Genomic DNA, 56,592 nt, shown 5'->3' on the forward strand with positions numbered 1-56,592 from the left:
TCCGCTGCGTCGGGCAAGCCAGTAGCAACACCTCTGGCCCACGAGAAATATTGATGCCGGGTATTCCTTTTCCCCTGGGCACGGTGTTAGTTAGTAGAACTACCGACCGACACCGGTCCCACAACTGAAAAAAGGAGTCACCATGCCCACCCCTCCCATGTCCAAGCGCCTCTGGGCCGAGTTCCTCGGCACCTTCTGGCTCGTCTTCGGCGGCTGCGGTTCCGCCGTGCTCGCCGCGAAGGTCCTCTCCGACGAGTCGGGCAGCACGATCAACATGGGCATCGGCTTCGTCGGTGTCGCACTCGCCTTCGGCCTGACCGTGGTGACCGCGGCCTACGCCGTCGGCCACATCTCCGGCGGCCACTTCAACCCGGCCGTCACCCTGGGCTGCGCGGTCGCCAAGCGCGTCGAGTGGTCCGCCGTGGTGCCGTACTGGGTCACGCAGGTCGTCGGCGCCACCGTCGCCGGCGGCGTCCTGTGGGTCATCGCCGACGGGAAGGACGGCTTCAGCGCCAGCGGTTCCGGGTTCGCGACGAACGGTTACGGCGAGTTCTCGCCGGACGGCTACTCGATGCTCGCGGTGCTGGTCACCGAGGTCGTGCTCACCGCCGTGTTCCTCTGGGTGATCCTCGGGGTGACCTCGAAGAAGGCCCCGGCCGGTTTCGCCCCGTTGGCGATCGGTCTCACGCTCACGCTGATCCACCTGATCTCGATCCCGGTGTCCAACACCTCGGTGAACCCGGCCCGTTCGTTGGGTGTGGCGTGGTTCGCCGGCGGCGATGCGCTCGGCCAGGTGTGGCTGTTCATCCTCGCACCGCTGGTGGGTGCGGCGATCGCGGGCGTGAGCTACGCCTTCCTCACCGGTGACGAGGACGACGAGCACGCCGAGGAGGAGGCCCGCGTCGGCGCGGGTGCCTGATCCGTTCCGGCGGTAGCAGTCACAGCAGCTACAGTCGCCGGCGGAGCCAGGCGGAGAACTGGTCGACGACGACCACCAGGACGAGCACCATGATGATGTAGGTGAACATCTCGTCGAACTGGAAGGTCTTGATCGACCGGTTGATCAGCAGCCCGATGCCGCCGGCGCCGACGAGTCCGAGCACCAGGGAGCTGCGCACGTTCACGTCGAAGCGGTAGAGCAGCAGGCCGGTGAGCTGGGGCAGGGACATCGGCAGGGTGGCGTGCGCGATCGGCTGCAGGCGGGACGCCCCGGCGGTGCGTAGCGCGGTCTGCGGCCCCTGGTCGGTCTCCTCGACGGCCTCGGCCCAGAGTTTCCCCATCACCCCGGTGTTGTGCAGGATCAGCGCCATCACGCCGGCGAAGGGCCCCAGGCCCACGGCGGTGACGAGGATCAGGGCGAAGACTATGTCCGGGACCGCGCGCAGGAAGGACAGGACGCTGCGGCACGCCTGGTAGACCGCCCGGTTGGACGTCACGGTGCGCGCGGCACCCATGGCGAGCACGAAGGCGAAGGGGATGGAGAAGGTCGTGCCGAGCAGGCCGATCCACAGGGTGGTGAGCAGGCCCTGCAGGCCGGGGAGCACCACGGGGTCCCAGGAGAGGTCCGGGGGCACGGCCTCGACGAAGAAGTCGACGATGTTCGACCAGCCGGCGACGAGCCGTTCGAGGTAGAACTCGGTGCTGTCCACCGCGATCCAGTGCACGGCGACGAGGGCGGCGAGCGCCGCGGCCCAGGTGAGCGTCCTGCGGCGGGTGTCGCGCGGCGGGACGGGGGACGGCGCGACGAGCGCGGGGGACGCGGGGGACGGGGAGGAGGGGGCGGACGGGGGCGGGGAGGTGACGGTCATGCGGGGGCCTCTGTCGTGTCGGTGGCGGCGGTGTCGGTGGTGTCGGTGGCGTAGAGCCGTGAGATGGTCGCCAGGTCGGTCTGCGCGGCGGGACGGTTGAAGGCGACGCGCCCCCGGCGCAGTCCGACGACGGTGTCGCAGTAGTCCAGGGCGAGTTCGGGCTGGTGGACCACGCACACGCAGGTGATGCCGGCGCTGCGGGCGATGTCGCGCAGCAGGGCCATGACCTGGTGGGCGGCGGTGGGGTCGAGGGCGGAGGTCGGTTCGTCGGCGAGGATCACCGTGGCGCGCTGGCACAGGGCGCGGGCGACGGCCACGCGTTGCTGCTGCCCGCCGGACAGCGAGCCGGCCCGGTCGTGGGCGCGGTCGGCCAGGCCCACGCGCCGCAGGCAGCCCATCGCCTCCTCGCGCAGGGCGGTGGGGAAGGTCAGGGTGCTCAGTCCGCGCCAGCGCGGGACGTGGGCCAGGCCGCCGGCGCAGACGTTGTCGAGCACGCTGCGCCGGGGCACGAGGTGGACCTTCTGGAAGATCATGGCCGTGCCCACGCCGGAAGGCACGGACACCTCGCCGCGGCCGTGGGTCTCCAGGCCGGCGATGATGCGCAGGGCGGTGGACTTGCCGCTGCCGTTGGCGCCGAGCAGGGCGACGGTCTCGCCGCGGTGGGCGTCCAGCGAGACGTCGTGCAGGACGTGGTTGTCGCCGAAGCTCTTGGAGATGTGGGTGACGCGCACGAGCCGGTCGGCGGCGACGTCGGGTGGGGTGCTGGTGTCGGTGGGGGTCATTCGACGTCCTCGGGGGTCATGCCGAGCTCGTCGGCGAGGTGGAAGAGGGAGCGGTAGTCGTCCTTGGCCACCGCGACGAGCGGGCCGGGCGGGTCGATGTCCAGGAATCCGGCGACGGCGGTGAGGGTCTCGGGGTCCAGGCTGGTCAGCGCCTCGCGCAGGTTCTCCTTGAGTTCCGGGTTGGCGTCGCCGGCGATGGTGATCGGGTCGTTGGGGATGGGGTCGGACGACCAGATCTGCCGGAAGTCGTCCGGGTCGAAGGTGCCCTCGGCGCTGGCGCTGCCGACGGTCTGGGAGTTGATCTGGGCGGCGTCGACCGCACCGTTCTTCAGCGCGAGCAGGGCCTCGGGGTGGCCGCCGGCGTAGTCCATGGTGAGGTCGTCCTCGGTGAGCCCGGCGTCGGAGACGGCCATGCGGGGCAGTGCGTCGCCGGAGGTGGAGCCCACGCCGCCGAGGGCGAGCTGGCGTCCGCGCAGGTCCTCGACGGTCTTCACGGGGGAGTCCTCGGCGACCCAGATGCCGGCGGTGTAGGTGGAGAGTTCGCCGCCGGCGTCGCCGAAGGAGACCACGGGTTCGGCGTCGGCGATGCGGTCGGCGAAGACGTAGCCCAGGGGGCCGAACTGGCCGAGGGTGAGCGAGCCGTTGCGCATGGCCAGCACCTCGGCGGAGTAGTCCTCGACGATCTGCACGTCGACCTCGCAGTCGAGCGTCTCGCCGAGGTCGTCGGCGATGACCTGGTAGGCGGGTTCGAGTTTGTCGGGCGCCTCGTAGGGTTCGATGCCGAAGGCGATCTTGCCGTTGGGGCAGGTGGGGTCGTCGGGTCCGTGCCCGCCGGGCGCGCAGGCGGTGGCCGCGGCGAGCAGGACGGCGCAGGACGCGGCGAGCGCCGCGCGGTGCGCGGTGGTGGGCATCAGGTGGCCCTTCACAGCGCCGCGGGGACGGGCGCGCCGCCGAGGATGCGCTCGGCGAGGCCGAAGGACAGGGTCATGCCGATGCCGGAGGTGACGACGGCGACGGTGGTGCGCTCGTCCGGGTGGTGCAGGACGAGGTTGGTGGTGGGGGAGTCGGCGTAGCGGCCCTGCCAGCGTTGGCGCACCACCGGCTCGTTGATGCCCAGGTAGGCGGTGGTGCGGTCGAGCAGGAGCTGGGACTGGGCGGCGTCGATGAAGGGTTCGGGGCTGTCGTCGTAGTCGTGGGAGTCGCCGACGAGGATGCCGCCGGGCACGGCGGTGGCCATGACGTTGGCGACGGCCTCGGTGAGGGCGGGCTCGCGGGCGGCGAGTTCGGCGCGCAGGGCGTCCACCCCGGGCATCGCGGCGATGCCGTCGTAGCGGGTCATGGAGGTGCCGGTGAGCATCGCCAGGTCGTCCGGCGTGCCTGCGGGCCGGTCGATGAGCGCCATGGTGAGCGTGCAGGTGCGGATCTGCCTGTCGGTGACGAGCTCGGGGAAGATGTCGTTGACGTCGTTGCCGGGGCAGACGACCACGCGGGGGGCGCGGAAGGTGCCGCGGCTGGTGTGGACCTCGCCGTCGGCGACGGTGTGCACGAAGGTGCGCCAGATGAAGCGGACGCCGCGTCCGGCGAGGTACTGGGCGAGGGCGGGGGCGGCCTCGCGCGGGTCGACGCGCATGTCGCGCGGCAGGTGCGCGCCGCCGAGGCAGGCCAGGTGCGGGTTGCCGAGGCGGGCACGGACCTCCTCACGGTCGATGAGCCGGACGTCCTGCGCGCCGCGGTGGGCGTGGAACTCCCTCAGGACCTGCATCTCCGCCCCGGTGACGGCGGGAAGGACGGTGCCGGGGCGGGTGGCGCGGAAGCCGGCGTCGGCGGCGGCCGCCGTCCAGCCGGCGGCGGAGGTGGCGGCGAGGTCCTGGAGGGTGTCGTCCTGCGCGGTGAAGCAGGCGTGGCCGAAGTTCTGGACGGAGGCGCCGACGGGTCGGTCGGAGCGGTCGATGACGTGGACGGTGAGGCCCTGGCGGTGGGCGCGCCAGGAGGTGGCGAGGCCGAGGATCCCGGAGCCCACGACGATGAGGTCGGCGGTGTAGGTCATGGTGCTCATTGTGGGGCGGGTCCGCCGACCTGTCCACACTTGTACGGACAAGTTCATGAACAGTTCACGTGTTCACGGCACGTTCAGCACATGTTGGCGTGCTGTTCCGCTGGCGGAGCAGACAAACACCAGGTGGATGCTGCTAGTATCCGTGGACATGAAACCCGACCCCGCGCCGAACCTGCACGTACAACTTCAGGACTACCTGCGCGAGATGATCACCTCCGGTGAACTCCGCCCCGGCGACGCGATCCCCAGCGAGGCCGAGCTGTGCCGCCGCTTCAACTCCTCGCGCAGCCCCGTGCGCCAGGCCGTCACCGCGCTGCGCACCGAGGGGCTGATCTCCGGCGGGCAGGGCCGACGCTCCATCGTGCAGTCCCCGGCCAGCTCGCAGAGCTTCACCACCCTGCTGTCCTTCACCGAGTGGTGCCGCTCCCTCGGCGCGGTCGCCGGGCAGCGCACCCTGGAACTGGCCCAACGTCCCGGCACCGACGAGGTCACGGAGGCCTTCGGCCTGGAGCCCGGCACACGCGTGGTGGAGGTCCTGCGCCTGCGCAGCATGGACGGCGAGCCGGCGATGCTGGAACGCGCGGTCTTCCCGCCGGACGTCGGACGCCACCTCTTCGACTTCGACACCGACGCCGGCTCCATCTACGAGCACCTCACCGACGCCGGCGTCGAGCTCTACCGCGCGGAGAACCGGATCGACGCCCTCGCCGCCCCGGACGTCGACGCCGCGCACCTCGGCGTGGCGTCCGGCGCCCCGCTGCTGCGGGTGCAGCGGCGCACCAGCGACCCGCGCGGACGCCTGCTCGAGATCGCCGACGACCGCTACCTCCCCGACCGCGCCGCGTTCACCGTGGTCAACACCCGTTCCGGCGCCGCCGGGCTCTCCCGACTCCCCACCCACGACAGGACCGCATCATGACCCTCATCGTCTGCGACATCGCCGGAACCACCGTCAACGAGGACGGCATCGTCTACCGTCAGCTGCGCGAGTGCGTGGAACGACGCGGCGTGTCCGTCACCGCCGCGCAGGTCAACGCCGTGAAGGGGACGGAGAAGCGCTCCGCGATCGCCACGCTGCTCGGCGGTGCGGGGGACGTGGCCGACGTGGACGACGCCGTGGTGGACGCCGTCTTCGCCGACTTCATGGAGGGGCTGCGCCGCGAGTACGCCGCGCACCCGCCGCGTCCGATTGATGGAGTGGAGGAGGCCCTGTCACGGCTGCGGGAGGACGGCGCGGGCATCGCGCTGACCACCGGTTTCCAGCGCCCCATCGCCGACATCGTGCTCTCCGCCTGCGGCTGGAGCGTCCGCGACCGCGCGCGGGACGCAGCGCAGGACGCCGGGGACGCCGGCGCGTCCGGCTTCGTGGTGGACGCCCTGGTCACCTCGGACACGGTCGCCGCGGGGCGTCCGGCACCGTACCTGATCCACCACGCCATGGAGATCACCGGCGTGACCTCGGTCGACGACGTGGTCTCCGTCGGCGACACCGTGGCTGACCTGCGCGCTGCGGCGAACGCGGGGGTGCGCGGCGTCGGCGTGCTGACCGGCTCGGTGGACCGGGCGGTGCTCGCCGCCGAACCCCACGCGCTGATCCTCGACAGTCTCGCCGACATCCCGGCGCTGCACGAGGTGCCCGCCGGTCACTGAGGGGTTTGAGGGGTGCAGGGGTGTGGGGTCAGAGGTCGGCGGCGTCGCCGAGGTAACCGACCAGCGGGCGCGGTTCGTCGATGACGGAGAAGTCCGTGGCGTCGCCGGTGATGATGCGTGACCTCTCGCCGCCGACCGCGGTCGGCACCGCGCCGGCCAGCGTCACGCGCCGGATCTTGCGGTGGTGGTCGCCGAAGTCCTTCACCCCGTAGTGCTGGGTGGCGTGGTTGTCCCAGAGCACCACGTCGCCGTCGTTCCAGTTCCAGCGGAAGGTGTTGTCCTCCTTGGTGATGCGGTCCTGGAAGGCGGAGAAGAGGTCCTGGAACTCGCGGGGCTTCAGCCCGGTGAAGCCCTTCACGAAGTGGCCCAGCAGCAGGGAAAGCTCGCCGGTCTCCGGGTGGACGTGGACGACCGGGTGCTCGGTCTCGAAGACGTTGCGGGTGAACTCGCGGCGGTGCTCGGAGTCGTCCTCGGACTGGTGGCCGGCGGCGTAGTCGTACTCGTTGGAGTGCGTGGCCCAGAGGTTGTCGGCGAGGATGCGCAGGGGTTCGGGCAGTGCCTTGTAGGCGGCGGTGGTGTTCGCCCAGATCGTCGCCCCGCCGTAGGGAGGCAGGTCGATGGCGCGCAGGATCGAGATCTTCGGGATGCGGTCGACGAAGGTCACGTCGGTGTGCCAGGAGTTCGCCGCGCCCTCGAGCGTGAGACGTTCCAGGCCGGTGGAGTGCACGGTGGGGTGCGCCTGGGTGGGCGTGCCGAGTCGTTGGGCGAAGGCGTACTGGGACTCGTCGGTGAGGTTCTGGTCCCGGAAGACCACGGCCTTGTGGGTGGCCAGGGCGGTGCGGATGAACTCGACCTCGTCGTCGGTGATGTCGCCGCCGAGCCGGATGCCGTCGACCCGGGCGCCGATGTTCTGGCCGAGGCGGGTAACGGACGGGACGGGTGCGGCGTCCCGGACGGCTTCTGCGTTCTCGGTGGGTGCGGTGAGCGTACTGGTCATGGTGGTTCCTTCTTTCCGTGGTGGACTCGAATAGACTGCTCTGTCTATTCCGGTACGCTACGGAAGCGCCACCACGCGCGGCCAGCCTTCGCCTCACCCTGAACGGAAGTGCCGGGGGCCGAAATCGAGCGTGGGATGTCTGAATCACCGTGTTCAGGCATCCCACGCTCGATCTTCGCCCCTCTCCCCGGACATGAGGGGTACCAAGTTGGACCTGGGAGCGTTGAGTCGGCGAACTCAACGCTCCCAGGTCCAACTTGGTACCCCCTGGCACCGCGTCCCCGCCTCGCCGCGGTGCGCGCAACGGCCTGCGCCCCGTCGACCGGCTGGGCGGCTCAGTCGAAGGCGTCGGCGGCGTCGCGCGCCAGCTCGGCGAGGACGGCGGGGCTGTACGGTGCGCGTTCGCCGGGCACGTAGCGCACCGAGTGCAGGTCACCGCTGTACCGGTGGGAGCCGTGCGCCTCGTAGAGTCCCCAGTGCACCGGCCCGCCACGGTTCACGCCCACGTCGATGCCGCTGAACGGTGCCATGCCCACGAACGCCCACAACCCCGCCAACGTGCCGGACGTGCCGGACGCGCTGCGCTCCGCCTCCAGCGTCCACGTCGTGCGGAAGTCGGGCAGCGCCGTCGAGCGCAGCAGGACGCTCCGGCGTCCCTCCCGCAGGACGCCGGCGGCGACCTCGTGCAGCCGCCCGTACTCGTTGACCGCCAGGCGCACCTCGCCGGACCCGCCGTCGACGTAGACCACGTACCCGCCGCCCTGGTCGCCGTGGGCGACCAGCACCCCGGCGTCCCCCGGCGTGTACGTCACGTCGATGACCACCTCGAAGGAGCGCAGCTGGGTCAGCGCCGAGGAGCGGTAGCGCTCGAGTTTCGGGGTGCCGGGCAGCAGCGTCACCGGGGCCGACAGGCGGGTCTCGGCGGGACGGCGCAGCGACGCACGCGGGTCGCTGTGGTCGTTGAGCGGGAAGACCGTGTTCTCCCACGCGGCCTTCTCCTAGCGTGCGGCGAGGTCGCGCAGCACGTCCGGGTGTCCGGCGGCCACGTCGTAGAGCTCGTTGGGGTCGGACGCCACGTCGTAGAGTTCCCATTCGCCGTCGTCGAAGGAGGTGCCGGGGCGGTGGTCGGCGACGATCTTCCAGCCGTCGGCGTAGTAGCCGCGGTTGCCGCCGAGTTCGGCGTACTGCTCCGGGTGGGTGGACGGGTGCGCGGCGTCGCGCAGCACCGGGGCGAAGCTCACGCCGTCCGGCGTCTTCGCCGGACGCCCGCCGCGGGTGCCCGGGTGGGCCACGCCGGCGAGGTCGAGGATGGTGGGGGTCAGGTCGGTGACGTACTGGTACTGGTCGCGCAGTGCGGCACCGTCGGAGCGTCCCAGGCCTCCCGGCCACGACACCAGCAGCGGCACCCGTACGCCGCCGGCGTAGGTCTGCCCCTTGTAGAACCGGAAGGGCGTGTTCGACGCGTGCCCCCAGCCCTCCGGGTAGTGCGCCATCGAGCGCGGCCCGCCGATGAAGGACGGGTCGACGTCCACGTCGCCGTCCCAGTCGGACGGCAGCCCGGCGACGTGGGCGAAGCGGCTGAAGTAGGAGCGTGTGCCCTCCGGCCCGCCCTCGGCGGTGCCGCCGTTGTCGGAGGTGAACACCACGATGGTGTTGTCGCGTTCGCCCAGCTCGTCGAGCAGGTCGAGGACGCGGCCGAGGCTCTGGTCCACCGAGTCGACCATCGCGGCGTAGACCTCCTGGTAGCGCGCGTAGATCGACCTGGTCTCCTCGTCGAGGGAGTCCCAGGCGGGGATCTCGCGGCCGAGCTTGCCCTCGCGTTCGGGCAGCGGCGTGCCGGCCGGGATCACGCCGAGCTCGACCTGCCGGGCGTGACGGTCCTGCCGGACGCGGTCCCAGCCCACGTCGTAGCGTCCGCGGTGGTTCCCGATGTCGGAGTCCTTCGCCCCCAGCGGGCCGTGCATGGCGGTGTGCGCGAAGTAGAGGAGGAAGGGTTTGTCCGCGTCCGAGGCGCGCAGCGCCTTGATCGAGCCCAACGCCTCCTCGGTGTAGTCGTCGGTGAGGTAGTAGCCGTCCGGGGTCTGCTCGTGCTGGACGACGGTGTTGTCGCGCACCAGCTGGTTGGGGTGGAAGAAGGAGTTCAGCGCCTCCATGGAGCCGTAGTAGTGGTCGAAGCCGCGCTGCACCGGCCAGGACGACTGGTCCGCCGCGGCGTTCAGCAGGGCGTCGCGGGTGAGGTGCCACTTGCCCACGCCGAGGGTGGCGTAGCCGGCGTCGCGCAGGATCTCCGGGAGCGTGGCCACGTCGTCGCCGAGTTCCAGGCGGACGCCGGGGAAGCCGGGGTCGGAGTTGGCGACGTGGGCGAAGCCCGCCCGGTGCGGGTTCAGCCCGGTCAGCACCGCCGCGCGCGCCGGGGAGCACACCGGGGTGGTGTGGTAGTTGGTAAGCACGCGTCCCTCGTCGGCGAGGCGGTCGAGGTTCGGGGTGGGGATCTCGGAGCCGAAGGGGCCGATGTCGGAGTAGCCCATGTCGTCGACGAGCACGACGACCACGTTCGGTGCCCCGGGTGCGGCGCGGTTCTCCGCAGGCCAGGACGGTTCGGAGTCGGACAGGGTGCGTCCCACGCGGCCGTCGAAGTGCTCGTAGCCGCGGGCGTTTGCTGGTGCTCCCATCACGCACCCACCGTCGCGGGCCGCACGCGGGCGTCGCCGATGGATGGCACGGCCGCCAGCAGCTCACGGGTGTAGTCGGCGTCCGGGTGGGCGAACACGGCGTCGGTGTCGCCGTACTCGACCAGCCGGCCGCGGCGCAGCACGGCGACGGTGTCGCTGACCTGTGAGACCACCGCCAGGTCGTGGCTGATGAACACCATGGCGAACCCGAGGCGACGCTGGGTCTCGCGCAGCAGCCCGATCACCTCCGCCTGCACGCTGACGTCCAGCGCACTGGTCGGTTCGTCGGCGATGACCAGCGTCGGGTCCAGCGCCAGGGCGCGGGCGATCGCCACGCGCTGACGTTGCCCGCCGGAGAGCTCGGCCGGGTGACGCTCGGCGGTCCCGGGCGGCAGGTGCACGGCGCGCAGCAGTTCCTCGACGCGGTCGCGCCGGGCGGCCCGCGTGCCGACCCGGTGGATGTCCAGTGGCTCGCGCACGCTCCACCCCACGCTGTGGCGCGGGTCCAGGGAGGACGCCGGGTCCTGCGGCACCACGGCGACGAGCGCGTCCGTGGTCACCGTGCCGCCGGTGGGCTGCTGGATCCCGGCGATCACACGGCCCAGGGTGGACTTGCCGGAACCGGACTCGCCGACCAGCCCGAGCGTGGCCCCGGGGGCCACGGACAGCGTCACCGCGTCGAGTGCGGGGGAGGACGCCCGGGGGTCGTAGACCACGGTGACGTCCTGCACCGCCGCCGCCGGCGGCACTGCGCCGGACGTACCGGACGCACCGGACGTGCCGGACGTGCCGGCGTCGGGGCGTCCTGCGGCGAAGCGGGGGACCGCGGCGATGAGCGCGCGGGTGTAGGGCTCGCGCGGGGCGTCGATGATGCGGCGGGTGGGGCCCTGTTCCACGACCTCGCCGTGGCGCAGCACCACCACCCGGTCGGCGTGCTCGGCGACCACGCCCATGTCGTGGGTGATCAGCAGGACGCTCAGCCCGCGGGTCTCGCGCAGCCGGTCGAGCAGGGTGAGGATCCCGGCCTGCACGGTGACGTCCAGCGCGGTCGTCGGCTCGTCGGCGAGCAGGACGTCCGGCTCTCCGGCGAGCGCCAGGGCGATGGCCACGCGTTGACGCTGCCCGCCGGAGAGCTGGTGCGGGTAGGCGTCGAGCCGGGCGGCGGCGTCGGGGATCTCGACGGTCTCGAGCAGCTCCACGGCGCGGCGCCGCACGGCGGCCCGCTGCGTCCTGCCGTGTTTTCGGCCCTGTTTCCGGCCCTGCGTGTGCGCGGTGATCGCCTCGGCGAGCTGCCAGCCGACGGTGCGCACCGGGTTCAGCGCGGACTGCGGCTCCTGGAAGACCAGGCCCACCCTCGCGCCGCGCACGGCCAGCAGGTCGGACTCGTCGGCGTTGAGGATCTCGGTGCCGTCGAGCGTCACCGAGCCGGACGCCCGGGCGCCGGCGGGCAGCAGGCCCAGCACCGCACGCGCGGTCATCGACTTGCCCGAGCCGGACTCGCCGACCAGGGCGAGCAGTTCGCCACGGCCCAGGTCGAAGGACACCGAGACCACCGCCGGACGCGGGTGGGAGAAGGAGATGGACAGGTCACGGACGGAGAGGACGGGGGAGTTGTTCATGGTCGCCTTTCGGGACATTTCAGGACGTCAGGGGTTGCGGGTGGCGCCGGACAGCGCCCGGGAGATGAGCAGCAGGCCGAGGATGAGCACCACGACCACGGCCAAGGGGCCGACGGCGAAGAAGGGCGCGTGGTAGGCGTAGGCCACGCCCTCCTGGATCAACGTGCCCAGCGACGGGGTCGGCGGGACCACGCCCAGGCCGAGGAAACTCATCGCACCCTCGATGAACACGCCCACCGACATCGCCAACGCCAGCTGCACGACCAGCGGCTCCAGACTGTTCGGCAGCACGTGGTGGCGCAGGATCCACGTCTCCGAGGCGCCCGCGGTCCGGGCGGACTCCACGTAGCCACGCTCGCGCACGGACAGCGCCACCGAGCGGGCCAGACGCCCGAAGACCGGCACCTCCGCCAGGGCGACCACGATGAACACGGTGGTCAGCCCAGGGCCCAGCACCATCGTCAGCGCGATGGCCAGGATGATCGTGGGGAACGCCAGCACCAGGTCGAAGGAACGCTGCAGCACCGTGTCCGCCCAGGGTCGACGCCGGGCCCACTGCGCGCCGGCGAGGCCGGCCAGCGTGCCCGTCGCCGCACCCAGCGGGACGGCGAGCACGATGATCAGCAGGTTCACCCGGATGCCGTACAGGGTGCGCGAGAGGATGTCCTGGTTGGCGGTGTCCGTGCCGAACCAGTGCGCGGAGGACGGGCCGAGCAGGTTCGCGCCGGGGATCTGCTCGTCGGGGGCGTACGGGGCGATCAGCGGGGCGAGCAGCCCGGCGAGCACCACGGCGCCGGTCAGGAGCACGCCGACGAGTCCGCGGCCGTGCGTGAGCGCGCGCAGGAGGGGACGGTCGGCACGTCCGGCACGGCTGGTGCGGCGCGCGAGTGCCGGGTCGTCCGGCGTGAGGTCGGGGCGGTTGAGCGTGGTGGTCGGGGTGACGGTCATCGTGCGCCCTCCAGTCGGATGCGGGGGTCGAGGTTGGCGTGGATCAGGTCGGTGACCAGCTGGATCACCACGAACAGCACCACGGAGAGCAGCAGCAGGACCTGCACCACCGGGTAGTCGCGCACGGCCACGGCCTGGTGGATGAGGTGGCCCAGGCCGGGCCAGGCGAACAGGGCCTCGACGATCACCGCGCCGCCGAGCAGCTGGCCGATCTGCAGGCCCAGCACGGTGACCGCCGGGGGCAGGGCGTTGGGCAGGACCTGGGTGAGCAGGATGCGCCGCCGCGGGATGCCCAGGGCGCGGGCGGTGGTGGCGTAGGGCTGGCCGAGTTCGGTGCGCACCGACTCGTCGAGGAAGCGGGTCAGCGCCGCCGCGGACGGCAACGCCAGGCACACGGCGGGCAGCAGGAGGTACTGGGCGGTGATGTCGGGGCGGTCGAGCAGCCCCTCGCGCGGCACGCCGCCGGCGGGCAGCACGACGAACACCACGCCGAAGACGATGATCGCCAGCGCACCGGTGACGAACGTCGGCAGGGCCACGCCGAGGGTGGCGAAGGCGGTAGCGGCGGAGCGCGCCCACCGTCGGTCGACGAGTTCGGCGCCGACGCTGACCACCAGGGCGAGGACGACGGCCAGCAGGACGGCGGTGGTGGTGAGCAGCAGGGTGCGTCCTGCGGCCTCCCCGACGAGGGTGGCGATGTCGCCGCCGATGACCAGCGAGCGCCCCGGGTGCAGGGTCAGCAGGGAGCCGATCCAGGAGAGGTACTGGCTGACGGGGGAGGCGGTCAGCCCGAGGCCGTCGCGCAGGGCGGCGACGGCCTCCGGCGGGGCGTCGGACCCCGCGAGGGCCTCGGCCGGGTCGCCGGGGATCAGCCGGAGCAGGGCGAAGACCACCACGGACCCGGCGGCGACGACGGCGATGGCGGAGGGCAGGCGGCGCAGGAGGAAGGGCAGGACGGTCGGGCGGGTTCTGGTCGGAGTCGTGGTTGCGGTTGTCACGGTGGGGTTCCTCACGGGGGTCAGGAGGTGAAGGTGGCGTGGGCGAAGACGGGTTCGGAGCGTTTGGTCCAGGTCACGCCCTTGAGGTTGGAGGCGGTGACCAGCGGGGCGTCGGGCCGGATGAGTTCGACGAGGAAGGCCTCGTCGAGCAGGATGTCGTTGAGCCGGCGGTAGGCGGCCTGCGCCGCGGGGGAGGACGGGTCGCCGGCGAGCCAGGCGTCGGCGGCCGCGGCGGAGTAGGCGTCGCTGCGGAAGTTGGAGGTGTTGTGCTCGGAGTTGAAGGGGAAGGCGCTCACGGTCAGGGTGGCCGGGGTGTACTGCACGAAGTCGTGGCTGAGCAGCCACATGCCGTCGAAGCCGGCGTTGCGCAGCTTCTCGCCGTGCACGCCGGCCTCCAGGGGCTGCAGGTCCACGGTGACGCCGATCTCGGCGAGGTCGGCGCGGATGATCTGGGCGGTGTTCTGCTCGGTGGGGTCCGCCCCGCGGTAGGACAGGGTCGCGTCCGGCAGCGGGCCGTCCTCCTCCTCGACCTGCCCGACGAGCTCGCGGGCACGGTCGAGGTCGCGCTGGTAGGTGTCGTTGCGTTCCTCGTCGTAGGCGGCGGAGTCGGCGGGCCACGGCAACGACTGGGTGTAGCCGCGGCCCTGGTAGACCTCGTCGAGGATGCGGTCACGGTCCACGGCGTAGGCCACGGCCTGGCGCACACGCCGGTCGCGGAAGGTCGGGGCCTGCACGTTCATGCCCGTGTAGTAGGTGGCCCCGGTGCCGGACTTCTCGGTGACGTCGAAGAGGTCGTTGTCCTCCAGGGCCTCGGCGTCGCGGGGTTCGACGGCGGGCAGGACGTCGAGCTGCCCGGAGCGCAGCTGGGCGAATTGCGTCTGGCTGTCGGGGACGACCACGACCTCGATGCCGTCGATCGCGGGCGTGCCGGTGCGGTATCCCTCGTAGGCGCCGAGGCTGAGGTGGCTGCCGCGCTGCCAGTCGTCGAAGCTGAAGGGGCCGGTGCCGACGAAGGCGGTGCCGTCGTTGAAGGCGTCGACCGTGGAGTCCTCGATGACCGGCACGAACTCGAAGAGGTCGAAGACGTTGTTCACCGCCCGGGCGAACGTGAAGTCCACGGTGAGGGGGTCGGGGGTGTCGATGCGCTCGATCTGCTGGGCGGTGCGGGCGAGCTGTCCGGAGCGCGCCGGGTCGGAGTAGTTCTCGAAACTGGCCTTGACGTCGCCGGAGTCCAGGTCGGCGCCGTTGTGGAAGGTGACGTCGTCGCGCAGGTGCACGGTCACGTCCGTGCCGTCGTCGCTGACGTCCCAGGACTCGGCGAGGACGGGCTGCGGCTCGAGGTCACCGTCGTCGTCCTCCCCCTTGGCGTCGTACTTGGTGAGGGTCTCGAAGACGTTGCCGGTCACGGTGAGTTCGGCGATGCCGCCGCCGGAGTACAGCGTCTTCGGGCTGAGGTCGTTGGGCGTGCCGACGCGGGCGGTGCCGCCGTCGACGGGTTCGCCGTCGGCCGCGGCGAGGCGTTCGCCGACCGCGGAGGTGCAGCCGGCGAGCACGGCGAGGACGGTGACGCCGGTGAGGAGCGTCAGGACGGGGGAGTGGCGGGTCACGGCGGGTGGCCTCATTTCATTCCGGTCAGAGCGGATCGGTTGCAGGCGGGGCCTGCGGGAGGGGTGTGCTGAGCCAGAAGTAGACCATGCTGTCTAGGTGGGTTCACACCGTTCCATTCCCGGTGAGCCGATCGGGCCCGCCGTCGCGGCGGCGTGTGCAGACGACGAGGGCCGGAAATCGAGCGTGGGATGTTTGAATCCCCGGGTTCGGACATCCCACGCTCGATTTCCGCCCCTCTCCCCGAACCCGTAGGGGTACCAGGTCCAACGTGGTCCCCCGGGGCCCGGCGGTCGGCCCGGAAGCAGCCCGAAGCAGGACGCCGCGCGGGGGTGGCGCGCACAGGTGCGCTCAGCGGCGGCGTCGGCGTCCGGCGGGGGTGGTCGCAGGGAAGTTCTCGACTGGGAAATTGCGGTTTAACCCGCGAGAAACAGAAAACGTCGACACTGTTACCTATGACAACATCAGTGACACCTATACCGGCCACCGTCACGCCCGAGGTCTTCAACGCGGCACCCGCCGCCGCCCTCGTCGACCGGGTGGCGGAACTGTTCGCCAGCAGGACGCTCGCCGCGTCCGTCGTCGACGCGCGCCCGTTCGCCTCCGTCGACGCGCTCTGCGCGGCGGCGTCCGACCTGCTGCGCGCGCAGGACGACGCGGGCGTCCTGGAGTCCGTCAACGCCCACCCGCCGATCGGCGGCACCGTCGCCGCCGGCAGCCTGTCCGCCGCCGAACAGGCCACCGCGCAGGACGGGGCGCAGGACGGCGACAGCGAACTCCAGGCGCTGCGCAACCTGCAGCCCACCTACCGGGAGAAGTTCGGCTGGAACTTCCTCATCCGCGCCGCCGGACGCGACAGCCGCCAGATCCTCGACAACCTCGTCGAGCGCCTGGCCCGGGAGCCGCAGGACGAGTGGCCGACCGTGGTCGACAACCTCGACGCCATCAACCAGCTGCGCCTGCGCGGCTTCGTCACCGAAGCAGATTCCGAGAACACGAAGGAGGCCCAGGCATGAGCCTGTCCACCCACGTCCTGAACACCACGACCGGTCTGCCCGCCGCGAGCCTGGACATCGCCCTGGTCACCGACCAGGGCGCACCGGTGGAGTCGGGCGCGACCGACGCCGACGGCCGTCACCGGTTCACCACCCCGCTGGAGCCGGGCACCTACCGCCTGCGTTTCGAGACCGGCGCCTACCTGGACGCCTCGCAGACCGCCTCGTTGTACCCCTTCGTGGACATCACCTTCCACGTCACCGCACAGCGCGGCGGGGCGGACGGGCACCTGCACGTCCCGCTGCTGCTGTCGCCGTTCGGCTACTCGACCTACCAGGGGAGTTGAGGCGTTAGATGAGCACCACCGACGAGTACATCCCCGGAACCATCGGCGCGGTCGCCCCGGACGGCACACACCCGGTCGACCAGAAACCACCGCTGGCGCGCACGTTCATCCTGGGCCTGCAGCACGTCCTGGCGATGTACGCCGGGGCGATCGCCGTGCCGCTGATCGTCGGTGGTGCACTCGTCGCCGCCGGCGAGTTCGAGGCGGAGCACATGCACCACCTCATCGTCGCCGACCTCTTCGTCGCCGGCATCGCCTCGGTGATCCAGTCGCTGGGTTTCTGGTGCTTCGGGTCGAGGCTGCCGTTGATCCAGGGTGTGTCGTTCGTGTCGGTCGCCCCGATGATCTCCATCGGGTCCGAGCACGGCATCACCGCGATCTACGGGTCGGTCATCGCCACGGGTGTGCTGATGATGCTCATCGCACCGTTCTTCGCCAAGGTGGTGCGGTACTTCCCGCCGCTGGTCATCGGCACGGTGATCACGGTGGTGGGGCTGTCCCTGCTGTCGGTGGCGGCGGGGTGGCTGTTCAACCAGAACGGTCCGGCGAGCGAGCAGGGTACGGGGCAGAACTTCCTGCTGGCCCTGGGCACGCTGGTCGTGGTGGTGTGCATCCACCGTTTCGCCCCGGCGGCGTGGAAGTCGATGGCGGTGCTCGGCGGCATCGTGGTCGGCACGGTCGCGGGCGTGTTCGTCGGCGCCAGTGACTTCTCGGTGGTGGGCGAGGCCGACTGGGTGGGTGTGCCCATGCCGTTCCAGTTCGGCACCCCGACGTTCGACATCGCCTCGATCCTCACGATGCTGCTCGTCGGCCTGGTGATCATGACGGAGACCAGCGGTGACATCGTCGCCGTCGGCGACATCACCGGACGCCGCGCCACACCGCGCAGCCTCGCCGACGGCCTGCGCGCCGACGGTCTGGCGACGCTGCTCGGCGGCGTCTTCAACACCTTCCCGTACTCCGCGTTCGCGCAGAACGTCGGGTTGGTGTCGTTGTCGCGGGTGGCGAGCCGGTACGTGGTCACCGCCGCGGGCCTGATCCTCATCGTGCTGGGCCTGCTGCCGAAGGTCGGCGAGATCGCCACGGGCATCCCGTCGCCGGTGCTCGGCGGCGCGGGCGTGGCGTTGTTCGGCATGGTCGCGGCGTCCGGCATCAGGACGCTGGCCACGGTGACGTGGACGGAGACGCGCGCGCTGATCGTGGGCGTCTCCGTGGCGCTGGCGATGCTGCCGGCCGTGTTCGACGGCCTCTACGCCAACCTGCCGGACAGCCTGGAGATGATCCTGGACAGCGGCATCACGGTGGGCGCGGTGTCGGTGATCCTGCTGAACCTGCTGCTCAACCGGGAGGGCGGCGGCCATCTCGCCGAGGACACGCTCGAGGAGGAACTGCAGGACGAACTGCAGGACGCCCCGGCCGCGCCGTCCGGTCTGCGCGCGGTGCCCGCGCCCGCCTCGTCCAGCGAGGTCTGAGCGGTGAACGCGCGCCCCACCGTCGTGCTCGGCCACGTCGTGACGCCGACGGCGGACGGCACCACGCTAGACGTCGCGTCCGGCGCGGTCGCCCACGCGGGCGGACGCATCCTCGACGTCGGCGCGGCCCGCGACGTCCTGCCGCGTCACCGCGGCGCGCTCGTCGAGGACCACGGCGACGCCCTGCTCGTCCCCGGTTTCGTCGACGCCCACGTGCACTTCCCGCAGGTCGGCATGATCGCCTCGCCGGGACTGCAGCTGCTCGGGTGGCTCGACAACTACACCTTCCCGGCCGAGGCCCGGTTCGCCGACGACGCCCACGCCGACGCCGTCGCGGACTTCTTCACCGACCAGCTCGTCGACAACGGGGTGACCACCGCCTGCGTGTACGCCACCGTGCACCCGGGCAGCGCGGAGGCGCTGTTCCGTCACGCGCGGCGCAGGAACCTGCGCGTCATCACCGGCAAGGTCTGCATGGACCGCAACGCCCCCGACGGCCTGCTCGACACCCCCGACTCCGCCGTGGCGGACAGCGCGGCACTGCTGGAGCGCTGGCACGGCGTGGGACGCCTCGAGTACGCCATCACCCCGCGGTTCGCGCCGACGTCCTCGGACGCGCAGCTCGCCGCGCTCGGCGAACTCGCCGCGTCCCACCCGGACGTGGTGGTGCAGACCCACCTGTCGGAGAACACCGGCGAGATCGGCTGGGTGCGCTCCCTGTTCCCCGACACGCTCGACTACACCGACGTCTACGACCGGGCCGGGCTGGTGCGCCGGCGTGCCGTGTTCGGCCACGGCGTACACCTGGGCGACCGCGAACTCACCCGGCTGGGGCAGGCGCAGGCCTCCGTGGCGCACTGCCCCACGTCGAACTTCTTCCTCGGCTCGGGCATGTTCGGCGTGACCCGGGCGCAGTCCTTCGAGGGCCTGCGCGTGGGGCTGGGCTCCGACGTCGGCGCGGGGACCAGCCTGTCGCCGCTGGTCACGCTGGGTTCTGCCTATACCGCGTCGCGCATGCTGGACGCCCCGCTGGACGTCGCCGCGCTGCTGCGACTGGCCACGCTGGGCGGGGCGGAGGCCCTGGGCGTGGAGGCGTCCGTGGGGTCCCTGGAGACCGGGAAGGACGCCGACCTGGTCGTCCTCGACCCCTGCGCGGGCGCCAACTCCGACGTCCTGCGCCGACGCGCCGAGGCGGCCACCACCACCGACGAACTGCTCTTCGCCACGATGGTGCTCGGCGACGAGCGCGCCGTGGTCCGCACCGTCGTCGCCGGGGTGTGAGGGGGGTCGGCGCCGGTCAGGACGGCAACGCCGAGTCGAATACGCGGTTGAGGGTCTCGGCCTGGTGGAAGTCCAGGTGAGCGACACCGGGGAGGACCTCGAGTGTCACGTCCGACGCACCGTGGCCGCGGTACCAGGCTGCACCCTCCCGGGCGGCGGTGAGGGCGTCGAACCGGTCGTACCCGCGGGTGCCGTCGTCGAGGTCGCCGACGGACCACCGCAGCGGTACGTCACGGACGCCGGAGGACGGCCCGTCGGGCGCGTCCACCTCGTCGGGGGCGCCGCCGCCGGCCATCATCAGCGCACCTCCGGTGACGAGCCCGCGGGTGCGGCACAGGATCCCGTAGCTGATCATCTCGGCGCCGCCGGAGTAGCCGGACCACCAGATGTTGCCCGTGTCCAGGCCGGGATCGTCCCTCACCCGGTCCGCCACCAGCGCACTGAGCCAGTCGGTGTTGCTGTCGAGCCGGCGCCACCAGGTCGACCCACGACGATGGTCGGGGGTGCGCGGTGCGATGAGGACCATGTTGCGGGCGGCGGCGACCCGGGCGAGTTCAGCCAGGGTCGGTTCGGCGTCCGTGCCGCGGTCGAACTCGTTGGCACCGTCGCCGTGCAGGTGGATCAGCACGCCCTTCGGGGGCGTGCTGCCGCCGGTGCTGCTGCCGCTACTGCCGCTACTGCCGCTACTGCCTGAGCTGCCGCTGCTGCCGGCACCTGGGCTGGTGCTGCCGCCTGCGCAGTCGAAGGTGTAGACCTGGCTGCTCCTGCCGTCGTGGCGGAACTCGCTGACCTGCGGCGGGCAGGTGGCGGTGTCCGAACCGTCGCCCCGGTCACGCGGCAGGGCGGGGGCGACGATCCCGAACGCGACCCCGACCGTGACCCCGACGCCGACGGCCGCGAACGCCACGGCGGTGGCCCCTCGGGTCCACCATCCGTGCCGTCTCTGCGTGGGTTGTCTGCTCACACCACCAAGCCTAACCGTCCCGGGCGGACGGCCGGACGGTTCAGCCCGGCTGCGGTGCGGGTACGCTGACTGCACATGGCGACACGTTCAGACAGCCGCATCACCCCCGTCTTCCGCGCCCAGCACCAGGCCGCGACGGCCGGCAAGGTCCCCTCGCCGGTGCGCGTGAGCACCGTCGACGGGGAACTGTGGGTACGCGCGGTGCCGATGCCGGGCGCGGGCGTGATGAACAGCGTGCTGTCCACCGTCCACCTCGGCGACGGCGGCGTCACCGTCGTCGACCCGGGGTGGGCCGGTGGCAAGGCGCAGGACGCCGCGGCGAACGTCCTGCGCCCGCTGGACGCGTTCCTGCGCGAGCACGGCCGACGTCTCGAGGACGTCACCGACGTCGTCGTCACGCACGCGCACCCCGACCACGTCGGCGCGGCCGCGGAGATGCTGGGCGCCACCGGCGCGCGCTACCACCTCGGCGCGGTGGAGCAGCGCAGCGTCGACGCCGCACGCACCGGCACCTCGCAGGACGACTACGCCGTCGAGCACCACGCGGTCGGCGCGCCGGACGGCCTGCTGGAGAAGTTCCCCTTCTCGGAGAAGGAGCGGCGGCTGCCGCCGTTCATCCCGCGGCAGCGTCCGGACGTCCTGCTGCAGGACGGTGACCTGCTGCCCGACCACGGGGTGACCGGGGAACTGGGCTGGCGGGCGGTGCTCACACCCGGGCACACCCCAGGGCACCTGTGCTTCGCCGACGACGCCCGCGGACTGCTGATCGCCGCCGACCAGGTGCTGCCCGAGATCTTCCCCGGCATCGGCCTGGGGGTGGGCTCGCTGGGCGGCAACCCGGTGAAGGACTACCTGGCGTCCGTGGAACGCCTGGCGGAGTTCGACGACTACACCGTGATCCCCGGGCACGGGTTCTGCTTCACCGGGTTGGCCGAAAGGCGCGCGGAGACCACCGCGCACGTCATGGAACGTGCCGAGGAGGTGTCGCGTGTGCTCGAGTGGAACCCGGGCATCAGCGTGTGGCGTCTGGCGGGACGGCTCACCTGGAGCGGCGGCTGGGACTCGCTGGCGGACTCGCCGATGGTGTGGTCGGCCATCCGGCAGACGATGATGTACCGCGACCTGGTGCTGGAGAAGGCGTAGCTGCTCCTACAGCGCCGCCTCGACGGCGGCGACGACCTCGGGGGCGTCCGGCACGGTGGCGGGGCGGAAGCGGGCGAGCACCGCGCCGTCCTTGCCGACGAGGAACTTCTCGAAGTTCCACTCGACGTCGCCGGCCTTCCCGTCGGCGTCGGGGGTCGTGGTGAGCTCGGCGAAGAGCGGGTGGGCGTCCGGCCCGTTGACGTCGAGCTTCTCGGTCATCGGGAAGGTGACACCGTACGTCGCCGAGCAGAACTCCGCGATCTCCTCGGCGCTGCCCGGCTCCTGGCCCATGAACTGGTTGCACGGCGCACCGACGACGGTCAGTCCGCGGTCCCGGTAGTCCTGCGCGAGCTTCTCCAGGGCGGTGTACTGCGGGGTCAGCCCGCACTTGGACGCCACGTTGACGACGAGCAGCGGGCCGTCGAACGCGGCGAGGTCGAGCTCGCCGCCGTCGAGGGCGCGGACGGGGATGGTCTTGATGTTCGTGGAAGCCATGTCCGCGAGGGTACTGCCGGCGGTAGGACGCCGTCACCCACTGTGACGGTCGAGCAGCGCCTTTGCCTGCGCCACCACCAGTGCCCGGGCTTCGGGAGGCTCGATGACCTGGACGGCGCTCCCGAACTGCAGTAGCTGGCGGACGCCGCCGACCTCGGAGTACGCGACCGAGATCCGAACACTGCCATTGCCGGAGTTGTCCGGCTCGGTCACCTCGGTCAACCTCGACCCCAGGATTCTGCGGGGGATGTCCAGTCGGCTTCGCTCGAGGTCGGCGGTGACGATGATCTGCTCCCTGGGTTGTTCCAGCGCCTCTGACATGTCCGTCACCACCGAATCGAGAGTCTGCCCGGGGCGTAGCCGCCGTGGTTCATCGAGGACGGCCCAAGACTCGAGCCTGCTCGTGGTGTAGAGGCGGGGAAAGCTGTTGCGGTCAGCCACGAGGTACCAACGGCCACCTCTGCCGAGTAGCCCGTAGGGGTCCACGATGCGATTCTCCGAGGTGTGTTCACCGCTTCGGCGGTACACGATGGACAGTCGTCGGGCTTTGCGGACATCATCCGCGAGAGCCGAGACATCGCCGTGGTCTGGACGTTCCGTGAACCACGGGTGATTGTCGATGGTGACTACCTCGGACAAGGACAGGGGGCCGAGGCGGTCTCGGGTGCGGGCCGTCCCCAGTTTTCCGAGTGCCGTGGCCGTCAGTGCAGCCACCCCAAGTTCTGCTGCACGGTCGACATCGAGTCCGGTAACCCGGAGGAGGTCCTTCTCCCTAGTGGAGAGACCGGAGACCGGGAACCGACCGCCGGGGAGGAGGGTGACCCCGCCGTACCGTCCTGGCTCGGTGACGATCGGCGCACCTACGTCCTGGAGCGTGACGAGATCCCGGTGGATCGTCCGGGGCGAGACGCCGAGGTCATCGGCAAGGCGAGCCACGGTGTTGTTTCCTGTCGACTTGAGGATGCTGATCAGGTCGAACAGCCGTTGGGGGCGGGACACTACTCATCCTTCCGCAGGGTGGTCGTGGACTGTATCGGGTGCCGGGACGAAACCTGACATATTCTGTCATGGTATCCGTTCATGCTGGGTTTCGGAGGCGAAGTGAACTGATGCCTCGTCAACTACGACCGAAAGGAAGCCACAATGTCAGAGCCCAACCCCTACACCTTCATTGTCTATGTCCGGGATGCCCAGGCATCGGCGAAGTTCTACGGAGACCTCCTCGGCACGACCCCGGTATTCGACTCGCCGCGGTTCATCGCCTTCGAGTTGTCCCCAGGCGTTCAGCTTGCTGTGTGGAGCGGATCCGATGTCTACGGAAGCACCTTGCCTTCGGAATCGGCACTGCCTCGCACCAGCGAACTCTGTCTGTCGCTGGGTAGCGCAGCCGAGATTGACGCACGTTTCGTCGACTGGCGTGACCGTGGGGTCCAGATGGTCAAGGAGCCCTACGATGATGTTTTCGGGCGGACATTCGTCGCGGCAGACCCGGACGGGAACCTTATTCGGGTCGCTCCGGTGGACTGATGAGAGGTGGACCGTCCCGGAACACCCAGAAGTTCTGCAGCAGGAAGTTCAGCACCGTGGTCACACCCTGGGACAGGAACCAGGACCGAAAGAACACGCCGTATAGCCCGGCACTGCGTGGCGGATGACCAGGTCGACGACGACGGCGGCGGTGAAGCGCAGAACGTAGGTGACGGTGCTGACGGGGTCGACCCCGCGCCGCGTGCCGGATCCGGGGTCCCCGTGCCACGGATCGACCGAATCGTGCACGCGGCGCGGGGGCACGAGGATCACAACGTTCCTCAACGGACTCTGAGAAATGAGCGTGGCCAGGGCGTCCGCACGGCATCGATGTCCGGGGAATCATCGGTTGCCGGTCTGTGCCGGGCGGGGATGTCATGGGTGCAGAAACTGCCCCGACGGGTGCGGACACCGCTTCCGCTTCCTCGTCCCTGAATCGGAATCCGGAGTGACACTGTGTCTGCGACGACCCCTCAGAACCCACGGAGTGACGCGGTGCCCGGGCTCTCCACCGGCACCACCGTGGTGATGCTCCTGGCCTCGATCCTTCCGTTGATCGATTCGAGCCTGGTCAACGTCCTCCTCCCGTCCATCAGCTCATCCCTCGGGGTGCCTGAGAACTCCGTGCAGCTCGGCATCTCCGGCTACATGCTCGCTGCGACGGGCGGCATCATCTTGTCGACGACCTGTCTACGACGCTTCGGCTCACGGCAGGTCTGGTTCGTCGCGGTGGCCGGGTTCGCGGTCGCCTCCGCACTCGTCGGATTCGCGACGAGTCTCCCCTTCTTCGTCGCGGCCCGCGTCGTGCAGGGCGCGGCCTGTGGGTTCATCATGCCGGCCGTCCAGCAGCTCACCGCGGAGATCGTCGGACGCCAGGGGATGCGGGCCGCGTTGGCGACGCTGGGTCTCCCCGCCGTCGTCGCACCGGCGCTCGGGCCGCTGCTCGGCGGCGTCCTGGTGGACGCCGTCGGCTGGCGCGTCCTGTTCCTCGTCAACGTGCCGGTCGCCGCGGCGGCCGCGCTCATCGCGGTGAGCGTCCTGCCGCGCACCCGGGGCATCCGGACCCGGCTGGGGATCGCCCAGGCGGCCCAGGCGGTGCCGGCGCTTCTCGGGATGGTCGGGTTGTTGTGGGTCGTGAGCAGCGCGCCGACCCTGCCGACGTGGGGCGTCGTCGCGGCGTCCTGCCTCGCCGTCGCTCTCATCGCGGTGTTCTGCGTCCTGGACCTGCGCGCGGGGACGCCGTTGCTGGACGTGTCGTTGTACCGTCGTGCCTCCTTCGCCACGGTGATGGGGCTCTGCCTGGTTGTGGGGGCGGTGTTCTACGGGACGTTGCTGTCCACGTCCCTGCACGTGCAGGGCGATCTCGGTCAACCTGCCTGGATGGCCGGGGTGCTCCTCGGCGTGCAGGGCCTCGGTGCCTGGGTGGTGCGGAGCCTGATCAGGGGGCCGTGGAAGTCGGCCAACGCCTTCGGCGTCATCGCCGTCGGGCTGCTGGTTGCGGCGGCGGGGACGGTGGGGGTCCAGGCGATCACCACCTGGGACGCTGCGGCGTTCGGCGTGGCCGTGAGTTGTTCCCTCGTTCGTGGGCTGGGTCTCGGGGCCTGCACGTTGCTGGCGCTCTCTGCCGCGTACGAGGTGGTCACGGACGATCAGGCGCCGGCGGTCGGCGCGCACTCCAGGCTGATGCTGCAGCTCGGCGGGGCGCTCGGCACTGCTCTCGTCGGGGTGTGGTCGGGCTCGGCGGTCGGGCTCGGCGTGGCGGTGGCGGTCGTCGCAGTACTCGGGGCGTCCGGAGCCACCGTGCTCGTGGTGAGACGGCGGACGGGAGGGGTACCGACACCGTAATCTGGGCGCATGGATGACGCGGTGATGTTCGGACGTCGACTGCGGCACGCCCGTACCGACCGCGGGGTGTCACAGGCGGGGCTGGCGTCCGGGATCTGCTCGACGAGCGCGGTGTCGCGCTGGGAGGACGGCCAGAGCGTCCCGCCCGCCGATATCATCGCTGACCTGGCTGAACGGCTGGGCCTGGGTGTCAGCGTCCTCACCGGCCGGGGCTTCGACTCCCGCCTCGCGGAATCCCCGGACGGCTTCGACGCCCTGGTGACGGTCGCCTTCGGATCATCACCGTGTGACGCCACCTCGCCGATGCCCGCCTGGATCTCACGGGCGCGACTGGCACTGGACACCGCCGACCCGTGGACGGAGGGAGACCCACGACCTGTTGTCGATGACCTGCAGGTTGATCCGCTCACGGCGACGACACCGGCGGCCCTGGAGATCGTCGAACTGCTGGACGCGCTGGCCCATGTCGCAGCAGACCCGACCGCCCGGACGGTGGACACGCTGGTCGCGACCCTGACGTGGACGCAGGACGCCCCGGGGATCTTCCGGCGTACGGCGATGGAGACGGTGGTGGCAGTTCTCCTCCTCGCGGAGATGCCGATCGCCGCCCGCGGAGCGGTGGCCCGGGTGTCGCCGGCCTCCATCACGGAGACGACGCGACTCCTGCTGACCTGGGATGACGGAGGCTCCGCGGAGGACGGGACGCCTCTGCCGGCGGTGCACGCCCGGCGAACGGCGCGGGACGTCGCCTTCTCCGTCCTGCATCGCTCGATGAACGCAGGGCGCCCGGATCCCGGGATCGTCGATGCGGTGGTGGCGTCCTGCCCCGGCGACGGGCTCGTCGCCGAGTGGGTTGAGGCGCGCTCGGCACCTGATGGGCGGTGACCACGGGGCCGACCCCGCGCCACCGACCAGACGGCTTACCCTGGGCCGAGCTCCAGGACCTCGACGCGTCCCATCCCCACCCAGCCGACGGAGTCGGAGACCATGCGCGGCCGGTGGACGTGGGCCAGGACCCACCGGTCGTAGCGGCGTGACTGCAGTTCGGCGAGGGTGGTCGGCAGGCACGGTTTGCGGCTGAACTCCCCGGTGAGGCTGGTGTGCAGTACTCCCAGGTGCACCTCGCCGTCTGCGCCGTCCGCGCCGCTGCCGCCGCCCCCGGCGATGGGGAAGCACTCGACGATCCGCCGCGGGTCGGGGTCGTCGGCGACGGAGACCGTGTGCACGGTCAGCCCGCCGACACGCATCTCGGACGGCCCCTCGGCGGGGGCGACGGTGAGCCCGTCGATGTGGGGCAGGCGTCGGGGAAGGTCGGCGGCGACGTCGTGGTTCCCCCAGGTCACCAGGACGGGGACTCCGGTGGCGACGGCGGCGCGCAGGAACGTCTCGGCGTCGGCCACGACCTCGTCGGTGGCGTAGCCGCGGTCCACGAGGTCCCCGGCGAAGACCAGGAGGTCCGCGCCGCCGCGCTCGGCGTCCTGCAGCGATGAGAGCTCCGAGAGCTCCGAGAGTGCCCACGGGAGTCCGGGGGCGGTGGGAAGCCCCAGGTGCAGGTCGGCCAGGGTCGCGACGATCACGAGGCAGCCTCCCCGGAGGGACGCGGCGTGGTGCGTCGGGCCAGCCAGGTCTGCACGACCAGCAGGACGACGGTGGAGCTGAACACGCCGATCAGCGTCATCGCCATGGCCTCGGTGCGGTGGCCCTGGTCGAACTGGCCCATGATCCAGGGCGACAGCAGCGTCATGTCACTCGGCCGGATCAGCGAGGCCATGACCAGCTCCCGGATCCCGGTGAGGAAGGCGAGCAGCCACCCGGCCACGAGCCCCGGGACGAGCAGTGGCACGGTGATGCGCCGGAAGGACAGCCAGGAGGACGCCCCGGCCACCGTCGCCGCCTCGAAGACGGCGGGGGAGACCGCCTGGGCGGAGGTCTTGATGTTCTGCACCGCCATCGGCAGGAACAGCGCGGTGTAGCCCAGCACCAGGATCCAGGGGGTGTTGTACGGCGTCCACGGCAGCCACCGGGCGTTCCACAGGAAGATGAACCCGATGGCCAGCACGATGGCCGGCACCGTCTCCGGGGAGACGGCGAGGAAGTCCGTCACCCGCGACCGCAGCCGGCCGGACGTGGCGTCCTGCGTGCCTGTCGGCGTCCCGCGCAGGGCCGTCACCAGCGTGACGGCGAGGGCCAGCAGGACGGCGGACGTGGCGCCGACCGCGCCGAGGAGCGCGGACGTCGTCAGCGCCTCCCGCGCCTGGTCGCTGGACAGCACGATGGCGAAGTAGTCCAGGGTGAGGTTGTCCGGGGTCGGTGGCCTGGAGCGCAGGATCGTCGTGGCGCCGAGGATGATCGACACGTACGGTACGACCACCGACACGAGCGCCACGACCCCGATCCACGACCACCCCAGGGCCAGGACGCTGCCACGCAGCGACAGGGAGACGGGACGTCCCGTCCGGCCGTCGGCGCGTGCGTCGCGGGAGAACCACTGCTGGACGCACCACACGCTGATACCCAGGGTGAACAGCAGCGCCGCGCCGACGGAGGCGGAGGAGAAGTCGAGCGGGTCGATCGTCACGTCCCGGTGGATACGGGACACGAGGACCGGGTAGCCGATGGCGTTGCCGAGGGTGACCGGGGTGCCGAACTCGCCCGCCGCACGGACGAAGAGGATCAGGGCGCCCAGCGACCACGGGCCCACGACCTGCGGAAGTACGACCCGGGCGAGGATGCGCCAGCGCGACGCACCGGTCACCGACGCCATCTCCACCGAGGACGCGGGGATCGCGTCGAGGCAGGTCCGCAGCAGCAGGTAGAGGAAGGGGAAGAGCTCGCAGGACATGATCAGGGCCATGCCCCACACGGAGTTCACCGTGCCGCGGACCGCGCCGCCGACGACGGAGCCGAAGAGCATGTCGGCGACGCCGCCCAGCCGGGTGACGTCCATCCACGCCATCGCGGCGACGAAGGGCGGGGTCATGAACGGCACCATCACCAGCAGGTCGATCCACCGGTGCCGACGCAGCTGCGTCCAGCTCGTGAGGAAGGCGAGCGGTGCGGCGAGGACGGTGGAGAACACGACGACCAGCACCGACAGCCACACGGTGTTGCCGAGGATCCTCGGCAGGTCGCCGTCGCCGAGATCGCCGAGCGCAGAGGGGGAGTCGCCGTAGCCGGTGAGGGCGGTGAGCAGCACCATCGCCAGCGGGGCGGCGACGACGACCAGCAGGACGAGCAGGACGGCGGTGGGGCCCGCTGGCACCGTCCAGCGACGGGGACGGTGGCGGGAACGCGGCGCCGGAACGTCCTGCCTGGCGTCCTGCCCGGCCGGACGCCGCAGCAGGTCGGTCACGACAGGTACCGGGAGACGAACTCCTCCGAGACCGCGGAGGACTTCTCGGCGAGACCGTCGAGGTCGTCGGTGAGCAGCTCGGTGGAGTCGTAGTCGGTCGCGTCGGCGGCGTCGGTGTCGGCGTCGGCGGGGATCATGTGGTTGTCGGCGCTGATGGCCTGGCCCTCCGGGGAGAACATGAAGTCCACGAACGCCTGGGCGGCGTCCTTGTTGCCGGACTGGTCGGAGACCAGGACCGGGCGCGGGGTGACGGTGGTGCCGGACGCCGGGAGGACGACGTCCAGCGGCTCGCCCTTGTCCACGGCCGAGCGGGCGGAGTAGTCGACGCCGCCGAAGACGACGGCCTTCGACCCCGAGGTGACGGCGTCCAGCGCCGGGCCGTTCGCCCCCTGGACCTCCATGCCGTTGTCGAAGAGCTTGTCGAAGAGGGCCCAGGTGTCCTCCTCGCCCCACTTGTCGACCATGGCGGTGACCAGGTCGGCGGCGGTGCCGGACTCGCGCGGGTCGGGCATGATGACCTTGTCCTTGAAGGTGGCGTCGGTGAGGTCCTCCCAGTCGGACGGGGATTCGGCGCCGCCCAGGGCCTCGGTGTTCACCACGAGTGCGAGGGCGGAACCGTCGCGTCCGGTGAAGTCGCCGGTGGACGAGGCCCAGCCTTCGCGCAGGTCGCCGCCGGTCTCCGGGGTGTACTGCTCGAAGGCGCCGGTGTCGGCCTGCTTGAGCGCGGCGGACCAGGACGCGAGGTACACCAGGTCGGCCTGCGGGTTGTCGGCCTCGGCCGTGAGCTTCGCGGTGATCTTCCCGGTCTCGCCGGAGAAGACGTCCACGTCCACGTCCGTCCTGTCCTCGAATGCGGCGACGAGCTCGTCGGTCAGGCCCTGGGGGTTCGCGGAGTAGTAGGTCAGCGAACCGGAGAGCCCCTCGGGGGCCGACCACTCCTCGACCTCCCCGGCGCTGCCGGAACCGCTTCCGGACGCGCTGCCGGAGTCGTCGACGGAGCCGCAGGCGGTGAGCGCCGCGGTGACGCCCACGGTGGCGGAGAGGAGGAGAGCGGAGGTGCGGATGTTCACGGGGGTCCTTTACTTGGAGTGGGTGTTCGGGTTCGGCGGGGTCAGCAGGCTGATGCCGGAACCGGGGAGGTGCTCGACGTCGTCGTAGACGAGCCACGGGCGGGACGCACCGTCGACGGCGCAGCGCAGGTCGTAGCGTCCGCCGACGTAGCGGCAGGTCTCCACGCGGGCCTCGATCCGCGGCGTTCCGGGGCGGTCTGTGCCGGTGGTGGCGTCGGTGGCGACGCGGACCTGTTCCGGACGCAGCGCCAGGTCACCGCGACGGTTCATGGTGCCGACGAAGTCGGCGACGAACTCGTCCGCCGGGTTCTCGTAGATCTCGGCGGGGCGGTCGAACTGGGCGACCTCGCCGTTGTTGAGCACCAGGACGCGGTCGGCCATCGACATGGCCTCCTCCTGGTCGTGCGTGACGTACAGGACGGTCAGCCCGAGACACCCGCTGAGCTCGGTGATCTCCCGGCGGATCTGGGTGCGCAGCACCGCGTCCAACGCGGACAGCGGCTCGTCCATGAGCAGCAGTGAGGGACGGCTGATGATCGCCCGGGCGATGGCGACACGTTGCTGCTGGCCACCGGAGAGCTGCTGGGGACGCTGGTCCGCCTTGGCGGCCAGGCCCACGGTCTCCAGCGCCTCGGCGACTCGCGCCCGACGGTCCGCGGCGGAGACCCGGGGCGCGCCGGGGACGCGCACGGTGAGTGGGAAGCCCACGTTGTCGGCGACGCTCATGTGCGGCCACAGGGCGAGGTCCTGGAAGACCATCGACAGGCCGCGGCGGGAGGGGGAGAGGGTGCGAACCCGGGTGCCGGTGGCGTCGAAGACGTCCCGCTCGTTGATGCGGATCCGGCCGGTCAGCGGTGTCTCCAGCCCCGCCACGCAGCGCAGCAGGGTCGACTTCCCGCAGCCGGAGGGGCCGAGGACGCTGATGAACTCGCCACGCCGGACGCTGATGTCGGTGGGACGCAGCCCCGTGCCGTCGGCGAAGAGTCGGGACACGTTCTCGAGGGATACCATGGGGGAGTCGTCGCGGGTGCCGGGCTCGTTGTCGGGCCCGGTCTCAGGGCCGGTTTCAGGTCCGGGCATCGCGCGCAGGTGCCGGACGTCGGTACGGACGGACGTCACAGGGCACCGTCGAGGATCAGCCCGGTCTTGAAGGCGTCGCCGTGGCGGAGGATCCCGCGGTCGTCCAGTGCGGAGGTGAGGGAGTCGCGGATGTCGACGGCCTCTTCCCTTTCGTCGGTCTCGGAGGTGATCTCGACGAAGTAGCCGCCCGACATCGCGGTGACCTCCAGGTCGGCGTCGACGGTGCCGTCCTCGGTGGGGACGCTGACCTTCCAGCTGCGCTGGGTGACCACCTGCGAGGCGGTGGCGTCGCTGCCGGTGAGATCGGTGCCGGTGGCCGTCGTGAACTTCCCGGGGAGCTTGTCGTCCAGGAGGCCCACGACATCGTCGGACGAGGGGATGGCACAGTCGTCGGTGAGGCAGTCGGCGGACTTCTTGTTGCTGAAGTCCAGGGTGCTGGTGGTGTAGCTGGCGTTGACCTGGGGACTGTAGTTCGAGTCCGAGCTGTCGAAGTTGTTGTCCTTCGCGGCGGCGAGGGCGTCGTCGACGGACTGCGCGGACAGTGAGTTGTCGTCGAGCGGGGCCCGGTACTTGTAGGTCAGGTCGTAGCCGTCGGCGCCGTCCTTGTGGCGCAGCCGCAGCGACCAGCCCTTGTCGGCGAAGTCCGTGCCAGGGGTGTCCACGTAGATGCTCTGCTCGACGGAGCCGCCTGAGGCGTTCTCGCCGCTGAGCCCGAAGTAGTCGGCGGCGTCACCGGTCAGCTCGCCGGAGGAGTCGAGGATGCCGTCGTCCAGCCGGAGCTTGACCTGGTACTCGTCGACCGTGGCGGGCTGCGCGGCGCTGGCCTGGGGAATCACGACGCCGGAGAACGCGAGGAGGAGCGCACCGGTGAGACCCGCCATGCCGAGAGCGCGGGACGGGGCTGGAGAGGAAGTTACCTTGTTCACGCGCGGGAACTTTACGAGCGCAAGGTGGACGCGACGTGAATCCACGGCCAACGTGGCACGGCGGTCCGGGGTACGTCTGGAGAACTACGTCCGGGGTGGTGACGTCCTGCGGAACACCCAGAAGTTCTGCAGCAGGAAGTTCAGCACCGTGGCCACACCCTGGGACACGAACCAGGACCAGAAGAACACGTTCGGCAGCTCAGGGGCGAGGACGCCTACGAGATGGTCCACGAGCACCGCCGCGCTGAAGCACAGAAGGTAGGAGGCGGCGGCCCGGGTCTTCTCCGCCCGGGTGCGTTCACCGTTGAAGGTGACGTGACTGTTCAGGTAGTAGGCGACGGTGCTGCCGACGATGTAGCTGCCTGCCCGGGCGAGGGGCTCGGGGACTCCCAATGCGTAGAGCAGGGCCTTGGTCGAGAAGTCGACGACGGCACCGACCCCGCGTCACGTGCCGGATCCGGAGTCCCCGTGCCACGGATCGACCGGATCCGGCACGTGGCGCGGGGTCCGGTGGGTAAGGCTGGTTCTACCGCGTCAGTACCGCGTCAGTACCGGGGCGCCTGGGCGAACCAGACCTCGCCCTCACGGTGGCGCCCCACGTTGCCGACCTCCTGGTGCTCGAAGGAGGTGAAGTCGGCGAAGAAGTCCGACCAGTTCTCCTTCGTGATGTCGGTGGCGATGCGGCTGCTCATCCGTGTCAGACCCGCGTAGATGCCGGACAGCTGGTTGCCGGCGACGCCGTGGGAGGCGCGCGCACCGGTGGACAGGTGGAAGAGGCGCGACACGTAGGACGATTCGCCGTTCCCGGCTCCGTCGCCACCGTCCTTCGCCTGGAACTGGAAGCCGTCGCCCAGGTACGGGCACTGGCCCAGCGGGTGGTCCTCGGCGGGGCCGAACCGGTCGGACCACAGGGCGATGTCGGGCAGGAACTCGCCGAGCTCGGGACGCAGCCCCAGGTCCACGGTGTACCCGGTCGCCGAGATCACGTAGTCGCCGACGTGTTCGGTGCCCTTGTCGTCGGTGACCACGACCTCGCCGTCGCGGACCCCGGCGTCCGCCCAGCGGGTGTCGGTGGACAGGTGGAAGTTGTCGTGGGAGAAGGCGCGCCACACCGAGGGCTGCGTCGGCGGCTGTGGGAGACCACCGTTGAACAGGGAGAACTCCCACTTCTGCTCGTCGGTGAGGTCGTAGAAGTGCTCCTGCATGCCGGGGAACTCCATCCAGCGCAGCGAGTTCTGCCGCGGGATGTCCGCGCGGCGCACGTGCATCTCCACGCTCGCGGCACCGGCCTCCAGGGCGGCGGAGGCGTTGTCGAAGCCGCTGGCACCGCCACCGAGCACGATCACGCGCTTGCCCTGCAGGGCGGTGAAGTCGATGTCGTCCTCGGTGTGGGCGCGCAGGTTCTCCGGCAGGGCGTCGACGAGCGGCGGCAGGAAGGTTCCGCCGCCACCGACGAGACCCATGGCGAAGACGATGCGTCGGGTGCGGTACTCGACCGGCGTCCCGTCCTGCGTGGCGGTGACGTGGAAGCACCCGTCGGCGTCCGGCCGGGTCACCCCGGTGATGCGGGTGCCGAAGTCGACGTCCGCGCCGGTCACGCCGCGGTACCAGGTGAGGTACTCGTTCCAGTCCTCACGCGGGGTGAGGTCGGTGGCGGCCCAGGCCTCCACGCCGTACTTGGCCTCGAACCAGCGTCCGGTGTGCAGCGAGGGGATGTCGAGCTCGATGCCCTTCATGTTCTTCGGGCTGCGTAGCGTGTGCATGCGGGCGTAGCGGGTCCAGCAGCCGACCTCCTGCTCGGGACCGGCCTCGATGACCTTCACCCCGCCGATGCGGTGGCGCGACAGGGCGAACGCGGCGCCGAGTCCGGCCTGGCCGCCGCCGATGACCAGCACGTTGTAGGCGTCCTCGGCGGGGGCGGGGACCCAGTCGTGGTTGTGGCCGATCAGGGCCATGTCGGCGCGGGCCTGCGCGGCGAGGGCGTCCAGGTTGGCCTGGGCGACGTCGGCGGGCAGGGGCTCCGGGCGGTGTCGCTCGGGCAGGGTGGTGTCGTTGCGGGGGATCACGCGTGTCATCGCGAGCTCGGCTCCGTTCTCGTCATCGGCGCCTGGGGGCAGGCGGCCGTCCGAAGGGGAATTGTAGGGGTGCACTGTTTCGGGCGGGTTTCGCACCGGAGGCGGCGGGGACGCGGCGCGCGGTGCGCCGCAGGAGAGGTCGTCTACCAGCGGCTCTCGATGTCGAGCTGGCCCTCGTCGGTGAGCTCGCCCAACACGCGCAGGCGGGAGATGCCGCCGTCGGGGTACACGTCGGCGCGCACGGCGACGATCGGGGTGGGCCCGGTGGCGCCCTCGGCGGCGTCCGAGACGGCGAAGCGGTGGCGGGTGTCCGGCAGCACGCGGGTCTTGGCGACGAGTTCGAGCTCGGAGCCGTCGGCGGTGATGCCGGTGAGCTTCACGTCGCCGGGGGCGTTGAAGACGAAGTAGGACGTGTCGAACTCGATCCAGCGCACGCGGCCCTCCCCGGCGAGCTGCACGGTGACGGAGTCGTTGCCGGCGTCGCGGCGTCGGGCGTTCTCCCAGCCGCCGCCCATGTTGTGCGCGCGTCCCAGGGAGATGATCTGGTTGGGGTGCGAGTAGAACATGTTGGTGCACTCGGTGACGCGCCCGCCGTTCTCCACGGCGGCCAGGTCGATGGTGCCGGTGATGAAGCGGGGGTCCGGGGCAGGCTGGCCATGGACGCGCAGGCGGGCGATGCCGCCGTCGGGGATCATCTCCAGCTTCACGTGGGTGACGCGCCTGGCGGCGGCGTCGCCGGCGGGGAAGATCTCCACGTGGTGCTTGTGGTCGCCGGCGGCGTCCATCGGGGCGACGAGGGTGAACCACCGGTCGTCGGGCAGGGCGGCGAGCTCCTCGCCGGAGAGGTACTCGTCGCAGGTCAGGCCGTGCACGGCGAAGCGGGGCGGGTAGTTGCCCTTGAACCAGGCGGTGTCGACGACGACACCCTTGACCTGGCCGGGGACGCCGAGGCGCACGATGGCGGCGTCGTTGGAGCCCACCTCGTCGTGGCGGCGGCGCCGGGTCTCCCACCCGTCGTAGACCTTGCCCTTGTTGCCGAACTCGTCCGGGTCGAAGGCGGGCTCGTGCGGCATGATGAGGTTCTCACGCTCGGCGAAGGACTCGTCGGACGCCCACACCACCGAGCCGGCGAGGGCGCGGCTGGCGAGGTCGGGGTAGGAGAGGAAGTCGTGCTGCTCGTTCTGATCGTGCTGCTCGTTCATCGGGATCCTGATTCTCTTTAAGCGGTGGGGCGGAGGGTGAAGGGGCGCACGGCGGCGGGGAAGACCACGTCGTCCTGCAGGTCGGACGCCGGGACGTGCGCGGTGGCGGGACGGACGTAGACCGGCTCTCCGCCGATCCACGTGCGCGTGACCACGCCGGCCAGGGCGCGCTGGGCGTAGGCGGTGACCTTGTTGCGCTGGTGCAGTTCGTCGAGCAGGACGACGAAGGCGTCGTCGGCGCTGACGGTGGCCAGGTCGGCGCGGCGTCCCTCCTGGATCGCGCCGCGGTCGGCGAGCCCGGCCCATTCGGCGGGGGCCTGGCACATCCAGCCGATGACGTCGGCCAGGGCCAGTCCGCGCAGGCGCGCCTGGGACCACACGACCGGCAGGCCCAGCTGGACGGAGCCGATGCCGCCCCAGGCCTCACCGAAGGAGCCGCCGGAGCCGCGCCCGTCGGCGCCGCCGGCACCGAGGTCGTTGCCGGTGGCGGCGAGCGCGGAGAAGGCGGTGAGTTCGTTGTTCTCGTTGGCGGACGCCTGGGCGTCGGCGACCTGGGCGAACTTCTTCAGTTCGGCGGTGCAGGGGGAGTGGTCGGAGACGACGGTGGAGATCACGCCGTCCACCAGGCCCTTCCACAGGCGTTCGCGGTTGCCGGCGGTGCGTACCGGCGGGCAGCACTTGTACTGGGTCGCGCCGTTCTGGATCTCCTCGGAGAACAGGGCGAGGTAGTGCGGGCAGGTCTCGGCGGTGATGCGCACGCCGCGGTCGCGGGCGGCGGCGATCTGGTCGATCGAGCCGGAGTCCGACAGGTGCAGGATGTGCGCTCGGCAGCCGGTGGCCTCGGCGGCCTCGATGACGGTGGCGATGGCCTTCGCCTCGGCCGAGGACGGGCGCGACGCCAGGAAGCTGTCGAAGGTCTCGTCGATGCCGCCTGCGGCGTCCGCCTTCGCCTCACCGGCGGCGATCTCGTCGGCGTCCTCGGCGTGGACGATGAGCAGGCCGTCGAACTCGGCGATCTCGGTCATCGCCTGGTGCAGCTGGGCGGGCGACAACGGCTGGAATTCGTCGACGCCGGAGTGCAGCAGGAAGCACTTGAAGCCGAACACGCCGCGGTCCCACAGGGCGCGCAGTTCGCCGGTGCCGATGTTCTCCGGCACCGCCCCGCCCCAGAAGCCCACGTTGACCTTGGTCTTCGGCGCGGCGACGTCCTGCTTGGTGTCGAGGGCGTCCACGGTGACGGTGGAGGGGACCGAATTCAGCGGCATGTCCAGCAGCGTGGTCACCCCGCCGGCCGCGGCGGCGCGGGTGACGGAGGCGAAGCCCTCCCACTCGGTGCGTCCGGGCTCGTTGACGTGCACGTGGGTGTCCACGAGGCCGGGGATGAGCACCTGGTCGTCGGGGACGTCGACCACGGTGGCGTCGGTGTAGTCGTACTCGCCGGGCACCTCGGCGTCCCGGCCGTCGAGCACGGCGACGATGTTCTCGTCGGCGACCAGCACGGTCGCCGGCGCCTGCACGGGTGTGCGATCGTCCCCGGGCAGGACCACGGCGTGCTCGGCGCGGTAGATGGTGGTGATGATGGTCATGGGGTTACTCCTTGAAGTCGGCCGCTCACCTGGAGGGTACGTAACTGCGTGTCGTCGAGGCCGGTGACCTCCAGTTCGGCGTCGGTGACCGCGCCGCAGGCCCGCGCGCGCACCAGGTAGCCGGCCATGGCCTTGGCGGTGGCGGGTTCGTCCATCCAGCGGCTCGTGTCGCCGGCGACGTAGGCGCGCAGGCGTTCCGCGCTGACCCGCCAGTCGGCGCGGAAGTAGGCGATGGTGGTCAGGTGGCGGGTGACGAGCTGGTTGGCATGCAGGTCCCAGCCCTGCCGGACGCCACGGCGCAGGTGGCGTCCCACCAGGTCGTGGTGGATGCGCCAGCCCTCGAGGATCTCGGTGGCGGTGCCGACGGGGATGCGGTTGGTGGAGCCGTCGGACAGCTCCACGCCGACGGCGGTGGTCGCGACCTGCAGGACGTCCTTGGCGTGGTCGGCGACCGGGTGCTCCATGGACTGCTCGGCGGCGTCCACGCCCAGCGACGCGGAGTAGTCGTAGGTGCCGTAGTGCAGGGACAGGACGCGGCCCGCGCCGGCGGCGATGAGGCGGGCGGGTTCGGCGGCACCGTCGGCGGCGAGGATCGCCTGCGGGGTCTCGACCTGCACCTCGAAGGGGATCTCGGGTACGTCGAGGGCGCGCTCCAATGCCTGGAGCACCTCGACGAACACCTCGACCTGGCGGTGGTGCTGCACCTTCGGCAGGGTCAGACGCAGCGCGCGTCGGTCGCGTTCGAGCACCCGGGCCAGCACACCGTCGCGGGCCAGGCCCTGCAGCACGATGGTCAGCGTGCGCAGACCACGATCACGCACGGCGGGGTCGAAGGACTTGAACCGGATCCCGGCGAAGGCCGGTGCGCCGGCACCATCAGAACCACCACCGAGCCAGGACGCCAGGACGTCGGCGGCGCGCCCCGCCAGCGCGTCCTCGTCGGCGTCCCGGGCGTCCTGCGGGACGCCTCGCTGGGTGAAACCGTCCTCGAAGTCGATGCGCAGGTCCTCGACCGGTTCGCGGTGCAGCTTGTCGAGGGTCAGTTCGCCGACGGTCTCGGCGTGCTCGGCGGCGACACCGAGGTCGCGGGCCAGCGCGGCGGCACCGCCGTGCGCCGTGACGGCGTCCAGTGCGTCCTGCGCCCAGCGCCGCGGCAGGGCAGTGCCTGAAGTGCCGTCACCGAAGATGAGGTGCGCGGGCACGTAGACGGTGTGCACGGGCTGGCGCCAGGTGACCGGGGTGGCCCAGGGGCCGGTGACCAGGGGGTCGACCTCGGCGAGGCGGTCGTCGGCGAGGGTGGTGATCCCGGTCAGGACGTCGGGATCGGCGGGCACGGGCACAGGTACTCCTAGCTCGGGGAGGTGCGGACGTCACAGGATGTTACGTCATCGTCCGGACCTCTGACGGGGATACCGGGAACGTCCCTGGTGAGCCGCCTCACAGGAGTTGTAACTGTAACGTACGTTCGGTACAGTTCCGGGTCTCAGACATAACAAACGCAGGAGGTAAGGAAAAGTGAGCGACACGACCACGGCGACGGGACGGACGGTGGGACGTCCGTCCGGCGGCACCGGCGGCACCGGGAACGCCGCGGCCACCACACCCGCCCAGCGCTGGAGCTTCCTGGGCATCATCAGCCTGGGCCTGTTCCTCGTGGGTGCGGACAACTCCATCCTCTACACGGCCCTGCCGGTGCTGCGCGACGAACTGCACACCACCGCGCTGCAGGGACTGTGGATCATCAACGCCTACCCGCTGGTGCTCGTCGGGCTGCTGCTCGGCACCGGCACCCTGGGCGACAAGATCGGCCACCGGGTCATGTTCCTCACCGGTGTCAGCGTCTTCGGCCTGGGATCGCTGCTCGCGGCCTTCTCCCCGAGCGCGTGGATGCTCATCGCCGCGCGCGCCGTCCTCGGCTTCGGTGCGGCCACGATGATGCCCGCCACACTCGCCCTGATCCGGCAGACCTTCACCGACGTGCGCGAACGCAACACCGCCATCGGCATCTGGGGGTCGATCGCGGTCGTCGGCGCGGCGTCCGGCCCGGTGCTCGGCGGGTTCCTGCTCGAGCACTTCCACTGGGGCACCGTCTTCCTGATCAACGTGCCCGTGGTCGTGGTGATCCTCGTGGCCACCGCCGTGTACGCCCCGGCGAACCAGGCCGACCCGAGCCGTCACTGGGACGTGCTGTCCTCGGTGTGGGCGATGCTGACCATGGTCGGCGCCGTGATGGCGATCAAGGAGCTGGCGAACTCCGAGGGCTCCGGCGGACTCGTCCTGGCCTCCGCCGCGGTGGGCGTCCTGGGTGCGGTGCTGTTCGCGCACCGTCAGGGGCTGCTGCGCCGCCGGGGGATGCCCGCCCTGCTGGAGTTCGGCATCTTCCGTGACCGCATGTTCGCCGGCGGCACCCTGGCGGCCATGTTCGCCATGTTCGTGCTGGCCGGCACCGAGCTGATGACCACCCAGCGCTTCCAGACCTCGGGCGGCTTCAGCCCCCTGGAGGCCGGGCTGCTGGTGGCTTCGGCGGCCGTCCCGGCGATCCCGGCGTCGATCCTCGGCGGCATGAACCTGCACCGGCTGGGCTTCCGTACGCTGATCACCGGTGGTTTCACCGTGGTGGCGCTCGGCGTGGCCGTGGTCGTGTGGGCCGTGCCGGACCAGCCGCTGTGGGCCGCGGTCATCGGGCTGGGCCTGGTGGGTGTCGGTTCCGGCTGCGTGATGTCGGTGTCGTCCTCGGCGATCATCGGGTCCGCCCCGGAGAGCAAGGCGGGCATGGCGTCCTCGGTGGAGGCGATCTCCTATGAGTTCGGCACGCTGCTGTCCGTGGCGATCCTCGGTAGCCTGATGCCGATGTTCTACTCGCTGCGCGCCCCGGCCGAGGTGGCCGACGACGTGGACCACGGGGTCGACCACCCGGTGTTCGGTGCGGCGGCGTCGAGCGCCTACGACACCGGCTACCTGCTGGTGCTCGTGATCGCGGGTATCGTCGCTGTGGTCGCCGCCTTGGTGACTGCCTGGTGCTTCCGTGGAAACCCGAAGGAGGCGAAGTACTCTGCGCACGAGTAAGAAGGACGTGATCCTGCGCGCCGCCGTCGGGATCATCGAGTCCGACGGCCTGGACGCGGTGACCTACGAGTCCCTCGCCGAGGCGTCCGGCATGTCGAAGTCGGGGCTGATCTACCATTTCCCCTCCCGCCACGAGCTGATGCTGGGGGTGCACCGGTTCCTCGCCGGACAGTGGGAGGACGAGCTGGTCGCCGTCGCCGGCGGCCCGGCGTCCGAGGTGTCGCAGGCCGGCCGGCTGCGGGCGATGGTGCTGTCGCTGAGCCGCTCGGCGACCCGCGCCGACCTGCTGCTGCAGGTGGACTCGCGTACCCACCGCGACTTCGCGGAGGTCTGGCGCGATGTGGACCGGCGCTGGCTGCCGCCCGTGGACGGGGTGGACGGTGACGGTGTCGGTGAGCAGGACGCCGCCCTGGCGCGCGCGGCGTACCTGGTGCAGATCCTCGCCGACGGCCTGTGGCTGCACGACCACGTCCACGACGACGCCCTGACCGACGCGCAGCGCAAGGCCCTGACCGCCGCCATCCTGGAGCTCATCCCGTAGGCTGCGCGGTGGGGCGAAGGCGAGTGCGGCACCTTGAGCCCTCAGGTCGCTGACGGGGCTGGAAAATGACCTGAGGGCTCAAGGTGGGGGAGGGAGAATCTATCGCCGGGCCCGGGCACCCCTGTGGAGAAGCGTCATCGCCGTCGGCAGTGCGAACGCGCCGCCCAGGTACATGAGTAAGGCCCAGGAGAAGACCTCCGGGGAGTCCGCGGTGGCGTTGGCGGAGAAGACCCCCACCGCCCCGACGATGATCCCGGCCGAGAATAGGATGACCTGCACCTTCGTGCTGGCGCGGGACAGCGTGAGCGTGACGAACGCAGCCAGGGGAGAGCGCAGGGCGAGGACGATCCCGAGGATGAACAACCATCCGAGGGACAAGAGGTGGGCCACGATCGCAAGTGCGACTCCCGCGGCGAAGGACGCGAGTTCCGGGTAGAGATTCCTGCCGGGGCCGAAGGTCATGGTCGGTAACTCCTTGGAGAGGGAAGAGTTCCCGGACACCACATCATGGTCCGGACCCTCCTGCAACCTCATGGCCCTGTAGCTCCGCGGCACCTTGAGCCCTCAGGTCGCTGAAGGGGGCCGGAAAACAACCCGAGGGCTCAAGGTGCGAGGGTGCGGCGGGGCATGGGGGCTATGCCGGTTCCGCCACCCTCCCGTGGTCGAGGACGATGACCCGGTCCGCACCGTCCGCCTGGTGGCGGTGGTGGGTTGCGATGACGACCATGGTGCCGGCCCGGCTCTCCTCGTGGACGGCCCTGTCAATCATTGCGACCGTGGTGGTGTCCACCGAAGACAGTGGTTCGTCGAGGAGCAGCAGCGGGGCCCGCTGTACCAGTCCCTGGGCGATGAAGGTGCGCTGGCGCTGTCCGCCGGACAGGTCACCGAGGGTGCGGTCGGCCAGGTCAGTGATCCCCATGCGTGCCATGGAGGTGTCGATGACGGCCCTGTCGTGCCGGGTGAGGGGACGGAGCAGTCCACGGTGCCGCCAACGTCCCATGGACACGGTCCTGCGGACGGTGACGGGGAACAGGTCGGGAACGGCGCTGTGCTGGGGGACCAGAGCCGTGTTCTCCGGGACCCCGGTGACGGTACCTGACGTGGGACGCAGGGTGCCGGCGAGGATGCCGAGCAGGGTGGACTTCCCGGAACCGTTGCCGCCGACGAGGGCGGTGACGGTACCCGGATCGACCGTGAGGGTGATGTCCCGGAGAGTGGGGACCCTGGCGTATCGGTGGGAGATGCTGTCGAGGTGGAGTGGTTCACGCATTCCTTGATGATAATGGTAATCATTATCAAATGGAACTTCTCATTGCTCCTTTCGAGGTCTCGTTCGTCTTCCGGGCTTTGTTGGCCGGCGGGTTCGCCGCCGTGCTCTGTGCGTGTATCGGCACATGGGTCGTCCTCCGGGGGCTCGCGTTCTTCGGGGACGCGATGAGTCACGGCATGCTGCCCGGGGTGGCGGTCGCGGCGCTCGTCGGCGGAAACCTCATGCTCGGGGCGGCCGTCAGTGCGTTGGTGATGTCCCTGGGTGTCGTGACGGTCAGTCGTACGTCGCGGTTGTCGCAGGACGTGAGTATCGGCCTGCAGTTCATCACGATGCTGTCGCTGGGTGTGGTGGTCGTATCGCACTCGGGTTCCTTTGCGGTGGACCTCACCGCCTTCCTTTTCGGTGACGTTCTCGGTGTCACGCGTGGCGACGTCGTGGTCATCGCAGTGGCTGCCATGGTCGGTGGGCTGGCCTGCGTTGTACTGCACCGACCGTTCACCGCGTTGACGTTCGACGAGCGCAAGGCACACACCCTCGGTATGCGTCCCGGGTCGACTCACGTGGGGATGCTGGTTCTCGTCGCGCTGGCGACGGTGGCGTCGTTCCAGGTGGTCGGCACACTGCTGGTCTTCGGTCTGTTGATCGGTCCGCCGGCGACGGCGTTGCTGCTGGTCCGGGGGATCGGGCGGGTCATGGCGGTGGCGGCCGCGATCGGAGTGGTGCAGGTCTACGTCGGCCTGCTGGTCAGCTGGTATGCGGAGACCGCTGCCGGGGCGACAGTGACCCTGCTCGGCGGTGTGAGCTTCCTGGTCGTGTTGGCGGCAAAGACGGTTCTGTGTAGAGTCAGCTCCCGTACTGCAAATGATAATCATTATCAGTAGAGGAGAATGATGACACTACAGCGCAGAACACGCGCTCGACCACCTGTCCCGTTCGGTCGGCTCGCCGCCGTTCTCGCCGTCCCGACCCTGGTCGTGGGACTGTCCGCCTGTGGGACGGAGGACTCGGGGACGGAATCGGCCACTGCCTCCGGTGCGGCAGAGACGCCCCACGGGTATGTCGAAGGAGCTGATGAAGCCACAGAACCGCAGCTGAGACTGTCCGTCGTCGACGCCGACGGCGGTGGAATCACCCTGGTCGACCTGCTGACGGGAGACCCCGTGGAGGCGCAGGGAGAGTCCGAAGGGGTTGAGACCGCCGTGCTCAAGGAATCTGACGGTCGGTTCCTGTTCACTGCGGACGATGCAGGTGTCACCGTCACGGACACCGGCGTGTGGACCGTCGACCACGGCGACCACAGCCACTACTACCGGGCCGAACCGTCCGAGGTTGGCACGGTGGACGGCGACACTCCCGGCCATGTCGTCTCCAACAGTTCGCAGGTCGCGATGTTCTTCGACGGCGACGGCGCGGTGAAGGTCTTCCCGCGGCAGGGACTCGGTGACGGAGAACTGGCCGAGGACGTCTCTTTCGAGGTCGGTGCCCACCATGGTGTCGCAGTTCCTTTCGAGGACCACGTCCTGACCACGGTCCCCGGGGTCGACGACGAGGAACTCCCCGGAGAGATCTCCCTGTACGACGCCAGTGGTGAGGAGGTGTCGGACGAACTCACCGGGGATCTCACCTGCCCTGAGATCCACGGGGTGGTTGGACTCCGTGACCACGTGGCTTTCGCCTGCGGGGACGGTGTCCTCACGGTGGACGACGATCTCAACGCCACCGTCACCCCGTATCCGCAGGACGCGGACGGGCGTGCGTGGTCCCTGGTGGCGGGCCGGGACCTCGTGGCCGCACCGTTCGAGGACGGTGGGCTTGGAGTCCTCGACCCGGAATCGGGCGAGTGGCGGACCGCCGATACCGACGCCCCGGTGGTCTCCGCCGCGGTCGCACCGGACGACTCGACCGTCTTCGCCGTTGACGAGGACGGCACGGGATATGTGGTCGACGCCGGCTCCGGCGAGGTCACCGCGCAGCGACAGCTGGTGGACGGCGGTGGCGACACGGTTCCGTCGGTCGCCCTCACCCGGGAACGCGGATATGTCTCCGATCCGGCAGCTGGCACGGTCTCCGAGCTCGATGTGCGCGACAACCTGCGCGAAGCCCGCAGCGTCGACGTCGGTGGACACCCGGCGGCAATCGCCGTGACAGGAGACAAGTGATGAACCGTCTCCGGATTCTCACCGCAGCACTGGTCTCCGGAGCGCTCGCATCCGTCCTCGTGGCCTGTGGCAGTGACGCCGACCGTCCGAGCATCGTGGTCACCACGAACATCCTCGGTGACGTCGTCTCCCGGCTCGTCGGCGATGCCGCGGATGTCCGGGTACTGATGAAGCCGAACGCCGACCCGCACTCCTTCGGCATCTCCGCCCGTGAGGCCGGGGACATGCAGCAGGCCGATCTCATCGTCGCCAACGGGCTGGGGCTCGAAGAAGGTCTTGGGTCGAATCTCGACAACGCCCGTGACGAGGGGGTCGACGTCCTCGAGGTCGGTGACGAGATCGATCCGCTTCCGTACGCCTCGGGCGGGGACGAGGGTGACCTCGACCCGCACTTCTGGACGGATCCTGGCCGCATGGTCACTGCCGCAGGCATCATCGCGGACCACCTGGCGGGCGCGGTCGACAGTGACGTCGGCGAAGAGATCCGGTCCTCCGCCGAGGCCTACCGTGCGGAGTTGGACGACCTCGACACCGAAGTGTCAGAACTCCTGGGTTCTGTGCCGCAGGACCGCCGGAAACTGGTGACCAACCACCACGTGTTCGGCTATCTCGCCGACCGCTTCGGCTACGACGTGATCGGCACGGTCATACCCGGGGGTACGACCCTGGCAGCACCGTCGGCGGCGGACCTGCGGGACCTGAGCACCACCATCCGTGACAACCGTGTCCCGGCGATCTTCGCCGATTCCTCCCAGCCCCAGCGCCTCGCCGACGTCCTCGCCGACGAGGCCGGAATCACCGTCGACGTCGTCCCCCTGTTCACCGAGTCGCTCACCGAGCCCGACGGCGGGGCAGGGAACTACATCGACATGCAACGCACCAACGCCGAGCGCATCAGTGATGCGCTCAGCTGACACCTGACTTTCATCTGCCCCTCAAGAAGGAGACCCATTCATGTCCTCAACATTCCTGATTCACAACCCACGCCGCATCCGCCGCAGCGCCACCGCTGCGGTGGCGGCGAGCCTCTCCGCCGTCCTGGCCCTGGCCGCCTGTTCCTCCGACGACGGCGGCAGTAGCGAGAGCGCCTCGACCGAGGAGACGTCACACGGCGGGCACGACCACGGCGATGAACCTGCTGCCGAAGTACAGGAGGTCGATGCAGCGGAGCCACGCATCCTCACCACCTATGACGGTGGCTACCTCACGCTGGACGCCAACACCCTGGAGGTGATCTCGGACGAGAAGATCGACGGCTTCAACCGGTTGAACCCGCTCGGTGATGGTCGTCACGTTCTGTTGTCCACCGGTGACGGTTTCCAGCTCATCGACGTTGGCGTCTGGACCGAGCCGCACGGCGACCACACCCACAGCTACGCCGGTGATCCCGTCCTCACCGACACCGTCTTCGGTACCGACACCCCTGGTCACGTGGTCAGTCATGACGGCAACGTCGCCCTGTTCGGCGACGGCGACGGTAAGATCCAGCTGTTCAAGGCCGAGGACTTCCTGGACATCTCCGGTGGTGACGGCGACGATGTTCCGGAGCCGACAGTGCAGGAGACGGACGACCCCCACCACGGTGTCGCCGTCGAGCTCTCGGACGGGACCCTGCTGCACACCGAGGGGACGGAGGAACACCGGGACACCGTTGTCGCGCTCAGCTCCGACGGTGAAGAGATCGCCTCCAGCAACGACTGCGAAGGCGTGCACGGTGAGGCGACCGCAGCAGGCGAGGCGGTCTCCTTCGGCTGCGAGGACGGTGTGCTGGTCTACAAGGACGGCGGGTTCACCAAGATCGACGCAGAGGACAACTACGGGCGGACAGGTAACCAAGCGGGCTCCGAGCAATCTCCCGTAGTGCTCGGTGACTACAAGGTGGACGAGGACGCGGAACTCGAGCGTCCGACCAGGATCAAGCTGACGAACACCGAGGACAACACCGCGCAGCTCGTTGAGCTGGGGACGTCCTACAGCTTCCGCTCGCTGACCCGCGGGCCGGAGGGTGAGGCTCTGGTACTGGGCACGGACGGAAAACTGCACGTCATCGACCCGGAGAGCGGTCAGGAAACCGATGCGTGGGATGTTATCGACGAGTGGGAGGAGCCGGTGGAGTGGCAGGAGGCACGTCCCACCCTGTTCGTGCAGGGGGACCGGGCCTATGTCTCTGAACCGTCCACCAACGAGCTGCATGTGGTCGACCTGTCCACCGGCGAGATCCTGACCTCCGCTGAGCTGCCTCGGACCCCGAACGAGCTGACCGGTGTGACCGGCTAGGACGCCCGGCTCAGCAGCCGGCGTCGCCGTCGCATTGACCTGCCACGGGAGGCTGGAACCAATAATCTCCCCGGTTTCGGGCGGAGTGACGGGGAGGATGGGGGTCAGCGTGGCACCTTGAGCCCTCAGGTCGCTGACGGGGCCGGAAAACGACCTGAGGGCTCAAGGTGGGCAGTGCAGCACCTACCTCCGGCGCAGCAGCACGACACGGTCCGGGTGGCCGCCGATCTCGCCGTCGAAACCGATGACCGCGCGATCCACCGTCTCGTCGCGGACGAGTTCCCAGGCGTCGAGGTCGAAGCCCAGGGCGTCGACGGCACCGGACTCCTCGGGCGCGGCGTCGGGCATCACGTGCGACAGGATGAACAGGTGGCCGCCGGGGGAGACCAGTTCACCGGCGTTGAGCAGCAGGGAGGAGCGCCGATCCTGCGAGGGGGCGTGCAGGTAACTGGCGGTGACCAGGTCGAAGCATTCCCCCTCGGGGATCCCCAGCACGCCGGTGTCGGTGAAGCGCACACCGTCGACACCGGCGGCGACAGCAGCGTCCCGCGAGCGCTGGGCCGCGGTGGACGACACCTCCACGCCCAGGGCGTCCCAGCCCTGCCGCGCGAGCCAGATCGTGTCCGCGCCCTCGCCGCAGCCGATGTCCACGGCCCGGCCACGCGTGTCCCCGAGCTCCTCGGTGAGCACCCGGACCAGGGCAGCGTTCGGGCGTCCGGACCAGCGCGGCGGGGCCTGGGCGTAGGTCTCCTCCCAGAAGTCGTCGTCGGCGACGTCCGGCCAGGCGTCGTGCGAGGTCGGCATCGTGAGCGCGTGCACGGCGTTGTCGGTGTCCTCGGTGACCAGCGTGGTGTTGAGCATGCCGGCGGTCATCGAGGCCTGCCCGGTGGAGGCGGGCACGTTCAGGCGCGGGTCGATCACGTTGCCCGCGGCCCACACGCGCGGGTGGCTGGTGCGTCCGAACTCGTCGGTGGCGAGGAAGGAGCCCATGCCGGGCAGCTCGGTGCGCTGCAGGTCGAGCGGGGCGAGGAAGGTGTCCCGCGGCCGCGCCTCCGGGTGCAGCCCGATCGCGTCGATCGCGTGGACGGCGCCGTCCTGCGTGCGCACGCCGGTGAGCGCACCGTCGGTGGAGAGCACCTCGGCGACCGGTGAGGTGACGATGGTGGCGCCGCGCGCCTCGAGGCGCTGGCGCGTGGCGTCGTCGAGGGCGTCCGCGACGTCCTGCGCAGTGACGAAGACGGTGAGTTCCGCGGTCCAGTTCCGCAGGAGCTGGGCGTACCCGAAGAGCATGGGGGAGGACGCCAGGACACCGATGCGCTGGTCGCGGTGCTCCCACCCGTGGCAGTAGGGGCACTGGAAGACGCTGTCGCCCCAGTGCCCGGCGAGGCCCGGGATCTCCGGGAGGACGTCGTCGATGCCGGTGGCCACGAGGACGGCGCGGGCGTACTCCACGGTGCCGTCGGTGCAGGTCACCTTCAGGCCGCGGACGACCTCGGTGACCGACGCGATGTCGTTGGTGGTCAGTGAGACGCCGTAGGACGCCAGCTCCGTGCGTCCCTTCTCCAGCAGGTCGAGCGGGGGCAGGCCGTCGTGGCCGAGGACGCCGTGCATGTTCGTGGCGAAGCGGTTGCGCGGGGCGCCGGAGTCGATGACGAGGACGTCGCGGCGGGCGCGTCCCAGCAGCTCGGCGGCGCTGAGACCGGCCGCGCCACCGCCGATGATGATGATGTCGTGTGCTCTCATGACCACGATCTTGCTGCGCCGCGGGCGCGGCGGCAACACGGGTTGCCGGAACGGCACACGCGGGAATCAGTGCGACTGGGTCTGTTTCCGGGGCTGTTTCTGGCGCCACACCGACGACGTCGTCACCGCCGCGATCGCGGTGGTCAGCGGTACCGCGGCGACCAGCGCCAAGGAACCGGTGACCGAGCGCATCAGCTCGGTGGCCATGATGTCGGAGGTCAGGATGTGGCCGAGGTCGCGTCCGGACACGCTGAGCAGCACCAGCAGCGGCAGTGCGGCACCGGCGTAGGACAGCACCAGCGTGTACACCGTGGAGGCCAGGTGGTCGCGTCCGACCCGCATCGCCGTGCCGAAGAGGCGCAGGTTCGAAGCGGTCGGGTCCAGCTGCCTCAGCTCGGCGATGGTGGAGGCCTGTGCCACGGTCACGTCGTTGAGCACACCCAGGGTGCCGATGATGAACCCGGCGAGCAGCAGCCCGCTGATCGACAGGCCGGGCAGGTACAGCATGATCTGCATGTTGTTCTCGTCGGCCAGCCCGCGCAGCTGGTTGGTGTCGATCGCCAACCACGCCAGCGCGGTGCCCACCAGCATCGCCGCCAACGTGCCGCCGAGGGAGGACGCCGTCTTCCAGCTCATCCCGTGCACCAGGAACAACGCCAGGTACAGCACCGCCGAACACGCCGTGACCGCCAGCAGCACCGGGTCACCGCCGCGCGCGAGGGCGGGCAGCAGGAAGACCCCGAAGATCCCGAGCGTGACCCCGAGCCCCAGGATCGAGCGGAAGCCGCGCCACGCACCGACCACCACGATCGCCACCACGGTGAGCAGCAGCCAGATCCACACCGGGGTGGTGCGCTCGTAGTCCTGGAAACCGTAGGTGTGCGAGCCGTCCTCGGTGGTTCCGGTGGTCATCAGGATGTCCTGGCCCACGGGCAGGTCGGCGGACCCCTCGGAGTCGGTGACGGCGAGCAGGGTGCGGCGTCCCTCCTCGGGTCCGGACGTGATGTCCACGATGACCTGGTCGCATGTGGTGGCGTCCGCACCGTTGGCGCTGGGGTGCGCCGACGGTGGGGAGGTGTCGAAGGACCGCCCGATCGACGGTGAGTTGCACGCCCCGGTGGTCTCCAGGGCGACGGTGCCGGTCGACACCTCCTGCGCCAGGCCCGAGGTCTGGTGGAAGTTGTCGCCGGTCTCGGGCTCACCCTGCGGCCACTGCACCACCACGGCCACGGCGGTGGCGACGAAACCGGCCACCAGGACGATGAAAAGGATCGAGCGCGGAAGCGTCCACACGACGGCGCGCGGGTCGAGGTTGCGCGGGTGCATACGCTCGCGCAGCGGACGGTCGTCGGACGGTCCGTGGCTGTGCACGTGGCTGTGACCGTGCGCGCCGTGCGGCGCCGCAGAGGCGTCGGACGCTGGGGCGTCCGGTGCGTCCTGCGCGTTCCTGTTCTTCCTCGCGGGGGCGGGGGCGTGGTGGCGTCCCAAGGTGTCGGCTGCTTTCTGTCGCGGGGATGGTGGGGTGTTCCGCACCTGAGGATAGCCGGGAGCGGGGCGGGCCACCGCAGTCCGCGGCATCGGCGGGTGGGAGGCCCGTGCCCGCACCTCGCAGATATGACCCTGCCCACCGGAGAAGCTAATCTGGGAGACATGTCCACAATCAGCCATGTCCCGGCCGCGGCGGCCGACGGTGCCGGTGACGCCGGCACTCCTGCCGCGCCCGCGCGGGAGAGGTCCGTGTCCGCCGCGGACCGGTTCATGCTCCGGCTGCTGCGCGTCAAGGAGATCGACCGGATCGACATGGAGGCCCTGGCCGGCGCGCACCGCGCGTTCCGCTGGGCCATCGTGTTCTCCGCGGTGCGCTGCACGATCACCTACCTGCTGGTGCCGATCCTCGTGCCCGTCATCAGCGCGGCGGGCATGGTCGCCACACCGCTCAGCATCACCCTGTGCGTGCTGGCCATGGTGAACGGGACGGTGAGCATGCGTCGGTTCTGGAAGACCGACCACAAGGGTAAATGGGTCTACACGTGGTTCATGGCGGTCATGTTCGTGATCCTCATCGGCACGGTCGTCTACGAGGCAATTGGGTTGGTGTCGTGATGTCGCAGTCGCAGTCTTTTGACGCGGAGAATCTGGAGGGGGAGTACGTCGAGGGGGTCGACAACGTCGAGAACGTTGACGACATCGACGACGCTGACGACGAGTGGGAGGAGTACGAGCGCCAGGAGATCCCCGGTTCCTCCACCGCCGACGTGGTGACGTTGCTGTTCATGGCGGCGATGATCATCGCCACGGTCTTCTGCTTCGTCTTCCTGATGTGAGTGACGCCGGGCTGAACGGCGTCAGTCGTTGAGCAGCTCCCGGCACTGCTCGGCGGTGTTGGTCTCCAGGCACTCCGACCAGGCGATCTGCCCGTCGACCCACGGGTGGCTCGGGGTCTGCCCCTGGTTGAGCTGCCACATGTAGTTGTCGCACATGATCGCGGTGCCGTCGGCGGCGACGGCCGTGCGCCCGATGTCCGCGCCGATGCACTGGTCACCGAGCTGAGGGCCGGTGATCTCAGGGGTCTGGGGCACCTGTGGCACCTCCGGGACGGGGGCGGGGGCCGGTTGCGGGGCGGGCTCAGGATCCGTCGCGGGCTGGGGTGCCGGTTCGTCCACGACCCCGCCGGTCGTCGGGTTCGGCTGGGCGGCGGAGGTCGTGCTCGTCGCACTCGTGCTGGTCGTGCTGGTCAGGGAGGACGTCACGGTCGGCGGGGCGTCGTCGTCGGTGGAGCATCCGGCGAGCGGGAGGGCGAGCAGGGCGAGGCCGGCGAGTGTGGTGCGTCCGGCACGGAGTCTGTGGCGCATATGTGAATCGTACATGTTCAACCTAAGTCCTCAGCCCGCGTCGCGTGCCGGATCAGGGCCTCCCGTGCCACGGAACGCCCGGATCCTGTACGCGACGCGGGGTCGGTCGGAATGAACCCAACCCCACTCACCCCAGCAGCGACTCACCCCAGTACTCGTCCTCGGTCGTCCCGCCGGGCACGTGGAACACGGCGGAGCCGACGTGGGTGATCCACTCGTTCAGCCGGTCGCCGTCGGCGAGGCGGCGCTGCACCGGTATGAACGCGGTGTCCGGGTCGCGTTGGAAGCAGGTGAAGATCAGCCCGGTGTCGGAGAGGTCGATCAACGCGGCGTCCTGCAGGCCGGCGGGCCCGGCGGTGACGGGCAGGTCGTAGTTGTAGGCGCGGCGCAGCATGCGTTCGGCGTCGCCGTTGCGCGAGGTGGCCATCGCCACGTGGGAGTGGGTGTCGATCAGGGGCAGGCCGTCGTGGCCGAGTTTGTTCACGTCGACGTCGCTGAACTCGCCGCCGCCGCTCAGCGGGGCGCCCTCCACGATGGTGCGTCCCATGGCGACCTCGCGGGTGCCGCGGTCCACGGACTCCCACTCGGGCATGTCGAAGGCCACGCGGCGCACGATCATGCAGGTCCCGCCGTCGTCGTTCCACACCTGGGCGTCGAACTCGGCGTCGGAGCGCGGGTTGACGGTGCCGTCCTTGAAGCCGAAGAGGTTGCGCGGGGTGCCGGGGTCGCCGTCGTGCACGGGGATGTCGAGGAAGCCGGTCTGGCTCCAGGACGGCCGGGCGTGGTCGGCGCCGCCGCGCACGAGGACGCGCAGCGCGTGGGAGACGGTGGTGCGGTCGTCGCCGCAGATCTGCAGGACCACGTCGCGTCCGCCCCAGGTGGCGTCGAGGGCGTCGCCGGTGAAGTGGGGCAGGGGTTTCAGCCAGGACGGCGCCTTGTCGGCGATCCCGGCGGCCTCGTAGAGTCCGCGGCCGAAGCCGCAGGTCACGGTGAGGTTCCCGGGGTCGCTGGCGAGCTCGGGTTCCAGGTCGGCGAGTACGGGGTCGCCGGAGCAGAGGCGTCGGGCGTCACCGGTCCAGATGCGCAGCAGGCGTTGCACGGTGGTGCGGTCGGCACCGTCGCGCAGGGTGAACGCGACGGTGGTGTTGTGCGCCTGCGGCGCGGTCGCCACGCCGGCCTGGTGCGCACCGTCGAAGGGCACGGAGGACGGCCCGGCCGCGCCGGACGCTGCGGCGTCCTGCGTCCCGCCGGCGTCCTGCGTGCAGGACGTGGTGACGGCGGCGGACGCGCCGAGCACGCCGAGGGTGCCGAGGCTTCCGAGGAAGCCGCGGCGGGTGACGCGGTGGGGACTAGTGCCCGGCATGCTCGTCGTGCTCAGCCGCATCGTCGGTGTCGTCGGTGTCGCCGGTGCCGTAGTCCTCGTGGGCGGACTGCTGCACGCGCACGGGGATGTCGGCGATCTCGTAGGTGGTCCCGTCCTCGGCGGTGAGGGTCAGGGTGAGGGCGTCGCCGGCGGCGATCTCGTCGTTGTTCTCCATGATCATGATGTGGTTGCTGCCGGGTTCCATCGTGATGCTGCCGTTGGCGGGCACGGTGACGCCGTCCTCGGTCTCCTGCATGATGCCGTCGACGGTCTCGTGGAACTGGTAGACGCCCTCCAGGTCACCGGTGACGCGGGTGAGGTGGATGTCCTCGTCGGTGGTGTTGGTCAGCTCGCCGAAGACGGCGGTCATGGAGGTCTCGGTGTCCTTCGCGCCGACGTAGCCGTCGGTGAGGGTGAGCGCGTCCGTCGACTGCTCGGCTGACTGGTCCGTGGTCGCCGACGCTGCACTGCTGGAGCTGCCTGCACTGCTGTCGCCGCTGTCGTCGTCGTTGCCGCAGGCGGTGAGGCCGAGGGCGAGGACGCCGGCGAGGGAGGCGGCGGCGAGGCGTCGCGTCATGGTGACGGTCATGGGAACACTCCTGGAAGGTGTGGAGGGAGTCGCTGTTGCGGGTCACACTACTAGTCGGTTCTGTCGTCAGAAGAGTTCCGGACCGTCGCCGGGATCACGTCCGGGGGTGCTGCGGTGTGCCCGGTGACACCCCCACGGCGGGAGGGTCCGGAACCGGACGGACCGTGGATCCGACAACTGCACCGTGACCTCAACTCTTCCCGACTCTCTCCGACCGCCCGGCCGCGCCACGGCGCGCACCGACGACCGCCAGGTGAACGGGCTGCTCAAGCGCCTGCACTTCTTCGCCGGGGTGCTGTGCGCCCCGCTGATCCTCATCGCCTCGGTGACGGGTCTGCTCTACGCGTTCGCCCCCACGGTGGAGCAGGTGATGAACCACTCGATGCTCACGTCCGAGGCGCCGGAGGGTGCGGGAGCGGGGCAACGTCTGCCGGTCAGCGACCTGGTGGACACCGCGCAGGCCGGGCACCCGGACCTGGCGCTGGCCGGGGTGCGCCTCGGCGACGACGACGAGACGACCCGCGTCCTGTTCACCGACCCGGAGCTGCCGGAGTCCACGGTGCAGGCGGTGTTCCTGGACCCGTGGACCGGCGAGGTCACCGGCGACACCACCCAGTACGGCAGTGCCGGGTCGTTGCCGTTGCGCCAGTGGATCGCCGAGGGCCACCGCACGGCGTGGCTGGGCGAGCCGGGCCGGTTGTACTCGGAGACCGCGGCGAGCTGGCTGGGCGTGCTGGCCGTCGGCGGTGTGGTGATGTGGTGGCGGCGCCAGAAGTCGGGCCAGAAGTCGGGCCAGAAGTCGGGCCGAGCGTCCACCGCCAGGCTGCGGGCGATGCTGCGCACGGGCGGTCGCGGCCGTACGCGCACGATGCGCCTGCACGGGGCGACGGGCACGCTCGTGGCCGTGGGCATGGTGTTCCTCACGGTGACGGGGCTGACCTGGTCGTCGGTGGCGGGCAGCACGATCGGGGATGTGCGGGAGAAGTTGAGCTGGGGCACGCCGTCGGTCTCGGCGTCGCTGCCGGGGATTCAGGACGCACCGGACGCCGCCGGCGCCGGCGCCGCCGCCGCGTCCGGTGGCCATGCCGGCCACGCCGGGCACGGCGGGGCGGCCGGGGCGTCCTCCCCGGTGCGGGTCAGCGGCCTGAACCAGGGCTCGGTCGACCGCGTCGCGGAGACGGCGGTGGAGGAGCTGCGCACGCCGGTGACGATCACCCCGCCGAGCGCGGAGGGGCAGGCGTGGACGGCGACGGAGGATCGGGTGGCCTACCGGCTGACCAACGACGCCGTGGCGATCGACTGGGCCACCGGTGAGGTCACCGAGCGTCTGGACTTCGCCGACTGGCCGGTGGCGGCCATGGCGACGGGCTGGCTGATCCAGCTGCACATGGGCACGCTGTTCGGCCTGCCGAACCAGCTGGTGCTCGGCGCGTTGGCGGCGGCGATCATCGCGATGGTGTGCTGGGGCTACGCGATGTGGTGGCGGCGCAGGCCCGCCGGACGCCTCGCCGGGCCGCCGCGTCGGGCAGACTGGGAGCGCCCCACCGCCGGGACCGTGGTGCTCGTCGTCGCGCTGGTGGCCTACGGGTTCGTCGCCCCGTTGTTCGGGGTGACGTGCCTGGCGTTCGTGGCGGGCAGCGTGATCTGGGACAGGGTGGGTGCGGCGCGCGAGGCGCGCGAGGCGCGTGTCCTCAGCACTCCACCACGTTGACGGCCAGGCCGCCGCGGCTGGTCTCCTTGTACTTGTCGTTCATGTCCGCACCGGTCTCGCGCATGGTCTGGATGACCGCGTCGAGGGAGACGATGTGGGAGCCGTCGCCGGCCAGCGCCAGGCGGGCGGCGGTGACGGCGGTGGACGCGGCGACGGCGTTGCGTTCGATGCAGGGGATCTGCACCAGCCCGCCGATGGGGTCGCAGGTCAGGCCGAGGTGGTGTTCCACGGCGATCTCGGCGGCGTTCTCCACCTGGGCGGCGGTGCCGCCGCGTACGGCGCAGAAACCGGCGGCGGCCATCGCGCAGGCGGAGCCGACCTCGGCCTGGCAGCCGCCTTCGGCCCCGGAGATCGAGGCGTTGGCCTTGATCAGCGAGCCCACGGCGGCGGCGGTGAGCAGGAAGGTGCGCACGTCGCGCAGGGTGGCGTCCGGAGTAGTTCGCCACATGTAGTGCAGGACGGCGGGGATGATGCCCGCCGCACCGTTGGTGGGGGCGGTGACCACGCGTCCGCCGCCGGCGTTCTCCTCGTTGACGGCCAGGGCGTAGACGTGCAGCCAGGCGTCGACGGCGGATGCCGGGTCGTCCTCCAGTCGGCGGCGCATGGCCGCGGCGCGTCGGGGGACGTGCAGGCGTCCGGGCAGGACGCCGTCGGTGTGCAGGCCGGCGTCCACGCAGGTGCGCATCGCCGCCCAGATGGCGTCGAGTCCGGCGGTGACCTCGTCGGGGTCGCGGCGGGCGCACTCGGCGGCCCAGGCGACGTCGGCGACGCTGCGCCCGTCGGTGCACAGGGCGAGGAGTTCGGCGGCGGTGCGGAAGCCCGGGCCGGTGGGGGTGCCGTTGTCGCCCGTCTCCCCGGAACCCTGCTCGCCGACGCGCTCGATGAACCCGCCGCCGACGGAGAGGTAGGTCTCCTCCAGTGCTGGTTCGGCAGGTGCCTCCCCGTCCGTCCACGCCTGCAGCACCATGGTGTTGGGGTGGCGCAGGCCCGAGGACGGCGGGTTGAGGACCACGTCGTCACGGGTGAAGGGCACGTCCACGGTGCCGTCGACCAGCAGGTGGGAGTCGTCGTTCAGCCTGCCCCAGGCGCCGCGGACGGCGTCGGGGTCGCACGTCTCCGGCTGCGCGCCGGCGAGCCCGGCGACCGCGGCGTCCGGCGTCCCGTGGCCGTGTCCGGTCGCCGACAGCGAGCCGTAGAGCTGCACGCGTACCCGCGTGAGGCCCGGCAGGGCGGCGGCGCGACGTGCGAAGTCCGCACCGGCGCGCATCGGCCCCACGGTGTGGGACGACGACGGGCCGATGCCGATGGAGAACAGGTCGAGTGCGGAGACGTACACCGACTCGATCGATGTACCCGCGGTGACCGACGTAGCTGACATCGTCAGGACTCTACCGTGGTGGCCCCCACGGGCCGCGCCGCCTGGCGTGCCAGCAGGTCAGCCCTGGTTTCGGGGGTGGTGGCCACGGTGGCGGCGGCCAGGGCGAGGCCCTTGGCCGCCACGATCGCGGCCTCGTCGCCGGCCGGGGTGGCCGCGGCGGCGGCGAAACCGACGGTGTGCGGCGGGGCCTCGTGGCCGAGCAGGGAGATCATCGGGTGGATCGAGGGGACGACCTGGGAGACGTTGCCCATGTCGGTGGACCCGCCGACGTTGCCGGGGTGCGCGGCGACGGTGCGTCCCAGGTCGACCAGGGCGGTGTTCCAGGCGTCGGCGAGCAGCGGCTCCTGCACCAGGCTGGCGTAGCGCGGCTCGGTCGGCTCGCACTCCCACGAGCAGCCGGAGGCCAGGGCGCCGGCCTCGAAGCAGTTCATCACCCGGCGCTTGGCGTCCTCCAGGACGTCCATGTCGAAGGCGCGGACCTCGGCGTCGACCTCGGTGTGGTCCGGGATGATGTTGGTGACGTGGCCGCCCTCGGTGAGCACGCCGGCCACGCGCACGGAGTCGGCGAGCTGCTGGCGCAGCAGTCCGATGCTGGTCAGGGCGATCGTCGCGGCGTCGAGGGCGTTGACGCCCTTCTGAGGGGCGGCCGCGGCGTGGGCGGGTGTGCCGGTGTAGGTGACCTTGAAGCGGTCGACGGCCTGGCTGGTGAAGTCGCTGCAGCGGGCGTCGGCACCGTCGCCGGCGTCCTGCCCGCCGTGGACCATCAGCGAGATCGTGGCGTCCTCCCAGGCGCCCTCGCGCAGCATGAGCACCTTTCCGCCGCCGTGCTCCTCGGCGGGCGTGCCGAGGAGTTTGACCCGGATGCCGGCCTCGTCGGCGATCTCCGCCAGGCCCAGGGCCGCGCCGAGTCCGGCGGTGGCGATGATGTTGTGGCCGCAGGCGTGGCCGATGGACGGCAGGGCGTCGTACTCGGCGCAGACGGCGACGACGAACTCGCCGGAACCGTAGGTGGCCTCGATGGCGGTGTCGAGACCGTAGACGCCGACGGAAACGTCGAAGCCGGCGTCGCGCAGTTCGGCGGCGACGAGGGCGGCGGAGTCGTGCTCGGCGAAGGCGAGCTCCGGGTTGGCGTGCAGCGTGTGGCTGAT

The 56,592-nt window shown here is 70.7% G+C and carries 50 protein-coding genes and 2 pseudogenes (1 of these 52 only partly in view); 20 read left to right on the forward strand and 32 right to left on the reverse strand.

The features are described 5' to 3' along the window. Positions 1-142 precede the first annotated feature (142 nt). Positions 143-919 (forward strand): aquaporin Z, encoded by a 777-nt coding sequence (aqpZ, locus tag ACT3UN_RS01375; RefSeq protein WP_301444281.1) that lies wholly within the window; start codon positions 143-145, stop codon positions 917-919. Between the two features lie 28 nt (positions 920-947). Here aqpZ and phnE read toward each other — a convergent pair whose 3' ends face one another. From phnE to ACT3UN_RS01395, 4 genes are read right to left on the reverse strand one after another with little or no spacing between them, the layout of a single operon-like run. Further along, positions 948-1,808, reverse strand: a complete 861-nt coding sequence (gene phnE, locus ACT3UN_RS01380) for a phosphonate ABC transporter, permease protein PhnE (RefSeq protein WP_444655852.1) — start codon at positions 1,806-1,808, stop codon at positions 948-950. Then, positions 1,805-2,590 (reverse strand): phosphonate ABC transporter ATP-binding protein, encoded by a 786-nt coding sequence (locus tag ACT3UN_RS01385; protein WP_444655854.1) that lies wholly within the window; start codon positions 2,588-2,590, stop codon positions 1,805-1,807. The genes phnE and ACT3UN_RS01385 overlap by 4 nt, the downstream gene beginning before the upstream one ends. Then, positions 2,587-3,501, reverse strand: a complete 915-nt coding sequence (locus ACT3UN_RS01390) for a phosphate/phosphite/phosphonate ABC transporter substrate-binding protein (protein ID WP_444655856.1) — start codon at positions 3,499-3,501, stop codon at positions 2,587-2,589. Before ACT3UN_RS01390 ends, ACT3UN_RS01385 begins: the two co-directional genes overlap by 4 nt. Before the next feature lie 11 nt (positions 3,502-3,512). Further along, entirely contained in the window at positions 3,513-4,637 is a 1,125-nt protein-coding gene (locus ACT3UN_RS01395) for a TIGR03364 family FAD-dependent oxidoreductase (RefSeq protein ID WP_444655858.1), read from the reverse strand. Between the two features lie 157 nt (positions 4,638-4,794). On the opposite strand from ACT3UN_RS01395, the gene ACT3UN_RS01400 reads away from it, so the two are divergent. Together ACT3UN_RS01400 and ACT3UN_RS01405 are read left to right on the forward strand one after the other, a co-directional pair. Then, positions 4,795-5,565 (forward strand): GntR family transcriptional regulator, encoded by a 771-nt coding sequence (locus tag ACT3UN_RS01400; protein WP_301444020.1) that lies wholly within the window; start codon positions 4,795-4,797, stop codon positions 5,563-5,565. After that, complete coding sequence (locus ACT3UN_RS01405; protein WP_444655860.1) at positions 5,562-6,296, forward strand: HAD family hydrolase; 735 nt, start codon at positions 5,562-5,564, stop codon at positions 6,294-6,296. The genes ACT3UN_RS01400 and ACT3UN_RS01405 overlap by 4 nt, the downstream gene beginning before the upstream one ends. 28 nt (positions 6,297-6,324) lie before the next feature. On the opposite strand, the gene ACT3UN_RS01410 is transcribed toward ACT3UN_RS01405, so the two are convergent. From ACT3UN_RS01410 to ACT3UN_RS01435, 6 genes and pseudogenes are all read right to left on the reverse strand, one after another. Then, entirely contained in the window at positions 6,325-7,293 is a 969-nt protein-coding gene (locus tag ACT3UN_RS01410; protein ID WP_444655862.1) for a TauD/TfdA dioxygenase family protein, read from the reverse strand. 335 nt (positions 7,294-7,628) lie between these two features. Next, positions 7,629-9,965, reverse strand: a pseudogene (locus ACT3UN_RS01415) (sulfatase-like hydrolase/transferase). After that, complete coding sequence (locus ACT3UN_RS01420; protein ID WP_444655864.1) at positions 9,965-11,584, reverse strand: dipeptide ABC transporter ATP-binding protein; 1,620 nt, start codon at positions 11,582-11,584, stop codon at positions 9,965-9,967. The pseudogene ACT3UN_RS01415 and the gene ACT3UN_RS01420 overlap by 1 nt, the downstream one beginning before the upstream one ends. Before the next feature lie 27 nt (positions 11,585-11,611). Further along, positions 11,612-12,532, reverse strand: a complete 921-nt coding sequence (locus ACT3UN_RS01425) for an ABC transporter permease (protein ID WP_441579192.1) — start codon at positions 12,530-12,532, stop codon at positions 11,612-11,614. Next, positions 12,529-13,530, reverse strand: a complete 1,002-nt coding sequence (locus ACT3UN_RS01430; RefSeq protein ID WP_444655866.1) for an ABC transporter permease — start codon at positions 13,528-13,530, stop codon at positions 12,529-12,531. The genes ACT3UN_RS01425 and ACT3UN_RS01430 overlap by 4 nt, the downstream gene beginning before the upstream one ends. A gap of 20 nt (positions 13,531-13,550) precedes the next feature. Continuing rightward, complete coding sequence (locus ACT3UN_RS01435) at positions 13,551-15,137, reverse strand: ABC transporter substrate-binding protein (protein ID WP_444655868.1); 1,587 nt, start codon at positions 15,135-15,137, stop codon at positions 13,551-13,553. 453 nt (positions 15,138-15,590) lie between these two features. Here ACT3UN_RS01435 and ACT3UN_RS01440 point away from each other — a divergent pair, with 453 nt between their 5' ends. From ACT3UN_RS01440 to guaD, 4 genes are read left to right on the forward strand one after another with little or no spacing between them, the layout of a single operon-like run. After that, positions 15,591-16,151, forward strand: a complete 561-nt coding sequence (locus tag ACT3UN_RS01440; RefSeq protein ID WP_444655870.1) for a 2-oxo-4-hydroxy-4-carboxy-5-ureidoimidazoline decarboxylase — start codon at positions 15,591-15,593, stop codon at positions 16,149-16,151. Then, positions 16,148-16,477: a hydroxyisourate hydrolase gene (gene uraH / locus ACT3UN_RS01445; RefSeq protein WP_444655872.1), complete on the forward strand. Its 330-nt coding sequence runs from the start codon at positions 16,148-16,150 to the stop codon at positions 16,475-16,477. Before ACT3UN_RS01440 ends, uraH begins: the two co-directional genes overlap by 4 nt. Before the next feature lie 8 nt (positions 16,478-16,485). Further along, on the forward strand, positions 16,486-17,949 hold the full coding sequence (locus ACT3UN_RS01450; protein WP_444655874.1) for a nucleobase:cation symporter-2 family protein: 1,464 nt from the start codon (positions 16,486-16,488) through the stop codon (positions 17,947-17,949). A 3-nt stretch (positions 17,950-17,952) separates the two neighbouring features. Then, the gene (guaD, locus tag ACT3UN_RS01455; protein WP_444655876.1) at positions 17,953-19,230 is read left to right on the forward strand and encodes a guanine deaminase; all 1,278 of its coding nucleotides are present in this window, start codon (positions 17,953-17,955) and stop codon (positions 19,228-19,230) included. Between the two features lie 16 nt (positions 19,231-19,246). Here the strand turns inward: guaD and ACT3UN_RS01460 are convergent, their stop codons facing one another. Next, positions 19,247-20,194, reverse strand: coding sequence for a hypothetical protein (locus ACT3UN_RS01460; RefSeq protein WP_444655878.1), 948 nt, complete (start codon positions 20,192-20,194; stop codon positions 19,247-19,249). 75 nt (positions 20,195-20,269) lie between these two features. Here ACT3UN_RS01460 and ACT3UN_RS01465 point away from each other — a divergent pair, with 75 nt between their 5' ends. Next, the gene (locus ACT3UN_RS01465; RefSeq protein WP_444655880.1) at positions 20,270-21,337 is read left to right on the forward strand and encodes an MBL fold metallo-hydrolase; all 1,068 of its coding nucleotides are present in this window, start codon (positions 20,270-20,272) and stop codon (positions 21,335-21,337) included. Positions 21,338-21,343: 6 nt separating this feature from the next. Here the strand turns inward: ACT3UN_RS01465 and ACT3UN_RS01470 are convergent, their stop codons facing one another. Then, positions 21,344-21,832, reverse strand: coding sequence for a glutathione peroxidase (locus ACT3UN_RS01470; protein ID WP_301442786.1), 489 nt, complete (start codon positions 21,830-21,832; stop codon positions 21,344-21,346). Between the two features lie 33 nt (positions 21,833-21,865). Beyond that, positions 21,866-22,831 (reverse strand): helix-turn-helix transcriptional regulator, encoded by a 966-nt coding sequence (locus ACT3UN_RS01475; protein ID WP_444655882.1) that lies wholly within the window; start codon positions 22,829-22,831, stop codon positions 21,866-21,868. Positions 22,832-22,975: 144 nt separating this feature from the next. Between ACT3UN_RS01475 and ACT3UN_RS01480 the strand changes: the two genes are divergently transcribed. From ACT3UN_RS01480 to ACT3UN_RS01490, 3 genes are all read left to right on the forward strand, one after another. Then, positions 22,976-23,359: a VOC family protein gene (locus tag ACT3UN_RS01480; protein ID WP_444655884.1), complete on the forward strand. Its 384-nt coding sequence runs from the start codon at positions 22,976-22,978 to the stop codon at positions 23,357-23,359. Between the two features lie 495 nt (positions 23,360-23,854). Further along, complete coding sequence (locus ACT3UN_RS01485; RefSeq protein WP_444655886.1) at positions 23,855-25,204, forward strand: MFS transporter; 1,350 nt, start codon at positions 23,855-23,857, stop codon at positions 25,202-25,204. A gap of 9 nt (positions 25,205-25,213) precedes the next feature. Continuing rightward, complete coding sequence (locus tag ACT3UN_RS01490) at positions 25,214-26,089, forward strand: helix-turn-helix domain-containing protein (protein WP_444655888.1); 876 nt, start codon at positions 25,214-25,216, stop codon at positions 26,087-26,089. A 35-nt stretch (positions 26,090-26,124) separates the two neighbouring features. Here the strand turns inward: ACT3UN_RS01490 and ACT3UN_RS01495 are convergent, their stop codons facing one another. The 10 genes and pseudogenes from ACT3UN_RS01495 to ACT3UN_RS01540 form a co-directional block, all read right to left on the reverse strand. Then, on the reverse strand, positions 26,125-26,781 hold the full coding sequence (locus ACT3UN_RS01495; protein WP_444655890.1) for a metallophosphoesterase family protein: 657 nt from the start codon (positions 26,779-26,781) through the stop codon (positions 26,125-26,127). Then, entirely contained in the window at positions 26,778-28,556 is a 1,779-nt protein-coding gene (locus tag ACT3UN_RS01500) for an ABC transporter permease (RefSeq protein WP_444655892.1), read from the reverse strand. The genes ACT3UN_RS01495 and ACT3UN_RS01500 overlap by 4 nt, the downstream gene beginning before the upstream one ends. Further along, on the reverse strand, positions 28,553-29,626 hold the full coding sequence (locus ACT3UN_RS01505; RefSeq protein ID WP_444655894.1) for an ABC transporter substrate-binding protein: 1,074 nt from the start codon (positions 29,624-29,626) through the stop codon (positions 28,553-28,555). Before ACT3UN_RS01505 ends, ACT3UN_RS01500 begins: the two co-directional genes overlap by 4 nt. Positions 29,627-29,635: 9 nt before the next feature. Continuing rightward, positions 29,636-30,745, reverse strand: coding sequence for an ABC transporter ATP-binding protein (locus ACT3UN_RS01510; RefSeq protein WP_444655896.1), 1,110 nt, complete (start codon positions 30,743-30,745; stop codon positions 29,636-29,638). Then, the gene (locus ACT3UN_RS01515) at positions 30,742-31,632 is read right to left on the reverse strand and encodes a CYTH domain-containing protein (protein ID WP_444655898.1); all 891 of its coding nucleotides are present in this window, start codon (positions 31,630-31,632) and stop codon (positions 30,742-30,744) included. The genes ACT3UN_RS01510 and ACT3UN_RS01515 overlap by 4 nt, the downstream gene beginning before the upstream one ends. An 84-nt stretch (positions 31,633-31,716) precedes the next feature. Next, positions 31,717-32,058 (reverse strand): annotated as a pseudogene (locus tag ACT3UN_RS01520) (GtrA family protein); the annotation flags it as partial. 119 nt (positions 32,059-32,177) lie between these two features. Next, the gene (locus ACT3UN_RS01525) at positions 32,178-33,707 is read right to left on the reverse strand and encodes an NAD(P)-binding domain-containing protein (protein ID WP_441579404.1); all 1,530 of its coding nucleotides are present in this window, start codon (positions 33,705-33,707) and stop codon (positions 32,178-32,180) included. Between the two features lie 143 nt (positions 33,708-33,850). Further along, the gene (gene alc / locus ACT3UN_RS01530; protein WP_444655900.1) at positions 33,851-34,909 is read right to left on the reverse strand and encodes an allantoicase; all 1,059 of its coding nucleotides are present in this window, start codon (positions 34,907-34,909) and stop codon (positions 33,851-33,853) included. A gap of 17 nt (positions 34,910-34,926) precedes the next feature. After that, entirely contained in the window at positions 34,927-36,495 is a 1,569-nt protein-coding gene (allB, locus tag ACT3UN_RS01535) for an allantoinase AllB (protein ID WP_444655902.1), read from the reverse strand. Then, on the reverse strand, positions 36,492-37,829 hold the full coding sequence (locus tag ACT3UN_RS01540; protein WP_444655904.1) for a DUF6986 family protein: 1,338 nt from the start codon (positions 37,827-37,829) through the stop codon (positions 36,492-36,494). The genes allB and ACT3UN_RS01540 overlap by 4 nt, the downstream gene beginning before the upstream one ends. A 214-nt stretch (positions 37,830-38,043) precedes the next feature. On the opposite strand from ACT3UN_RS01540, the gene ACT3UN_RS01545 reads away from it, so the two are divergent. Next, positions 38,044-39,561: an MFS transporter gene (locus ACT3UN_RS01545; RefSeq protein WP_441588498.1), complete on the forward strand. Its 1,518-nt coding sequence runs from the start codon at positions 38,044-38,046 to the stop codon at positions 39,559-39,561. Continuing rightward, positions 39,548-40,102 carry a TetR/AcrR family transcriptional regulator gene (locus ACT3UN_RS01550; protein WP_444656241.1) on the forward strand — a complete coding sequence of 185 codons (555 nt, stop codon included), beginning with the start codon at positions 39,548-39,550 and terminating at the stop codon, positions 40,100-40,102. Before ACT3UN_RS01545 ends, ACT3UN_RS01550 begins: the two co-directional genes overlap by 14 nt. A 99-nt stretch (positions 40,103-40,201) precedes the next feature. Here the strand turns inward: ACT3UN_RS01550 and ACT3UN_RS01555 are convergent, their stop codons facing one another. Both ACT3UN_RS01555 and aztA read right to left on the reverse strand, forming a co-directional pair. Next, positions 40,202-40,564, reverse strand: coding sequence for a hypothetical protein (locus ACT3UN_RS01555; protein WP_444655906.1), 363 nt, complete (start codon positions 40,562-40,564; stop codon positions 40,202-40,204). 172 nt (positions 40,565-40,736) lie between these two features. Beyond that, complete coding sequence (gene aztA / locus ACT3UN_RS01560; protein WP_441588431.1) at positions 40,737-41,372, reverse strand: zinc ABC transporter ATP-binding protein AztA; 636 nt, start codon at positions 41,370-41,372, stop codon at positions 40,737-40,739. Positions 41,373-41,401: 29 nt separating this feature from the next. Here aztA and aztB point away from each other — a divergent pair, with 29 nt between their 5' ends. The 4 genes from aztB (at position 41,402) to aztD (ending at position 45,808) form a co-directional block, all read left to right on the forward strand. Beyond that, the gene (aztB, locus tag ACT3UN_RS01565; protein ID WP_444655908.1) at positions 41,402-42,253 is read left to right on the forward strand and encodes a zinc ABC transporter permease AztB; all 852 of its coding nucleotides are present in this window, start codon (positions 41,402-41,404) and stop codon (positions 42,251-42,253) included. A gap of 9 nt (positions 42,254-42,262) precedes the next feature. Beyond that, complete coding sequence (locus ACT3UN_RS01570) at positions 42,263-43,531, forward strand: hypothetical protein (RefSeq protein ID WP_444655910.1); 1,269 nt, start codon at positions 42,263-42,265, stop codon at positions 43,529-43,531. Next, on the forward strand, positions 43,531-44,445 hold the full coding sequence (gene aztC, locus ACT3UN_RS01575) for a zinc ABC transporter substrate-binding protein AztC (protein ID WP_441588434.1): 915 nt from the start codon (positions 43,531-43,533) through the stop codon (positions 44,443-44,445). Before ACT3UN_RS01570 ends, aztC begins: the two co-directional genes overlap by 1 nt. A gap of 76 nt (positions 44,446-44,521) precedes the next feature. Continuing rightward, on the forward strand, positions 44,522-45,808 hold the full coding sequence (gene aztD / locus ACT3UN_RS01580) for a zinc metallochaperone AztD (RefSeq protein WP_444656243.1): 1,287 nt from the start codon (positions 44,522-44,524) through the stop codon (positions 45,806-45,808). Positions 45,809-45,991: 183 nt separating this feature from the next. On the opposite strand, the gene ACT3UN_RS01585 is transcribed toward aztD, so the two are convergent. Together ACT3UN_RS01585 and ACT3UN_RS01590 are read right to left on the reverse strand one after the other, a co-directional pair. Continuing rightward, complete coding sequence (locus tag ACT3UN_RS01585; RefSeq protein WP_444655912.1) at positions 45,992-47,551, reverse strand: FAD-dependent oxidoreductase; 1,560 nt, start codon at positions 47,549-47,551, stop codon at positions 45,992-45,994. Positions 47,552-47,617: 66 nt separating this feature from the next. Beyond that, positions 47,618-49,039, reverse strand: a complete 1,422-nt coding sequence (locus tag ACT3UN_RS01590; protein WP_444655914.1) for a YibE/F family protein — start codon at positions 49,037-49,039, stop codon at positions 47,618-47,620. A gap of 162 nt (positions 49,040-49,201) precedes the next feature. On the opposite strand from ACT3UN_RS01590, the gene ACT3UN_RS01595 reads away from it, so the two are divergent. Beyond that, complete coding sequence (locus tag ACT3UN_RS01595) at positions 49,202-49,654, forward strand: hypothetical protein (RefSeq protein ID WP_444655916.1); 453 nt, start codon at positions 49,202-49,204, stop codon at positions 49,652-49,654. After that, entirely contained in the window at positions 49,654-49,875 is a 222-nt protein-coding gene (locus ACT3UN_RS01600; protein WP_441588478.1) for a hypothetical protein, read from the forward strand. Before ACT3UN_RS01595 ends, ACT3UN_RS01600 begins: the two co-directional genes overlap by 1 nt. A gap of 21 nt (positions 49,876-49,896) precedes the next feature. Here the strand turns inward: ACT3UN_RS01600 and ACT3UN_RS01605 are convergent, their stop codons facing one another. The 3 genes from ACT3UN_RS01605 to ACT3UN_RS01615 all read right to left on the reverse strand — a co-directional run bounded on the left by ACT3UN_RS01605 (position 49,897) and on the right by ACT3UN_RS01615 (position 52,355). Further along, a complete protein-coding gene (locus ACT3UN_RS01605; RefSeq protein ID WP_444655918.1) occupies positions 49,897-50,403 on the reverse strand; it encodes a hypothetical protein in 507 nt (168 codons plus the stop codon). 127 nt (positions 50,404-50,530) lie between these two features. Further along, entirely contained in the window at positions 50,531-51,766 is a 1,236-nt protein-coding gene (locus tag ACT3UN_RS01610; protein ID WP_444655920.1) for a Dyp-type peroxidase, read from the reverse strand. Further along, positions 51,753-52,355 carry a copper chaperone PCu(A)C gene (locus ACT3UN_RS01615; RefSeq protein WP_444655922.1) on the reverse strand — a complete coding sequence of 201 codons (603 nt, stop codon included), beginning with the start codon at positions 52,353-52,355 and terminating at the stop codon, positions 51,753-51,755. The genes ACT3UN_RS01610 and ACT3UN_RS01615 overlap by 14 nt, the downstream gene beginning before the upstream one ends. A 184-nt stretch (positions 52,356-52,539) precedes the next feature. Between ACT3UN_RS01615 and ACT3UN_RS01620 the strand changes: the two genes are divergently transcribed. Continuing rightward, positions 52,540-54,066 (forward strand): PepSY-associated TM helix domain-containing protein, encoded by a 1,527-nt coding sequence (locus ACT3UN_RS01620; protein ID WP_444655924.1) that lies wholly within the window; start codon positions 52,540-52,542, stop codon positions 54,064-54,066. On the opposite strand, the gene ACT3UN_RS01625 is transcribed toward ACT3UN_RS01620, so the two are convergent. Then, a complete protein-coding gene (locus ACT3UN_RS01625; protein WP_444655926.1) occupies positions 54,047-55,444 on the reverse strand; it encodes an L-serine ammonia-lyase in 1,398 nt (465 codons plus the stop codon). The two genes, ACT3UN_RS01620 and ACT3UN_RS01625, sit on opposite strands and share 20 nt — an antisense overlap. A gap of 2 nt (positions 55,445-55,446) precedes the next feature. Further along, positions 55,447-56,592, reverse strand: partial view of an amidohydrolase gene (locus ACT3UN_RS01630; protein WP_441579026.1) — the 3' portion only. 54 nt of this gene lie beyond the right edge of the window; 1,146 of the gene's 1,200 nt are visible here — the last part of the coding sequence; the start codon falls outside the window, past its right edge; its stop codon occupies positions 55,447-55,449.

Origin of the sequence: Corynebacterium sp. AOP12-C2-36, assembly GCF_052379185.1 — a bacterium.
Taxonomy (GTDB): domain Bacteria; phylum Actinomycetota; class Actinomycetes; order Mycobacteriales; family Mycobacteriaceae; genus Corynebacterium.

Coding starts and splice junctions, on each gene's coding strand:
- aqpZ (WP_301444281.1), top strand. CDS start 143: ATGCCCACCCCTCCCATGTCCAAGCGCCTCTGGGCCGAGTTCCTCGGC.
- phnE (WP_444655852.1), bottom strand. CDS start 1,808: ATGACCGTCACCTCCCCGCCCCCGTCCGCCCCCTCCTCCCCGTCCCCC.
- ACT3UN_RS01385 (WP_444655854.1), bottom strand. CDS start 2,590: ATGACCCCCACCGACACCAGCACCCCACCCGACGTCGCCGCCGACCGG.
- ACT3UN_RS01390 (WP_444655856.1), bottom strand. CDS start 3,501: ATGCCCACCACCGCGCACCGCGCGGCGCTCGCCGCGTCCTGCGCCGTC.
- ACT3UN_RS01395 (WP_444655858.1), bottom strand. CDS start 4,637: ATGACCTACACCGCCGACCTCATCGTCGTGGGCTCCGGGATCCTCGGC.
- ACT3UN_RS01400 (WP_301444020.1), top strand. CDS start 4,795: ATGAAACCCGACCCCGCGCCGAACCTGCACGTACAACTTCAGGACTAC.
- ACT3UN_RS01405 (WP_444655860.1), top strand. CDS start 5,562: ATGACCCTCATCGTCTGCGACATCGCCGGAACCACCGTCAACGAGGAC.
- ACT3UN_RS01410 (WP_444655862.1), bottom strand. CDS start 7,293: ATGACCAGTACGCTCACCGCACCCACCGAGAACGCAGAAGCCGTCCGG.
- ACT3UN_RS01420 (WP_444655864.1), bottom strand. CDS start 11,584: ATGAACAACTCCCCCGTCCTCTCCGTCCGTGACCTGTCCATCTCCTTC.
- ACT3UN_RS01425 (WP_441579192.1), bottom strand. CDS start 12,532: ATGACCGTCACCCCGACCACCACGCTCAACCGCCCCGACCTCACGCCG.
- ACT3UN_RS01440 (WP_444655870.1), top strand. CDS start 15,591: ATGACAACATCAGTGACACCTATACCGGCCACCGTCACGCCCGAGGTC.
- uraH (WP_444655872.1), top strand. CDS start 16,148: ATGAGCCTGTCCACCCACGTCCTGAACACCACGACCGGTCTGCCCGCC.
- ACT3UN_RS01450 (WP_444655874.1), top strand. CDS start 16,486: ATGAGCACCACCGACGAGTACATCCCCGGAACCATCGGCGCGGTCGCC.
- ACT3UN_RS01465 (WP_444655880.1), top strand. CDS start 20,270: ATGGCGACACGTTCAGACAGCCGCATCACCCCCGTCTTCCGCGCCCAG.
- ACT3UN_RS01470 (WP_301442786.1), bottom strand. CDS start 21,832: ATGGCTTCCACGAACATCAAGACCATCCCCGTCCGCGCCCTCGACGGC.
- ACT3UN_RS01480 (WP_444655884.1), top strand. CDS start 22,976: ATGTCAGAGCCCAACCCCTACACCTTCATTGTCTATGTCCGGGATGCC.
- ACT3UN_RS01490 (WP_444655888.1), top strand. CDS start 25,214: ATGGATGACGCGGTGATGTTCGGACGTCGACTGCGGCACGCCCGTACC.
- ACT3UN_RS01525 (WP_441579404.1), bottom strand. CDS start 33,707: ATGACACGCGTGATCCCCCGCAACGACACCACCCTGCCCGAGCGACAC.
- alc (WP_444655900.1), bottom strand. CDS start 34,909: ATGAACGAGCAGCACGATCAGAACGAGCAGCACGACTTCCTCTCCTAC.
- allB (WP_444655902.1), bottom strand. CDS start 36,495: ATGACCATCATCACCACCATCTACCGCGCCGAGCACGCCGTGGTCCTG.
- ACT3UN_RS01555 (WP_444655906.1), bottom strand. CDS start 40,564: ATGACCTTCGGCCCCGGCAGGAATCTCTACCCGGAACTCGCGTCCTTC.
- aztA (WP_441588431.1), bottom strand. CDS start 41,372: ATGCGTGAACCACTCCACCTCGACAGCATCTCCCACCGATACGCCAGG.
- aztB (WP_444655908.1), top strand. CDS start 41,402: ATGGAACTTCTCATTGCTCCTTTCGAGGTCTCGTTCGTCTTCCGGGCT.
- ACT3UN_RS01570 (WP_444655910.1), top strand. CDS start 42,263: ATGACACTACAGCGCAGAACACGCGCTCGACCACCTGTCCCGTTCGGT.
- aztC (WP_441588434.1), top strand. CDS start 43,531: ATGAACCGTCTCCGGATTCTCACCGCAGCACTGGTCTCCGGAGCGCTC.
- ACT3UN_RS01585 (WP_444655912.1), bottom strand. CDS start 47,551: ATGAGAGCACACGACATCATCATCATCGGCGGTGGCGCGGCCGGTCTC.
- ACT3UN_RS01595 (WP_444655916.1), top strand. CDS start 49,202: ATGTCCACAATCAGCCATGTCCCGGCCGCGGCGGCCGACGGTGCCGGT.
- ACT3UN_RS01600 (WP_441588478.1), top strand. CDS start 49,654: ATGTCGCAGTCGCAGTCTTTTGACGCGGAGAATCTGGAGGGGGAGTAC.
- ACT3UN_RS01605 (WP_444655918.1), bottom strand. CDS start 50,403: ATGCGCCACAGACTCCGTGCCGGACGCACCACACTCGCCGGCCTCGCC.
- ACT3UN_RS01610 (WP_444655920.1), bottom strand. CDS start 51,766: ATGCCGGGCACTAGTCCCCACCGCGTCACCCGCCGCGGCTTCCTCGGA.
- ACT3UN_RS01615 (WP_444655922.1), bottom strand. CDS start 52,355: ATGACCGTCACCATGACGCGACGCCTCGCCGCCGCCTCCCTCGCCGGC.
- ACT3UN_RS01625 (WP_444655926.1), bottom strand. CDS start 55,444: ATGTCAGCTACGTCGGTCACCGCGGGTACATCGATCGAGTCGGTGTAC.